At 57.0% G+C, this 57,671-nt stretch carries 52 protein-coding genes, 2 tRNA genes and 1 pseudogene (2 of these 55 only partly in view); 33 read left to right on the plus strand and 22 right to left on the minus strand.

Features of this window, described 5'->3' with window-relative positions; translation table 11 throughout:
* The 4 genes from AO726_RS03500 to AO726_RS03515 all read right to left on the minus strand — a co-directional run.
* Positions 1 to 463: the start of an NADH:flavin oxidoreductase gene (locus AO726_RS03500; protein ID WP_058066654.1), read on the minus strand. It extends 641 nt beyond the left edge of the window; only the first 463 of its 1,104 coding nucleotides appear in the window; the start codon lies at positions 461 to 463; its stop codon lies beyond the left edge, outside the window.
* Between the two features lie 43 nt (positions 464 to 506).
* Positions 507 to 1,100 (minus strand): TetR/AcrR family transcriptional regulator, encoded by a 594-nt coding sequence (locus AO726_RS03505; RefSeq protein WP_058066655.1) that lies wholly within the window; start codon positions 1,098 to 1,100, stop codon positions 507 to 509.
* Positions 1,101 to 1,277: 177 nt separating this feature from the next.
* A complete protein-coding gene (locus AO726_RS03510) occupies positions 1,278 to 1,565 on the minus strand; it encodes a PA4642 family protein (protein WP_058066656.1) in 288 nt (95 codons plus the stop codon).
* Between the two features lie 122 nt (positions 1,566 to 1,687).
* Entirely contained in the window at positions 1,688 to 2,245 is a 558-nt protein-coding gene (locus tag AO726_RS03515) for a hypoxanthine-guanine phosphoribosyltransferase (protein ID WP_058066657.1), read from the minus strand.
* 240 nt (positions 2,246 to 2,485) lie between these two features.
* Between AO726_RS03515 and upp the strand changes: the two genes are divergently transcribed.
* From upp to AO726_RS03530, 3 genes are all read left to right on the plus strand, one after another.
* Positions 2,486 to 3,124 (plus strand): uracil phosphoribosyltransferase, encoded by a 639-nt coding sequence (gene upp / locus AO726_RS03520; protein ID WP_058066658.1) that lies wholly within the window; start codon positions 2,486 to 2,488, stop codon positions 3,122 to 3,124.
* 3 nt (positions 3,125 to 3,127) lie between these two features.
* Entirely contained in the window at positions 3,128 to 4,390 is a 1,263-nt protein-coding gene (locus AO726_RS03525) for a uracil-xanthine permease family protein (RefSeq protein WP_058066659.1), read from the plus strand.
* 197 nt (positions 4,391 to 4,587) lie between these two features.
* Positions 4,588 to 5,625, plus strand: a complete 1,038-nt coding sequence (locus AO726_RS03530) for a sensor domain-containing diguanylate cyclase (RefSeq protein WP_058066660.1) — start codon at positions 4,588 to 4,590, stop codon at positions 5,623 to 5,625.
* A gap of 53 nt (positions 5,626 to 5,678) precedes the next feature.
* Here the strand turns inward: AO726_RS03530 and AO726_RS03535 are convergent, their stop codons facing one another.
* Positions 5,679 to 6,068 carry an NUDIX hydrolase gene (locus AO726_RS03535; protein WP_058066661.1) on the minus strand — a complete coding sequence of 130 codons (390 nt, stop codon included), beginning with the start codon at positions 6,066 to 6,068 and terminating at the stop codon, positions 5,679 to 5,681.
* A gap of 195 nt (positions 6,069 to 6,263) precedes the next feature.
* Here AO726_RS03535 and AO726_RS03540 point away from each other — a divergent pair, with 195 nt between their 5' ends.
* Complete coding sequence (locus tag AO726_RS03540; RefSeq protein WP_058066662.1) at positions 6,264 to 7,493, plus strand: MFS transporter; 1,230 nt, start codon at positions 6,264 to 6,266, stop codon at positions 7,491 to 7,493.
* Positions 7,494 to 7,512: 19 nt separating this feature from the next.
* Here the strand turns inward: AO726_RS03540 and AO726_RS03545 are convergent, their stop codons facing one another.
* Complete coding sequence (locus AO726_RS03545) at positions 7,513 to 8,937, minus strand: heavy metal sensor histidine kinase (RefSeq protein WP_058066663.1); 1,425 nt, start codon at positions 8,935 to 8,937, stop codon at positions 7,513 to 7,515.
* Positions 8,934 to 9,608: a heavy metal response regulator transcription factor gene (locus tag AO726_RS03550; protein WP_058066664.1), complete on the minus strand. Its 675-nt coding sequence runs from the start codon at positions 9,606 to 9,608 to the stop codon at positions 8,934 to 8,936. Before AO726_RS03550 ends, AO726_RS03545 begins: the two co-directional genes overlap by 4 nt.
* Before the next feature lie 470 nt (positions 9,609 to 10,078).
* Here AO726_RS03550 and AO726_RS03555 point away from each other — a divergent pair, with 470 nt between their 5' ends.
* The 3 genes from AO726_RS03555 to AO726_RS03565 all read left to right on the plus strand — a co-directional run bounded on the left by AO726_RS03555 (position 10,079) and on the right by AO726_RS03565 (position 16,122).
* Positions 10,079 to 11,341 (plus strand): TolC family protein, encoded by a 1,263-nt coding sequence (locus AO726_RS03555; protein WP_058066665.1) that lies wholly within the window; start codon positions 10,079 to 10,081, stop codon positions 11,339 to 11,341.
* Between the two features lie 68 nt (positions 11,342 to 11,409).
* On the plus strand, positions 11,410 to 12,942 hold the full coding sequence (locus tag AO726_RS03560; protein WP_446737404.1) for an efflux RND transporter periplasmic adaptor subunit: 1,533 nt from the start codon (positions 11,410 to 11,412) through the stop codon (positions 12,940 to 12,942).
* A gap of 12 nt (positions 12,943 to 12,954) precedes the next feature.
* Entirely contained in the window at positions 12,955 to 16,122 is a 3,168-nt protein-coding gene (locus AO726_RS03565) for a CusA/CzcA family heavy metal efflux RND transporter (RefSeq protein WP_058066666.1), read from the plus strand.
* 138 nt (positions 16,123 to 16,260) lie between these two features.
* On the opposite strand, the gene AO726_RS03570 is transcribed toward AO726_RS03565, so the two are convergent.
* Positions 16,261 to 20,388 carry a HigA family addiction module antitoxin gene (locus tag AO726_RS03570; protein WP_058066667.1) on the minus strand — a complete coding sequence of 1,376 codons (4,128 nt, stop codon included), beginning with the start codon at positions 20,386 to 20,388 and terminating at the stop codon, positions 16,261 to 16,263.
* Positions 20,389 to 20,847: 459 nt separating this feature from the next.
* Here AO726_RS03570 and AO726_RS03575 point away from each other — a divergent pair, with 459 nt between their 5' ends.
* Complete coding sequence (locus tag AO726_RS03575) at positions 20,848 to 21,093, plus strand: hypothetical protein (RefSeq protein ID WP_058066668.1); 246 nt, start codon at positions 20,848 to 20,850, stop codon at positions 21,091 to 21,093.
* A gap of 177 nt (positions 21,094 to 21,270) precedes the next feature.
* Here AO726_RS03575 and AO726_RS03580 read toward each other — a convergent pair whose 3' ends face one another.
* From AO726_RS03580 to hemH, 3 genes are all read right to left on the minus strand, one after another.
* Positions 21,271 to 22,281 carry a zinc-dependent alcohol dehydrogenase family protein gene (locus AO726_RS03580; RefSeq protein WP_058066669.1) on the minus strand — a complete coding sequence of 337 codons (1,011 nt, stop codon included), beginning with the start codon at positions 22,279 to 22,281 and terminating at the stop codon, positions 21,271 to 21,273.
* Between the two features lie 116 nt (positions 22,282 to 22,397).
* A complete protein-coding gene (locus tag AO726_RS03585) occupies positions 22,398 to 23,264 on the minus strand; it encodes a hypothetical protein (RefSeq protein ID WP_241492041.1) in 867 nt (288 codons plus the stop codon).
* A gap of 226 nt (positions 23,265 to 23,490) precedes the next feature.
* Positions 23,491 to 24,519 (minus strand): ferrochelatase, encoded by a 1,029-nt coding sequence (gene hemH / locus AO726_RS03590; protein ID WP_058066670.1) that lies wholly within the window; start codon positions 24,517 to 24,519, stop codon positions 23,491 to 23,493.
* A gap of 260 nt (positions 24,520 to 24,779) precedes the next feature.
* Between hemH and AO726_RS03595 the strand changes: the two genes are divergently transcribed.
* Positions 24,780 to 25,322 (plus strand): DUF2878 domain-containing protein, encoded by a 543-nt coding sequence (locus AO726_RS03595; RefSeq protein ID WP_058066671.1) that lies wholly within the window; start codon positions 24,780 to 24,782, stop codon positions 25,320 to 25,322.
* Positions 25,323 to 25,367: 45 nt separating this feature from the next.
* On the opposite strand, the gene AO726_RS03600 is transcribed toward AO726_RS03595, so the two are convergent.
* The 6 genes from AO726_RS03600 to hemA all read right to left on the minus strand — a co-directional run bounded on the left by AO726_RS03600 (position 25,368) and on the right by hemA (position 30,855).
* Complete coding sequence (locus AO726_RS03600; RefSeq protein ID WP_058066672.1) at positions 25,368 to 25,883, minus strand: acyloxyacyl hydrolase; 516 nt, start codon at positions 25,881 to 25,883, stop codon at positions 25,368 to 25,370.
* Positions 25,884 to 26,045: 162 nt separating this feature from the next.
* Positions 26,046 to 26,837, minus strand: coding sequence for a glutamate racemase (gene murI / locus AO726_RS03605; protein ID WP_058066673.1), 792 nt, complete (start codon positions 26,835 to 26,837; stop codon positions 26,046 to 26,048).
* A complete protein-coding gene (locus tag AO726_RS03610) occupies positions 26,827 to 27,585 on the minus strand; it encodes a molybdopterin-synthase adenylyltransferase MoeB (RefSeq protein WP_058066674.1) in 759 nt (252 codons plus the stop codon). Before AO726_RS03610 ends, murI begins: the two co-directional genes overlap by 11 nt.
* Before the next feature lie 7 nt (positions 27,586 to 27,592).
* Positions 27,593 to 28,426, minus strand: coding sequence for a peptide chain release factor N(5)-glutamine methyltransferase (gene prmC, locus AO726_RS03615; protein ID WP_058067086.1), 834 nt, complete (start codon positions 28,424 to 28,426; stop codon positions 27,593 to 27,595).
* A 56-nt stretch (positions 28,427 to 28,482) separates the two neighbouring features.
* Positions 28,483 to 29,565, minus strand: a complete 1,083-nt coding sequence (gene prfA / locus AO726_RS03620) for a peptide chain release factor 1 (RefSeq protein WP_058066675.1) — start codon at positions 29,563 to 29,565, stop codon at positions 28,483 to 28,485.
* A gap of 9 nt (positions 29,566 to 29,574) precedes the next feature.
* Positions 29,575 to 30,855 carry a glutamyl-tRNA reductase gene (gene hemA / locus AO726_RS03625; protein WP_058066676.1) on the minus strand — a complete coding sequence of 427 codons (1,281 nt, stop codon included), beginning with the start codon at positions 30,853 to 30,855 and terminating at the stop codon, positions 29,575 to 29,577.
* A 188-nt stretch (positions 30,856 to 31,043) separates the two neighbouring features.
* Between hemA and AO726_RS03630 the strand changes: the two genes are divergently transcribed.
* The 9 genes from AO726_RS03630 to ychF all read left to right on the plus strand — a co-directional run bounded on the left by AO726_RS03630 (position 31,044) and on the right by ychF (position 37,983).
* The gene (locus AO726_RS03630) at positions 31,044 to 32,774 is read left to right on the plus strand and encodes a tetratricopeptide repeat protein (RefSeq protein WP_058066677.1); all 1,731 of its coding nucleotides are present in this window, start codon (positions 31,044 to 31,046) and stop codon (positions 32,772 to 32,774) included.
* Entirely contained in the window at positions 32,774 to 33,391 is a 618-nt protein-coding gene (gene lolB, locus AO726_RS03635; RefSeq protein WP_058066678.1) for a lipoprotein insertase outer membrane protein LolB, read from the plus strand. Before AO726_RS03630 ends, lolB begins: the two co-directional genes overlap by 1 nt.
* Positions 33,388 to 34,263 carry a 4-(cytidine 5'-diphospho)-2-C-methyl-D-erythritol kinase gene (gene ispE / locus AO726_RS03640; protein ID WP_058066679.1) on the plus strand — a complete coding sequence of 292 codons (876 nt, stop codon included), beginning with the start codon at positions 33,388 to 33,390 and terminating at the stop codon, positions 34,261 to 34,263. The genes lolB and ispE overlap by 4 nt, the downstream gene beginning before the upstream one ends.
* 26 nt (positions 34,264 to 34,289) lie before the next feature.
* A tRNA-Gln gene (locus tag AO726_RS03645) sits at positions 34,290 to 34,364 on the plus strand.
* A 52-nt stretch (positions 34,365 to 34,416) separates the two neighbouring features.
* Positions 34,417 to 34,491: transfer RNA gene (locus AO726_RS03650), tRNA-Gln, on the plus strand.
* Positions 34,492 to 34,537: 46 nt separating this feature from the next.
* Complete coding sequence (locus AO726_RS03655) at positions 34,538 to 35,479, plus strand: ribose-phosphate pyrophosphokinase (protein WP_058066680.1); 942 nt, start codon at positions 34,538 to 34,540, stop codon at positions 35,477 to 35,479.
* A gap of 113 nt (positions 35,480 to 35,592) precedes the next feature.
* Positions 35,593 to 36,192, plus strand: a complete 600-nt coding sequence (locus tag AO726_RS03660; protein ID WP_058066681.1) for a 50S ribosomal protein L25/general stress protein Ctc — start codon at positions 35,593 to 35,595, stop codon at positions 36,190 to 36,192.
* 69 nt (positions 36,193 to 36,261) lie between these two features.
* On the plus strand, positions 36,262 to 36,852 hold the full coding sequence (gene pth, locus AO726_RS03665; RefSeq protein ID WP_058066682.1) for an aminoacyl-tRNA hydrolase: 591 nt from the start codon (positions 36,262 to 36,264) through the stop codon (positions 36,850 to 36,852).
* A 30-nt stretch (positions 36,853 to 36,882) separates the two neighbouring features.
* Positions 36,883 to 37,983, plus strand: coding sequence for a redox-regulated ATPase YchF (gene ychF, locus AO726_RS03670; RefSeq protein WP_058066683.1), 1,101 nt, complete (start codon positions 36,883 to 36,885; stop codon positions 37,981 to 37,983).
* Between the two features lie 71 nt (positions 37,984 to 38,054).
* On the opposite strand, the gene AO726_RS03675 is transcribed toward ychF, so the two are convergent.
* On the minus strand, positions 38,055 to 39,293 hold the full coding sequence (locus tag AO726_RS03675) for a multidrug effflux MFS transporter (RefSeq protein ID WP_082629039.1): 1,239 nt from the start codon (positions 39,291 to 39,293) through the stop codon (positions 38,055 to 38,057).
* Positions 39,294 to 40,429: 1,136 nt separating this feature from the next.
* Between AO726_RS03675 and msuE (AO726_RS03685) the strand changes: the two genes are divergently transcribed.
* The 5 genes from msuE (AO726_RS03685) to AO726_RS03705 all read left to right on the plus strand — a co-directional run bounded on the left by msuE (AO726_RS03685) (position 40,430) and on the right by AO726_RS03705 (position 45,344).
* Positions 40,430 to 41,002: an FMN reductase gene (gene msuE / locus AO726_RS03685; protein ID WP_058066686.1), complete on the plus strand. Its 573-nt coding sequence runs from the start codon at positions 40,430 to 40,432 to the stop codon at positions 41,000 to 41,002.
* Between the two features lie 11 nt (positions 41,003 to 41,013).
* Positions 41,014 to 42,201 (plus strand): acyl-CoA dehydrogenase family protein, encoded by a 1,188-nt coding sequence (locus tag AO726_RS03690; RefSeq protein ID WP_058066687.1) that lies wholly within the window; start codon positions 41,014 to 41,016, stop codon positions 42,199 to 42,201.
* Positions 42,202 to 42,209: 8 nt separating this feature from the next.
* Complete coding sequence (locus tag AO726_RS03695) at positions 42,210 to 43,307, plus strand: sigma-54 interaction domain-containing protein (protein ID WP_058066688.1); 1,098 nt, start codon at positions 42,210 to 42,212, stop codon at positions 43,305 to 43,307.
* Between the two features lie 61 nt (positions 43,308 to 43,368).
* Complete coding sequence (gene ssuD, locus AO726_RS03700; protein ID WP_058066689.1) at positions 43,369 to 44,499, plus strand: FMNH2-dependent alkanesulfonate monooxygenase; 1,131 nt, start codon at positions 43,369 to 43,371, stop codon at positions 44,497 to 44,499.
* Entirely contained in the window at positions 44,496 to 45,344 is an 849-nt protein-coding gene (locus tag AO726_RS03705; protein ID WP_058066690.1) for an amidohydrolase family protein, read from the plus strand. The genes ssuD and AO726_RS03705 overlap by 4 nt, the downstream gene beginning before the upstream one ends.
* Before the next feature lie 100 nt (positions 45,345 to 45,444).
* Here AO726_RS03705 and sfnG read toward each other — a convergent pair whose 3' ends face one another.
* Positions 45,445 to 46,539, minus strand: coding sequence for a dimethylsulfone monooxygenase SfnG (gene sfnG, locus AO726_RS03710; protein WP_058066691.1), 1,095 nt, complete (start codon positions 46,537 to 46,539; stop codon positions 45,445 to 45,447).
* A gap of 27 nt (positions 46,540 to 46,566) precedes the next feature.
* Positions 46,567 to 47,121 (minus strand): FMN reductase, encoded by a 555-nt coding sequence (gene msuE / locus AO726_RS03715; RefSeq protein WP_058066692.1) that lies wholly within the window; start codon positions 47,119 to 47,121, stop codon positions 46,567 to 46,569.
* Positions 47,122 to 47,629: 508 nt separating this feature from the next.
* Here msuE (AO726_RS03715) and AO726_RS03720 point away from each other — a divergent pair.
* The 6 genes and pseudogenes from AO726_RS03720 (at position 47,630) to AO726_RS03740 (ending at position 52,127) form a co-directional block, all read left to right on the plus strand.
* Positions 47,630 to 48,868, plus strand: a complete 1,239-nt coding sequence (locus AO726_RS03720) for an acyl-CoA dehydrogenase family protein (protein ID WP_058066693.1) — start codon at positions 47,630 to 47,632, stop codon at positions 48,866 to 48,868.
* Between the two features lie 249 nt (positions 48,869 to 49,117).
* The gene (locus AO726_RS21390) at positions 49,118 to 49,345 is read left to right on the plus strand and encodes a hypothetical protein (RefSeq protein ID WP_241492042.1); all 228 of its coding nucleotides are present in this window, start codon (positions 49,118 to 49,120) and stop codon (positions 49,343 to 49,345) included.
* A complete protein-coding gene (locus AO726_RS03725; RefSeq protein WP_241492043.1) occupies positions 49,311 to 49,727 on the plus strand; it encodes an OmpW/AlkL family protein in 417 nt (138 codons plus the stop codon). Before AO726_RS21390 ends, AO726_RS03725 begins: the two co-directional genes overlap by 35 nt.
* A gap of 11 nt (positions 49,728 to 49,738) precedes the next feature.
* Positions 49,739 to 50,961 (plus strand): annotated as a pseudogene (locus AO726_RS03730) (SfnB family sulfur acquisition oxidoreductase).
* A 349-nt stretch (positions 50,962 to 51,310) separates the two neighbouring features.
* A complete protein-coding gene (locus AO726_RS03735; protein ID WP_058066694.1) occupies positions 51,311 to 51,523 on the plus strand; it encodes a cold-shock protein in 213 nt (70 codons plus the stop codon).
* A gap of 109 nt (positions 51,524 to 51,632) precedes the next feature.
* Complete coding sequence (locus AO726_RS03740) at positions 51,633 to 52,127, plus strand: RDD family protein (RefSeq protein ID WP_058066695.1); 495 nt, start codon at positions 51,633 to 51,635, stop codon at positions 52,125 to 52,127.
* Positions 52,128 to 52,183: 56 nt separating this feature from the next.
* Here the strand turns inward: AO726_RS03740 and lptG are convergent, their stop codons facing one another.
* Positions 52,184 to 53,245 carry an LPS export ABC transporter permease LptG gene (gene lptG / locus AO726_RS03745; protein WP_058066696.1) on the minus strand — a complete coding sequence of 354 codons (1,062 nt, stop codon included), beginning with the start codon at positions 53,243 to 53,245 and terminating at the stop codon, positions 52,184 to 52,186.
* Positions 53,238 to 54,356: an LPS export ABC transporter permease LptF gene (lptF, locus tag AO726_RS03750; RefSeq protein WP_058066697.1), complete on the minus strand. Its 1,119-nt coding sequence runs from the start codon at positions 54,354 to 54,356 to the stop codon at positions 53,238 to 53,240. The genes lptG and lptF overlap by 8 nt, the downstream gene beginning before the upstream one ends.
* 144 nt (positions 54,357 to 54,500) lie before the next feature.
* On the opposite strand from lptF, the gene AO726_RS03755 reads away from it, so the two are divergent.
* From AO726_RS03755 to AO726_RS03770, 4 genes are all read left to right on the plus strand, one after another.
* Positions 54,501 to 55,991, plus strand: a complete 1,491-nt coding sequence (locus AO726_RS03755) for a leucyl aminopeptidase (RefSeq protein ID WP_058066698.1) — start codon at positions 54,501 to 54,503, stop codon at positions 55,989 to 55,991.
* Positions 55,992 to 56,131: 140 nt separating this feature from the next.
* A complete protein-coding gene (locus tag AO726_RS03760; protein WP_058066699.1) occupies positions 56,132 to 56,554 on the plus strand; it encodes a DNA polymerase III subunit chi in 423 nt (140 codons plus the stop codon).
* 6 nt (positions 56,555 to 56,560) lie between these two features.
* A complete protein-coding gene (locus AO726_RS03765) occupies positions 56,561 to 56,953 on the plus strand; it encodes a hypothetical protein (protein ID WP_058066700.1) in 393 nt (130 codons plus the stop codon).
* A 555-nt stretch (positions 56,954 to 57,508) separates the two neighbouring features.
* On the plus strand, positions 57,509 to 57,671 hold the 5' portion of the coding sequence (locus AO726_RS03770) for a valine--tRNA ligase (RefSeq protein ID WP_058066701.1). Its footprint extends 2,669 nt past the window's final position; only the first 163 of its 2,832 coding nucleotides appear in the window; its start codon is at positions 57,509 to 57,511; its stop codon lies beyond the right edge, outside the window.

Raw genomic sequence — 57,671 nt, forward strand, 5'->3', positions numbered from 1 at the left:
CGGCTTGGGCAAACGCGGCGATGACCTCCTGAATGTCCTCTTTAGTCATGCCGTGAACAATGACATTGCCATCCTTAACCTTCTCGCTCGGGCCATAACCCGGCACGCTGGCATCTGGTTCAGTACCGATGCGGCGCACACTGCCGACGTGCCACAGTTGCGGGACGATCTTGCCGCCTTCGGCGTGAACTGCTTCAACCACTTTCTGCCAACCTGCCAGCGCGTCTTCACCATAAAAACGCGGCACATGCGGGTAGCCGTTGCTGGCTTTATGGCCCACGGTGGTGCCTTCAGTGATGATCAGGCCAACACCGCCCGCTGCGCGGCGGCGGTAGTACTCAATGACCTTGCTGTTAGGTACGCCACCTGGCGAAAACGAACGGGTCATCGGCGCCATCACCACGCGAGTCGGCAGTGTCAGGTTGCCCAGGGTGAAAGGCTGAAACAGTGCAGATGCAGTCATGATCTATCCTTGGCGGCCATGCCGCGACTGATTGAGGGAGTTTTCAGGCCTGCAGCAAGCGCTGCAGCCGTTCGATGAAATCGGTTAATGCCTGCAAGTTGCCGGACACTTTCAGCCGGGTCAGCGTGCCCTGCCAGGCATTGCAGATAAATGCGGCCAGATTACGGCAGTCCTCATCGGCGGCCAGTTGCCCCGCCGCTTGCGCCTGCTCAAGACAGGCCTGAAGAATATCCGCCGACTGTTGCAGAATCCCGTCCACAGCCGCACCCAGTGGCGGAGAAAGCTCAGCCATTTCAAAGCTCAGGCTGCCGATAAAGCAGTGATATTCCAGACGCTCTTGCCGGGTGAAGTGCTCAACCAGCTCACGGTAATAACCCAGAATCCGCGCACTGGGACTCAAGGCCGTGTTACTGAGTGCATCGGCGTAGCGCTGCAAACGCGGCTGATAAATGCTCTGCAGGGCTTGTAGGGCGAAATCTTCCTTACTCTCGAAGTAATGGTAGAACGACCCTTTGGGCACCCCGGCGGCCTGCACAATCTCCTGCACACCTGCGCCGTGATAACCACGACGAGTCATCACTTCGGCACCTTTGACGAGGATCAGTTCACGCTTGTCGAGTCGGGTTCGGATATTCATGGGGCAAGAATATGACCGGTCGTCTCGCCCACTGAAAGCACTATTGATCGCAGTGATTATCTGCCACAAGCGGCAAGCTGCGTGTTACATCCAGCAGCAAACTGCGCATTACAAAGAAAGGGAAAGCAGAACTGCCAGAGAGCCGTGAATATTCACGGCCCGGCAGGGAGAGACGTATCAGGCGCGAGCGGCCTTGATGATCTCGATGTAGGACTCGGCAAAACGCTGATCTTGGATCAACGCGACAAAGTCATTGCCTTGAGCATCCTTGGCGTTGAGGTCAAAGCCTGCCTCAACGAAAAAGCCGATAAAGCGCTCGAAGTCGTCAACGCGCAGACCACGGTAAGCCTTGATCAATTTGTGCAGCGAAGGTGGCGTGGCGTCCGCTGGCTCTTCATTGAGATAGCGCTTGATCTGCTCGTCGCTGATTTCTTCGCCAATTACCTGTTTCTTATCTTTACGCACGGTTCACTCCAGCTACCAAGCCTCACGAGGGGCGCAGTTTAACGCTGGTAGGGGGCGGGGCTCAACGGCGTGCATCCTGCACGTAGCGCAATCCCTTGCAGGGCCGTTGATGTGCTGAAGCCTTACAGGCCTTTGACCGCGTAGATACCGGCAGCGTTGCGCCAGTAGCCTTTGTAATCCATGCCATAACCAAAGATGTAACGGTCAATGCAGGACATTCCAACGAAGTCGGCTTTCATGCCCGGTACAGCCTTGCGATCGTGATCTTTGTCGATCAGCACAGCGGTGTGTACAGCGCGGGCACCGGCGTGGCGGCAGAAGTCGATGATGGCGCGCAGGGTGTGACCTTCATCCAGAATATCGTCGATGATCAGCACATCGCGGTCGATGAAGGAGATTTCAGGTTTGGCTTTCCAGAACAGCTCGCCGCCGGTGGTTTCATTGCGATAGCGGGTAGCGTGCAGGTAGGACAGTTCCAGCGGGAAGTTGAGCTTGGTCACCAGTTTGCCGGAAAAGATCAGACCGCCGTTCATGACACAGAACACAACTGGATTGCTGTCAGCCAGCTTCTCAGTAATAGAGGCGGCAACCTGATCAATCGCAGCCTCGACCTGGGCTTCGGTGTACAAACAATCGGCTTCAGCCATCACCTGGCGGATGTGCTCGAGTTCAGCGGACATTCTGTTTCCTCTCTGCAGCGGGCCCCGCCAGTTAAAAGCTGACCAAGGCGTCAAGATAAAAACCGGAAAAGATACTACCCAGCCAAATAGCCGGCAAGACAAAACCGAATAACGACGGCGATTTTCGCTAAAAAACTATACATTAGGCGATAATCGACCTGACCAAGACATTTTCGGACACATATAGCTGCCAATGCTTTAATCTTTAGCGGTTTACCTGCTTCCGGAGAATCCCGCCCTATGTCCGTCCTCGAGATCCGCCACCCGCTTATTCGCCACAAAATCGGCCTGATGCGCCGTGCCGGAATCAGCACCAAAAACTTCCGCGAACTGGCCCAGGAAATCGCGGCCCTGCTGACCTACGAAGCGACAAAGGATCTGCCGCTGGAAAATTATGAACTGGATGGCTGGTGCGGTCCGGTTCAGGTTGAAAAAATCTCCGGGAAGAAAATTACCATCGTACCAATCCTGCGCGCTGGTATCGGCATGCTCGACGGCGTTCTCAGCCTCATCCCCGGCGCCAAAGTCAGCGCCGTAGGTGTCGCCCGCAACGAAGAAACCCTGCAAGCCCACACCTATCTGGAAAAGCTGGTTCCGGAGATCGACGAGCGTCTGGCGATGATCGTAGACCCAATGCTGGCAACCGGCGGCTCCATGGTTGCCACCATCGACCTGCTGAAAAAGGCCGGCTGCAAGGAAATCCGCGCCATGGTTCTGGTGGCGGCACCGGAAGGCATCAAGGTGGTTCAGGACGCCCACCCGGATGTGACTATCTATACGGCTTCGATCGACAGCCACCTCAACGACCAGGGCTACATCATTCCCGGCTTGGGCGATGCGGGTGACAAAATCTTCGGCACCAAACAGAAGGATGCCTGATTCATGCAGGATGAATTCAATGACCCGCTCTGGCGTCAGGTGATCTCCGGCGCGCAAATGCTCTTTGTGGCGTTTGGCGCACTGGTGCTGATGCCGCTGATTACCGGCATGGACCCGAACGTCGCGCTGTTTACAGCCGGCATCGGCACGCTGTTGTTCCAACTGGTAACTGGCCGCCAGGTCCCTGTTTTCCTTGCTTCAAGCTTTGCCTTTATCGCGCCTATTCTGGCCGCTAAAGGCGAGTTCGGCCTGCCGGCGGTATTGGGCGGCATCATTGCTTCAGGTCTGGTGTATATCGTTCTCAGCGCCATCGTCAAAGTCCGCGGCGCTGACTTTATCGACAAACTGCTGCCGCCGGTTGTGATCGCCCCGGTGATCATCTCAATCGGTCTGGCACTGTCCCCGGTGGCGGTAAACATGGCCATGGGCAAGGCCGGTGACGGCAGCGCGCAGTTGGTGCCGTACGAGACCGCCATGCTGATCTCCATGACTGCACTGGTGGTAACTGTGCTGGTTGCCGCGCTGGGCCGTGGACTGCTGCGTCTGGTGCCGATTCTTGCCGGGATCATCGCGGGCTGCACCGTTGCAGCGTTCTGCGGCGTCATTGATACCAGTGCTGTGCACACTGCACCGTGGCTGGCCATGCCTGCGTTTGTTGCGCCTGAACTGCATTGGGGTGCGATTCTCTACATCGTTCCGGTTGCACTGGCTCCGGCCATTGAACACATCGGCGGCGTAGTCGCCATCGGCAGCGTGACTGGCAAAAACTTCATCAAGAAGCCTGGCTTGCACCGCACCCTGCTGGGCGACGGTCTGGCTACCTCCGCGGCCGGTATGTTCGGCGGCCCGCCCAACACGACCTATGCAGAAGTGACCGGCGCGGTGATGCTGACCAAGAACTACAACCCGAAAATCATGACCTGGGCGGCGATCATTGCCATTGCCCTGGCCTTTGTCGGCAAGTTCGGCACCGCACTGCAAAGTATTCCGGTGCCGGTCATGGGCGGCATCCTCTGCCTGCTGTTCGGCTCGATTGCTGTGGTCGGCTTGAATACCCTGATCCGCCATCAGGTCGATCTGTCCGAAGCACGCAACCTGATCATCGTATCCGTCACGCTGGTGTTCGGCATTGGTGGCATGGTCTTCGGCGGTAACGACTTCGCCCTCTCCGGCATCTCGCTGTGCGCAGTCATCGCACTGCTGCTGAACCTGGTCTTGCCGGGCGGCAATGCCTGGCGCAAGAAAGTCATCGAGCCTGATGTCTGAGCGTTCACCTGCTTAAACAGAAGCCCCGCTCATGCGGGGCTTCTGCTTTGTGTGCAGCATAGAGACTGCACAAGCCTTACGGGCCGTATTACCCGCCCAGCAAATTTGCACGATCGAACAATTTTATTGATATAGCGTTATGCAACCGCTGCAAAGCTGGACAAAACTAGATGTATGTTCCCCACAGTGACACGTAAATGGATCCGATCCTTAGTCTGCTCTCAGATACCGTCCCCAAAGCCCGCAGCCTTGAGGAACTGACACGCCCGCTGCTGACGATTCTCAGCGAAGTCACCGGCCTGGAGTCCGCCTACCTCACCACCATTGACTTAAATGCAGGCACGCAGAAAGTCGTCTTTGCCTGCAACACCGGCGATATGCAAATCCCCGAAGGACTCGAAGTCCCCTGGGGCGATACGCTGTGCAGACGCGCCCTGGAAGAGGGTCGCCTGTACACCAGTAATGTCGCCGAGTGCTGGGGTGACTCCGATGCAGCCGCCGCGCTCGGAATAAAGACCTACATAACCGCTCCGATCAGGTCCCAAAACGGCGATCTGCTGGGTACAGTCTGCGCAGCCAGCGCCCAAAGCGTGACCCGCGCACCGAATGTCGAACCGCTGCTGCGTCTGCTGTCCGGGCTGATCAGCTACTCACTGGAGCGTGAAATCCTCGTCGACCAGTTGCAGAAAGCCAACCAAGAGCTGACGAAACTAGCCCTGACTGACCCGTTGACCGGACTGCCTAACCGCCGCGCGGTGCTGAGTGACATCAGTCGCATGTTCGATCTTGCGCAACGGGAAAACAGGTTTGTGCTGATTGGCGTTATTGATCTGGATGGTTTCAAGCAGATTAACGACACCTATGGCCATCTGGCTGGCGATGAGTTTCTGCAAGGCATGGCCAACCAGCTGAAGCAGGCCCTGAGAAGTAGCGATGTGATCGGCCGTGCCGGTGGTGATGAATTCATCGTCATCGCACTGGGCCCGTCGATCAGCTCATCAATGCCTGACAGTGAGATGCAGCACGCTGCAGATCTACTGCAAACGCGCCTTACCCATGCCAGCAGCGGCCGCTTCAAGCTGAGCAGTGTAGACAGCGAGCTTGATTACCCGGGAGCCAGTGTCGGGATTGCAGCCATGCTGCCCGGCACCCTGAGTGCAGATGACGCTATCCGCAAAGCCGACCATGAAATGTACAAGGTGAAAGCGCAGCGCAAACGAAACCAACTGACGTAACCCCCAGTGATGCCTCTGCCCGGAGTTTGGGCAGAGGCGTTAACCCCCTCAAATCACCCCACACTCTCCAACACCCGCTGAATTGACGCCCGATACCCTTCCGGCAAGTTGTCCGGCAGTTGATCCGCGGCAAACAAGCCGATGCTTTTATGTTCGTGGCTGACTTCCGGATCGAAAGGGCCTGTCAGGGTGCAGCGGAAGGTGACGATAAATACGTGCCTGGCCGGGACGACCTCGAACAGATAGGTGTCCAGCAACTCATCCACGTTCACCTTCAGGTTCAGCTCTTCGCGGATTTCACGGGCCAGGCATTGCGCAGGGGATTCACCCAGTTCGATCCGGCCTCCGGGCAGCTCCCACTCGTTGCGCTCATTGAGCAACAACACCAGTTGCTGATCCGGGGAAAACAGAACGCCTTTGACCGAAACGGGGTAGCTGGACATGCTCAAATCTCCTGATTGGCTGACTGCCGCCGGGCAGTTGTTCACCTGCCGATCATAAAAATGTTAGGCACCTAACAAGATAAACAGGCAATATCTCCGGTCCAGAGCCTTCCGCTTACCTGCGGCGGGCATACCGGAACCGATTCATCTGTGGACAACACGCCAACCAGATTCTCTCCAGAATAAGTCACCCGCATGACAAGCCAATCTGCCCAATCGCCCCAAACACCGACTAACCAGCAGGGCGTATCCGCCAATCAGTTTCTGCTGCCGGTGGTGGGTGCTGCTGCCTTTGCTCACCTGATCAACGATCTATGCCAGGCCGTTTTGCCTGCGGTCTACCCGATGCTCAAAAGCGAGTTTTCGCTGAGTTTTTCGCAGATCGGCATACTGGGCATGCTCTATCAGCTGATCGCCTCATTTCTGCAACCGTGGATCGGCCTGTACACAGACAAACGCCCAATGCCCTACTTGCTGCCAGCAGGCATGGTGATGACCCTGCTGGGCATGTGCATTCTGGCAATGGCCCCCAGCTACACCTGGCTGTTACTGGGTTCTGCCGTCATGGGGATTGGCTCTGCAACCTTCCACCCTGAAGCCTCGCGGGTGGCACGTATGGGTTCAGGCGGACGCTTTGGCACAGCGCAATCGACCTTTCAGGTGGGCGGAAACTCAGGCACGGCGCTCGGACCGTTGCTCGCTGCAGCGATTGTGATTCCCTTTGGTCAATATGCGATTGCCTGGTTTGTCGTGGCCGCTGCACTGGGGATATTCGTACTGTGGCGACTTACCCTCTGGACCGTCAGCCATGGCCAGGCCCGGCTTAAAAAACTGTCCGGCGGCAATACCGAAGGGCTCAGCCGCAATCAGGTGATTCAGGCCATCGCCGTTATCGCGGTACTGATGTTCGCCAAGTTCATCTACATTGGCGCGTTCACCAACTACTTCACCTTCTACCTGATGGAACGCTTCAGCATGAGCGTTCAGCAGAGCCAGATTTATCTGTTCATCTTCCTTGCGGCGATTGCGCTGGGCACCTTTGCCGGCGGCCCGATTGGTGATCGGATCGGACGCAAAGCAGTGATCTGGATTTCCTTCCTCGGTGTTGCACCGTTTGCCCTCGCCCTGCCCTACGCCGGGCCAACGCTGACCGCGGTGCTGGCGATCATGATTGGCCTGGTCATGTCGTCGGCCTTTTCTGCCATGGTGGTATACGCGCAGGAGGCTGTGCCGGGCCGGGTCGGGATGGTTTCCGGGCTGATGTTCGGGCTGATGTTCGGCATTGGCGGAGTCGGTGCAGCCGGGCTGGGTGAGCTGGCCGACATCAAGGGCATCGTCTGGGTCTATCAGCTGGTCTCGTTCCTGCCACTGCTGGGACTGGCCACCGCCTTACTGCCGCGCACGCAGCCCCTCAAGCCGCGCTAACAGTCCGCGCAGCGGTGCATCACCGCTGCTGGCTGCGCACTTGGTTTTCCAATTGCTTCTGATGGTGCGCCGGGAACAGCAGGCGGAACGTGGTGATACCTGCCAGTTCACTGCTGACTTCCACCGCGCCCTGATGAACATTCATGATCGAATGCACGATGGCCAGGCCCAGCCCAGTGCCGCCTTCCGCCCGACTGCGGCTGGCGTCCACCCGGTAGAAGCGTTCAAACAGGTGCGGCAGATGCTGTGCTGGAATCCCAACGCCGGGATTGCTCACGGACAGCACCACCTTGCCGGCCTGTTCTTGAATATTGACCCAGATAACACTCTCCACATGGCTGTGACGGATGGCATTGGACAGCAAGTTGGAAATGGCCCGCTGCACCATTAACCGCTCGCCGATGATGATGCCGTCACCACTGAGTTTGATATCAACCTGCTTATCTTCTGCGCTAATCGAAAACAGATCAGCCACCTGACGCGCTTCATCCCCCAGACTGATACGGCTGAATGAAGTCAGTGAGATGGGTTGCCCGGCCTGGGCAAGAAACAGCATGTCCGAGACAATCCGGCTGATGCGCTCCAGCTCTTCGGTGCAGCTTTCCAACACCGCTTTGTATTCCTCAGGCGGCCGCTCCCGGGACAAGGTCACTTGTGCCTTACCCATCAGGTTACTGATCGGTGAGCGTAGCTCGTGGGCCAGATCATCAGAAAACTGCGACAGCTCCTGCACGCCACTGTCCAACCGGCCCAGCATGTAGTTGATGCTGAATGCCAGCTCACTCAACTCAAGCGGCAGGCCATCCGTTTCAAGGCGATGGGCAAGGTCCTGCGTGGTCACCCGCGCCGCCACTTTTCTGAAGTTGCGCAGCGGTGCCAGCCCACCCTGCACAATCCACCAGCCGCCCAGGCCGATAAACAGCACCAGAAACGGCAAGGCAATCAGGCTGGAACGCAGAAACGCCGTCAGCAGTACTTCATCCATCGTGCGGTCAATCGACAGTTGCAGCGTCACCTCGCTGCCATCCTGCAAGCGCACGTCCTGGCCCAGGGTCATGAAGTTGCGCCGGGTGCCATCCAACCATTCAAGCAACTGCGGCTGCCCGCCAATGTAGCTGGGCTTGGGCACTTTGGAGGCGTTAGTCATGCTCAATAGCGAGCGCCCCACATCGCCACTTTCGTAGATATCCAGCTGCAGATTGTCGTGCCCGGCGACGATATCAATCAGGTGATGGGGCTGGCTGATGATGTCCGCACGGGTCAGCCGGTCTTCTTCAAGGCGATGCTGAACCTGCTCCAGCTTGCCGGTCAGAGTGTTTTTCGCATGCAGGCTCAGCTCACGGGACAGGGAGAAATAGGCGAGCCCGGCCAGCAGCACCACAATCGCCGCACCCATCAGGGCGACGGATAACCCCAGCCGGGCAGAAAGACTGGCAGGCTTCATTCCCGCGCCTCGAGCACATAGCCCACACCACGCAGGGTGTGGATCAGTTTCGGCTGGAAAGCATCATCAATTTTGGCCCGTAAGCGGCGAATGGAAACGTCCACAACATTAGTGTCGCAGTCGAAATTCATATCCCATACCAGTGACGTGATTTGAGTACGCGTCAGCACTTCCCCACTGCGGCGCATCAGAAGGTGCAACAAGGCAAACTCTTTGGTGGTCAGGTCAATCCGCTGATCGCCGCGAAATGCACGGTGACGGCCGGGGTCCAGCTCCAGATCGGCCACGCGCAAAACACTCGGCGCAGACGCCTGATCGCTGCGCCGTAACAATGTGCGCACACGGGCCAGCAGCTCGGGAAACTCAAACGGCTTAACCAGATAGTCATCCGCGCCCAAGTCCAGACCTTTGATTTTGTCTGCCAGACGCCCCCGCGCGGTAAGCATCATCACCCGCGTATTGCTGTCACGCCGCAGGCTCTCCAAGACGCCCCAGCCATCCAGCCCCGGCAGGTTTACGTCGAGGATGACCAAGTCATATTCCTGCTGCCGGACCAAGTGCAGGCCATCCAACCCGGAGTGAACCTTATCCACTATATATCCGCTCTCAGTTAAACCCTGATGCAGGTATTCAGCGGTTTTAATTTCATCCTCAACAATCAAAATTCGCATAACACTATCTTCCGTGAAAGAACCTTACATACAACCATATGGCGTGTATTAAATTTAATTAACCAGCTGCCAAACTTATTCACGCTGTAGCACAGCCGATATATTTACCAATCCTAAAACCTGTACCCACTACAGGGTCAATACCTGCACCAACAAACCATGGCTCTGGGCCACCAAAGCCTTACACTGCAAGGCCATCAGTAGCATTTTGATTAACACTGGTGACTAGACATTACTTCCAGAACCGTATTAACAGGCTGACTTATCCTGTGCCGGCGCAATATTAATTGAAAGATTAAAATGCGTAACAAAGATTACATATTTGTAATCTTTCACTCACTTTGGAGATAGGTGCCGATTTTTATAATCCGCCACGAAACCACTCCCGCCAAACACTCAATCTAAACCTGCAGATAACCAAGCAGCTGATATTGAAGCGGGCGTGACTATTTGTTGCGGAGGATTGACCCTTGTTCGCTGAAAAAGGTGCTGTTGCAAACCGATACCGGAAACTTTTATCCCGCTCACTGCTGAGCCTGTGGATCCTCGCACCAGCGATGAGCGCCTCCGCCCAAGGGCTGTCACTGGATGAAGCCCTGCGCCAGGCTGAGGCCAATAGCCCTACGCTGTCTGCCGCGAATCGCCAGATCGGGATTGCCCAGGGCGGTCGCCAACAAGCCGGGCTGATTCCTAACCCCGAGCTGTCCTGGAGCATGGAAGACACCCGCAGCCAGTCCAGCATTACTTCCGTGCAAATTGCCCAGCCCATCGAACTTGGCGGCAAGCGTGGCGCACGTATTGATCTGGCCGAGAAAGGCCAGTCTGCCGCGAACGTAGAGCTGGAACGCAGCAAGAACGAACTGCGCGCCAATGTCATTCAGGCGTTTTATGACAGCCTGCTGGCGGACATGCGGGTGCAGCTGACGCAACAATCCCTGCAACTGGCCAAGCGCGGTGCCGACGGTGCCAGAGCCCGTGTGGAAGCGGGCAAGGTGTCACCGGTTGAACTGACCCGCGCGCAGGTGCAGCTGTCTGAAGTGGACGTTGAGCTGCGCCGCGCCCAGCGTGACAAAGCCAACGCCCTTGCCCGCCTGCAGGCCACCCTCGGTCAGGAAGGCACCCCGCTCAGCCTGGAAGGAGACCCCACGCGCCTGCCCAAACCGCCAGCGGTGAATGGCCTCTGGTCGCGCCTGGACGACACCGCAGTGATGCGCATTGCACGCCTGTCAGTCGATGAGCAGGAGGCCTCACTGGCACTGGAAAAGACCCAGCGCATTCCAGATCTCACCGTCAGCGTCGGCAGCCAGTACGACAAAGGCCTGCGCCAACGCGTCAACCTGGTTGGCCTGTCGATGCCGATTCCGCTGTTCAACCGCAACCAGGGCAACATCCTGTCCGCCTCCTACCGTGCCGATCAGGCCCGCGACCTGCGCAATGCCACCGAACTGAACCTGCGCTCTGACGTGCAGCAAGCCATGGACCAGTGGCTGGTGGCCATGGATGAGATCGAGATGTTCAACAGCACCATCCTGCCCTCTGCCAAGAGCGCGGTGGATAGCGCCACCCGAGGCTTCGAAATGGGCAAGTTCGCCTTTCTCGATGTTCTCGACGCCCAGCGCACGCTGATCACTGCCCGCAGCAACTACGTCAACGCCCTGGCCTCAGCCACCGCCTCCTGGGTGCTGGTGGAGCGCGTCTACGGTGACATCACTGCGCTCGCAGCCAGCCGCTGAACCCACGAATTCCACCCTTACAGACAGGCCGCCCAAGCGGGCCTGCATCCCTTTTGCCGGAGTAATTTATGAACAAGAGACTATCCCTGGCGCTCGCTATTGCTACCGGGCTTGGCCTGACAGGCAGCGCCTATTCAGTCTGGGCCGACGATGCGCCAGCCGAGCAAGCCCAACACGCAGAAGCAAGTGCGCATAAAGACGCCGAACACCACGGCTCAAGCCCGGCCAACGCCCATGAAGATGCCGCTCAACACATTGATCAGGAACACCACAAAAACGGCCCCAATGGCGGAATGAGCTTCAACATCGGCGGCCTGGATGCAGAGCTGGTGATTCCTGACGGCACACCGATGAAGCTGTTCCTCAGCCAAGCCAACAAGCCCGTCAGCCCCGCCGGACTGCAGGTGTCACTTGAACTCAGACAACCCGGCTACAAAGCAGCCAGGCAAGTGACGTTCAGCGCCAGCGGCAACAGTTTTGTCAGCGACTCAGGCATTGGCGAGCCGCACTACTTTGACGCCACCCTCAAACTCCAGCGCGACGGCACAACTTTCAGTTTCCCCTTCTCCCGGGATGAAGGCCTGATCAAACTCAGCGACAGCCAGATCAAAGCCGCAGGCATTCAGCTGACCAGCGCCGCTCCTGCGCAAATGACCGAAACCCTGAGCCTGCCCGGCGAAATCCGCTTCAACGAAGACCGCACCGCCCACGTTGTCCCGAGAACCACCGGCATTGTGGAAAAGGTCGAAGTCGAACTCGGCCAGAGCGTCAAAAAGGGCCAACTGCTGGCTGTGATTGCCAGCCAGCAAATCTCCGATCAGCGCAGCGAGCTGGCTGCCTCCCAACGCCGCCTGGAGCTGGCCCGCACCACGTTCAACCGCGAACGCCAGCTGTGGCAGGAAAAGATTTCCGCCGAGCAGGATTACCTGCAAGCACGCCAGCAGCTACAGGAAGCCGAAATTGCCGTGGCCAACGCCCGCCAGAAAATGGCGGCCTTCGGTGACAACGTCGCCCTCACCGGCGGCAACAGCTACGAGCTGCGCGCACCGTTCGACGGCGTTGTAGTGGAGAAGCACCTGGTCCTCGGCGAATCAGTCACTGAAGCCAGCAACGCCTTCACCGTCTCCGACCTCAGCAACGTCTGGGCGACCTTCAATATCTCCCCCAGCGATCTGGGCAAAGTCCGCGTCGGCAAGCCGGTCAAAGTCAGCTCGCCGGAGCTAAATGCCGAAGTCCAGGGCACCGTCTCTTACATCGGCAGCCTACTCGGGGAACAAACCCGTACCGCCATCGCCCGCGCCACTCTGCAAAACCCCGAAGGCGCGTGGCGTCCCGGCCTGTTTGTCTCGGTCGTAGTCGCCACCGACTCACGCCAGAGCAACGTCACCGTACCAACTGAGTCGATTCAGACGCTTGAAGAAAAGCCCTCGGTGTTCATCCGCGTCGCTGACGGCTTTGTCCCGCGCACCGTAACCACGGGTGCGGGCAACGGCGGCAAAGTCGAGATCAGCCAGGGATTGGACGAAGGCACACAAGTCGCCGCAGAGGGCAGCTTCATCCTCAAGTCGGAACTGGGCAAAAGCGCAGCAGATCACCACTGAGGATAACCAGGCATGTTTGAACGCATCATTCAGTTTGCCATCGAGCAACGCATCGTCGTGCTCCTCGCCGTCCTGGCGATGGCCGCCGTGGGCATCGCCAGTTATCAGAAGCTGCCGATCGACGCGGTCCCCGACATCACCAACGTCCAGGTGCAGATCAACACCGCCGCAGCCGGTTTCTCCCCGCTTGAAACCGAGCAGCGCATCACCTACCCGATTGAAACGGCCATGGCCGGCTTGCCCAATCTGAAGCAAACCCGCTCACTGTCCCGCTCGGGCCTGTCGCAGGTCACAGTGATTTTTGAAGACGGCACCGACGTCTACTTCGCCCGCCAACTGGTCAACGAGCGCCTGCAAGGGGCCCGCGAACAGTTGCCGGAAGGAGCCGAGACGATGATGGGGCCGATCTCCACCGGCCTGGGCGAGATCTTCCTGTGGACGGTTGAAGCTGAAGACGGCGCACTCAAGGAAGACGGCACGCCCTACACGCCAACCGACCTGCGGGTGATTCAGGACTGGATCATCAAACCGCAGTTGCGCAACGTGCCGGGCGTGGCTGAGATCAACACCATCGGCGGCTTTGCCAAGGAATACCAGATCGCCCCGGACCCAAAACGCCTGTCCGCTTACAAACTCACCCTCGGCGACCTGATCACCGCGCTGGAGCGCAACAACACCAACGTCGGTGCCGGTTACATCGAACACAGCGGCGAACAGCTGCTGATTCGCGCACCGGGCCAGGTGGCCGACATCCCCGACATCGCCAATATCGTTATCAGCAATGTCGACGGCACCCCGATCCGCGTCAGCAACGTCGCCGATGTACAAATTGGCCGCGAAATCCGCTCCGGTGCCGCCACCGAAAACGGCCGTGAAGTGGTGCTCGGCACCGTGTTTATGCTCATCGGCGAAAACAGCCGCAGCGTCTCCCAGGCCGTAGCCGCCAAACTGGAAGAGATCAACCGCACTCTGCCAGAAGGCGTTACCGCCGTTACCGTTTACGACCGCACCACACTGGTGGATAAAGCCATCGCCACGGTGAAAAAGAACCTGATTGAAGGGGCTGTGCTGGTCATCGCCATCCTCTTTATGTTCCTCGGCAACATCCGCGCCGCCATCATCACCGCCATGGTGATTCCGCTGTCGATGCTGTTCACCTTCACCGGCATGTACAGCAACAAAGTCAGCGCCAACCTCATGAGCCTTGGCGCACTGGACTTCGGCATCATCGTCGACGGCGCGGTGGTGATTGTCGAAAACGCCATCCGCCGCCTGGCCCACGCACAGCAGCATCACGGCCGCATGCTCACCCGCAGCGAACGCCTGCATGAAGTCTTCGCCGCGTCCAAAGAAGCGCGCCGCGCGTTGATCTTCGGCCAGCTCATCATCATGGTGGTGTACCTGCCGATCTTCGCCCTCACCGGCGTTGAAGGGAAAATGTTCCACCCCATGGCCTTCACCGTGGTAATCGCCCTGCTCGGCGCGATGATCCTCTCCCTGACCTTCGTCCCCGCAGCCATCGCCCTGTTTATTACCGGCAAAGTGAAGGAAGAAGAAAACTTCGTTATGCGCACCGCGCGCACCACCTATGAGCCGGTTCTTAAATGGGTGATGGGCAACCGCAACAAAGTGTTCGCCGGAGCCGCGCTGCTCATCGTGCTGTCCGGTGTGCTCGCCAGCCGCATGGGCAGCGAATTTATCCCAAGCCTCAGCGAAGGTGACTTTGCCCTGCAAGCCATGCGTACGCCCGGCACCAGCCTGACTCAATCGGTGCAAATGCAGCAGAGCCTGGAAAAACAGCTGATCACGAAAGTGCCGGAAATCGAACGAGTGTTCGCCCGTACCGGTACCGCCGAGATCGCCTCCGACCTGATGCCGCCGAATATCTCCGATGCCTACGTGATGCTCAAGCCTAAGGACCAATGGCCAAACCCGAACAAAACCCGAGAAGAGCTAGTGGCCGAAATCCAGAAAGCCAGCGCCGAACTGCCCGGCAGCAACTACGAGATTTCCCAGCCGATTCAACTGCGCTTTAACGAACTGATCTCAGGCGTGCGCAGCGACGTCGCGGTCAAAGTGTTTGGTGACAACATGGACGTGCTGAACAAGACCGCTGGCGAGATTTCCGAAGTGCTGGAAAAAGTCGAAGGTGCCTCCGAGGTCAAAGTCGAACAAACCAGCGGCCTGCCCGTGCTGACCATCAACATCGACCGCGACAAAGCCTCACGCTACGGCCTCAATGTCGGCGACGTACAAGACACCATCGCCTTTGCCGTGGGCGGCCGCCGCGCCGGAACCCTGTTTGACGGCGACCGCCGCTTCGACATGGTGGTCAGGCTCTCGGATCAAATGCGTACCGACATTCAGGGCCTGTCGCGCCTGCTGATCCCGGTGCCCGCCAACGCCAGCAGCACCACCGGGCAAATCTCCTTTATCTCCCTCTCAGAGATCGCCAAGCTCGACCTGGTGCTCGGGCCGAACCAAATCAGCCGCGAGAACGGCAAGCGCCTGGTGGTCGTCAGCGCCAACGTGCGTGGCCGTGATATCGGCTCCTTCGTGCAGGAAGCCAGCGACCGCCTGATCAGCGACGTGAAACTGCCCGCCGGATACTGGACCGTCTGGGGCGGCCAGTTCGAACAACTGCAATCCGCCGCCAAACGCCTGGAAATCGTTGTCCCGGCGGCCCTGCTGCTGGTGTTTATCCTGCTATTTATGATGTTCAACAACGTCAAAGACGGTCTGGTGGTCTTCAGCGGCATCCCCTTCGCCCTCACCGGCGGCGTACTGGCGTTGTGGCTGCGGGACATTCCCCTGTCCATCTCCGCAGGCGTCGGCTTTATCGCCCTCTCCGGCGTCGCCGTACTTAACGGGCTGGTGATGATCTCCTTTATCCGTAACCTGCTACAGGAAGGCCGCAGCATCGACCAAGCCATCACCGAAGGCGCCCTCACCCGCCTGCGCCCGGTGCTGATGACCGCCCTCGTTGCCTCCTTAGGCTTCGTCCCCATGGCCCTCGCCACCGGCACCGGCGCAGAAGTTCAGCGCCCACTGGCAACCGTGGTGATTGGCGGGATTATCTCGTCGACCACGCTGACGTTGTTGGTGTTGCCGGTGTTGTATCGGTGGGTGCATCGGAGGGAGATGGAGGTGGTTGGGGATGAGGGGGTGAAGGTTGGTTGATTGGTAGTTGGAAAGTAAAAGCCCGCCTGTTAAGGCGGGCTTTTACTTTTGAGGGTAGCTAGTGGCCGCTTTCGGCCAAAAACAGTCATAGAGTTTTTAAGCAGGGCCGATTCAGTTGACAACTCAAGGCAGCAAGCCTCAGGGATGCAAACGCCGCTGAATGTCCGCTTCGGTGTCCTCTCTCCTTGCTTCATAGTCATATGTCTTGGCTAATGCCATCAGCAGCTTCGAAGCAACAAACGGATGAGAAACCTGGAGCGCCCTTCCCCAGCCCCGATATTTGTCAGCAAGCGCTCGCTCTTGCTCCCCACCCTCACCTCTCATATGCACACCACGTGAGTTATAAACCCCCGTGTGAGCTCCCTGCATCATCGATTCCGACTGAACATCTTCCATCACGGCACGCACCGCCTCACAGGGCCAAACCCCGTCTTCACCCTCCGGAGCATGAGATAGAAGCTCGCCAATACAGCGATCCCCAACATCTGCACGGCTCAGTTCGTTACATGACTGTCGAACACTGGTGACCCACGCCGCCAAGCGCGCCTCGTTAACTTCGCCTGAGGCCATCTCACCAGGAATCCGACCTAGCGCACTCAGCAGCTTGTATCCGCGCGTAGCCATTTCACCTACACGCTCGGGTGGCACAAAAAACTCATCTGGGTCGACCCCGCCATCCGCACGCTTAAACATCCAGCATATGGCCTGGACGAAAAGCTCCGGGTGCATTTCTACATACTGCTCAAGGTGCGGTATGTTCGAGCTCTCTCGCCTCGCAAAAGGCTGACCCAGAGCCTCGATATAGGCGAACTCCAAACCTGCCTTCTGTTCAAGCGACAGACTCGAACAGCCGCTCATACCTTTGAACGCCTCCTCTACGTAGTAAGGTTCCAGCATATATTGCCCAGGCAGGTCTCTTCCTCCACGGGCCATTTCCGACATCAATCGAAAAATAAGCTCTGGATCCGTTTTAGATAGCGCGTAACGAATGCAAGAAAATGCCGCCCTCGGCCTTTCTGCGTTGAGAAGTCGCTCAATAGCCTCATTTTGCTCAGTATCTGAATCGCTGATCCAATCTGGTACCACTTCGCTCCAGTACTGAGACTGAATCTGCTCGCCCAGGGCATCTATCAAACTCCAAGTCGAGCGTCCAAAAGGAGCGAGCACCAACAAATCAACTACAGCCTCGTCAGGCAAGCCCTCAATTAAACTCGACAACACCCCACTGCGCCGATCATCTGGCAGAGCTCGTAGCGCTCCGCTAATAAGATTCCTATTCGAATGCCCCACATCCCCATCGGAATGGATTGCTTCAAGCGCCTTACGAAGTAACGTTAGTAATTCAGGCTCAGACAACATGACTCTGGCGGCGAGAGAACCGACAACCCATGCTGCATTTCCACGCTCAGCCAGCTCAAGAATCCCACTGGGTCCGCGATGCGCAAGAATGTCGCCTAGTGCTTCTACCCTCAGGCGATTGATCCTCTCGTCGCGCTCACGGTAGTCGGAGATGGCCAGATCCTCTAGCTCATCTGCAGACTCCTCGACCCAGGTGTTACGGAACAACCACAAATGTCTATTAATAAGATCACTAGGCTCTAGTGCGTCGTAAACGGACTTTCCTATTACAACCAACCTCGCATGATTGCTAGCATTTTTCGCATGCTGTGCAGCACGTCGCGACAATGTTGATCTCCGAACCTTCTCGCGCATTACTGCCTTGTCAGCATCACTGGCTTGAGTATTAGCCCAGTCTTCGATCATCGCCCCGACTCGAGCCTGATCCTCTTCACTAAGTACTTGGAGGCGCTCGACCAACTCACCGAGCATGTCCAATGTATAGTGCGTAGGCCAATTCAGTACCTGTGCAACCACTTCCCTCTTAAACTCAAGTATTGGCTTCCATGTCGCAAAGGGCTCACCGTAGCCATAACCATCATCACGCCAACGTGGTTTGTGACTGTAATCACCTATGCTGTTGTGAGGGCTGAGCTCTGCCATGCAGATGCTCCAAGCGACATCAGGAAACTTGTCAACTAGATTCTTGAGCAATCTCACTCGCTGCTGAAGACTAGTCGCAGTCTGTGGCATCCAAGAGCGGAAAACTGATCCCAGTGAGTGCGCGGGCTTGTTGGCCCAGTTGTCCTTGATCTCGATCTGCGAGAGTTGCGCAAGAATCGACACGGCATGCGCAACCGTTTCAGGACTCCAGCAAAGCCCTTCAAGCGCCCAAAGCAGTCCTGTGCGACTTGGAGTAGCGCCAAAAACCCCAGGGTTTACTGGTCGCAAAAGGCCAAAAACAGCGGGATTTTCAGCCTGAAGGTCTTGCCTGATGATGGAGAGGAATTCGCTGGGAGCAGCTTCTGCATAGGTCGGGAGGTCGCGATCATTGGCCTCCAGCACTCGCGTAGTTAACGGAGGGCGCAATAAGTCGCGCACAACGCTATTAACCTCGCTTTCGATATCAATGCCCAAGTGCCCTTTAAAGGCTTCATGGCCGTGGACAGAAAGCAATACTAGCGTTTCCGAAATTCCGTCTCGGAAAGCACTGGAGAATTCACGCACCTTACCCTCGACTGACGCCCTCCAACGCTGATCTTCGTCCAGATCAAGAGCAGGATCGTCTTCTCCCAGTACAACTCGCGCCACTTCGAAGTAACGCCTCATATCAGCAGCCGTCACCTCAGCGGCAACGGCAAAGAGCAGATCCAGTTTTGAAATTACCCCTCTCGCCGCACCCGCCATCCAAACTGGTGCATCGTTAAGCTTGACCAATCTCTGGCAGTCTTTCTCAAGCTCGTCGTAGTCGCGCCCCCCAGCCAGCTTCGACAGCCAAGTTTTATCGGCCTCATTGCGGCTGTCCCAAGCTCCTACAAATAGAAATGGAACAAGCTTGGCTGCGGTTTGAGGATCTGCGGCCCACTCTGGCAACTTAACAGCAGGGAGTGAAGAAAGCTGGCGACGGAGTACCGTTAGAGAACGACCAGAGGCCTTCGATAGACGAGTAATTTCATCCCGGCTCATGTTCATACGCTCAAGCGCCGCAGTAAACGTCTGTGAGTTAGCAGGCTTAAGCAAGACGCTAGGAGAAGCCACCACCGCATTGCGTGGATAGACCACAAATGAGTGCATGGATTTTGCGTAGGGCGCGAGCTCTTGCTCTACATCACGCGTATAGACGACAGAAATGAAAGCTTGTTTAGCCGAGGCTAGCCGGGACAGAACTCCCGGTCTGTCAAAGACCAACACTCGATCTCGATATGTGGCCAATTCTGAACCACCATGCTCGCTTAGAAGCTGAGCAAGGAATGCTAACGCTTCTTCAACCGAGTCGGCGCCTACCACAAAAGGGCCAGTAGGAGGACTCGACAGGTAATCAGCTACAGCCCGTTTAGCATCTTCGATCGCTGAAGCAAATAAACTTCCTGATAACGGCGGATTCGATACTTCCGCCCAATCGCTCCAGCATTTGTCAAGTGAACGTACATCTTGAGCCGGGATATGTGTTTCGCTTGCAAACCATGCCTGCCCAGGTAGCGACTGCTCTAGCCACTGCTCAAGATCACTCGCATCGTATGCACGAACATCTTTCCACTCTTTCAATGCTTGCTTAGAAGCCACCCAAGAACCTTTACCAGGCCAACGGCGAGGCGTAACGAATATGAAGGTCATTTTCCTACGAACTCTTGGATCAAGAGCACTCACGCTCTTGGCATAGTCTCCATTGGCCTTCGTGCGAGGCTCTTCGTTGGTGCCAAACTCCCACCCCGAACAGCCTTCTGGAACCCATGGCGTACCCTCGCTGGCCTCAACCAGTCCGTCCCAGCCCGGACGCTCAGCATCGTCATTGCCTGGGAAATCAACCTTCGCAAGCCCAATACCTGTCGAGTGAACCAAAGTGCGCAGAAACACTGCAAAACGGGATCGCGCCTGAATGTTATGAGAAGCCCAGTCTTCTATGGCATTAGCTTTGATCGCCAAAAATGGCGGGACATAGGTCATTGCACTGGCTGGCTTTACCTTCCTGCTGGCCTGAGCTGCCTCATATTGAGCCTGCATCTCCATCAGTTCTTTGAGCGGCACCTTAAAAGCTTTCTCCAGCCGCGCAGCCATCTCAGCCGACAAAGCTGCATTGCCATTGAGGAGATTTGACAAAGCTGGACGCCCCACCCCCATTAGCGATGCAGCCTTAGTTACTGTCATCCCTGCTGGGATGACTTCCGCCTTAATTCGCAAACCTGGGTGAGGAAAATCTTGGATGGTCATTGATGAGCCCTCTGTGTCCAGTAAAGGGGATGAGCACGGTCGGCAAAAAAGACAGTGTATTGCGTAGCGATACACAGTACACCCATTGCTTTTCCGACATACTCTCTCTGATAACCTACGTCCAACTATCGAAACGAGCCGCTACGCTACATAAACTTTGCCGATATGACCCCAGACGTCATACGTGAGCACGCAGGAAAGGGCGCGTCTACGGAACAGCACACTTCGAGCGCCCACTCCTTGGGGCACGGCGCGGGCAGATCCCTGACAAACATCCTCAATTGGCCGGTCCCTATTCTTCTTCAAAGGCCGCTTTTGGCCGATAGCCCCCCCCCCCCCCACACACACATATCAACTTTGTAATCTCCCCCTCACGCTCCCGTCAGCCGCAGCTCTTTAACCTTCAGCTGTCTTCACAGACAAGCGCCCAGCGCTCCCTATTTTCTGAACGAGAACTGAATGATGAAACTGTTAAATATTGCTCTGGTTAGCCTGCTTGCCTTGTCCACTACGTCTGTTGCTCTGGCTGAGGGCGGTTCTGAGCGCTCGCTCCAGGCGGTAAAGGATTTTCGTATTAAGCAGTCGCAGATTCACGGCAAGCGCAATGCTGACTCGCAGCTGGAGCAGGCAACAATTAAGCGTGACAGCAAAGGCCAGCAAGACAGCAGCAAGGCGACTCGCAGCAATGACGATAAATCTGTTTAAGCAGCTCTCGCTTTAGGCACTTTGAATAAAAAACGCAGCTCAACTCACGCACACTCACGGTTAAGCAAGTACACGGGAATCGGCTGCGTTTTTCTTTCACTCAAGTGGCGGTTTAGGTCCGCTCACTTTCTTTTTTTGGCTTCGGCCTACCTTTGCCATGGGCAAAGAGGCTTGTAGCTACATTTCCAGGCAAATCTTGCCGAAGTGCTGATTCGTCTCTTGGTAGCGGAATGCGTCTGCGATGCTTTCCAGCGGGAAGCAGCGGTCGATGATTGGGCGCATGCCGTTGGCGTCGATGGCGCGAATCATGTCTTGCTGCTGCGCACGGCTCCCCACCAACACGCCTTGCAGGCGCAGTTGCTTAGCCAGCGCAGAAATCACCGCGACCTCACCACCTAAGCCCGTAAGAATGCCGATCACCGAGATATGCCCGCCCACCCGAGCGGCAGCCATTGACTGGTTAAGCGTGGCCGGGCCGCCCACTTCTACGACGTGATCAACACCGCGCCCGCCTGTTATTTCACGTGCTGTTTCGCCCCAGGTTGGATTGGTCCGGTAGTTGATGACGTGGTCTGCGCCCATCGCGCTAAGGCGCTCAAGCTTGGCGTCGCTTGAAGAGGTGGCGATCACCGTGGCCCCGGCCATCTTGGCAAACTGCAGGGCAAAAATTGAAACGCCGCCGGTGCCTTGAATCAATACGGTATCGCCCGGCTTTAACGCATCATCGCCCATCAAGGCGCGCCATGCGGTCACCGCTGCGGTGGTGAGCGTTGAGGCTTCGACATGCCTCCAACCACGCGGGGCATGGGTGAAGGCATTCACGTGGGTGGTCACGATGTCGCGGGCATAACCGTCAATGCCATCGCCGGGCACAGTGGCAAACCCTTCGACCTCGGGCACTCCGTCCTGCCAGGTCGGGAAAAACGTGCTGACAACATGGTCGCCAACCGCAAACTCGGTGACATCAGGCCCTACGGCGATAACCTCGCCAGCGCCGTCCGCCATTGGAATACGCGGCTCATTCTGGGGGAACATCCCGCTCACAACGGCAAAGTCGTGATAGTTGAGTGAGTTGGCATGCAGACGTACGGTGATTTCACCCTTGGCCGGGGCGCTTGCATCACGCTGACTGATAACGACGTTGTCGTAACCGCCGCCAGGCTGAATGATGATGGCTCTGTTAGTCATTGGTTAGTCTCCACGGTTTGACTCAGTGGCGTGACTTTAACAGCGCCGAAATCAATGCCATAAAAGAATAATTCCCGTAGCAGCGATTTCCATATTTCACTTATCAGCTTTGCCTCTCACTTCGGGGCCGTGATCTCCAGCACGCGGTTGCGACCGCCTTCGGCCAGCAGGTATTTGCCCTCGCCTATCGGCATGAGTTCTTGCGGGGCTTTGAGGAAGGTCAGGATGATGTTGAGGTTGCCTTGGTTGTCTAACAGCATCAGCCGGGCGCGATGAGAGCGGTCTTCAGATACCCACAGACCACGTGCATCGCAATAGAGGAAGCTGGGCTCCTTGAGGCCGGAGAGCACAACCGGGTCAGTGCCGTCGGCGCTCAGGCGACGCACAACGCCCTTTTCCTTTTCGTTGTAGTACATCTGGCGATCCGGGCAGATCTGCACGGACTCAGCCTCGTTGAGGTTGCTGCGCAGCACATCAACAGACTTATCCGAAGCCTGATAGCGCAGCAGCCTGCCATCGCCTTTGCGGTCTTCAATGGCGTACAGGTTGCTTCCATCGGCTAACAAGCCCTGCACGTTGTCGCCCTCAAACAGCGGTGTAACCACGCCGTTTTTCAGGCTGGAAACCGCGGACTCGCCCGACTCCTGGCTGAATACCAGCCCTCCGTTAAAGGAGGTCAGACCGTCTGGTTTGGAGAGGTTATCAATCAGGGATGTACGCACATCATCGGGGGTGATGCTGAGGATGCTGCCTTTGCCGCCGCTCAGCTCAGAACTGACGATCAGGTTGCCGTTTTCGTCCAGCTCCAGAGCTGCGGCCTTTTCAATATGGTCGTAAGCAACGCGGACATTCCAGCCATCTGCCGCCCGGACCGGATAAAGGTATTGCCAAGCCAGGAAGGCAAATACGAGCAAGAGCGCAGCGGCAAACAGAAGCAATGCAACTCTCGCCATCCGGATGGCGCGCGCAGTGGTGGCTGACATGGCACGAAGTCCCTTTCGATTATGTTTTAACTGACTGCCCGCCCCACTCAGGACGCAGGCAGGAGGCACTCCGGGCCGCAAAGCCATGCACCACACGGTACAGGTAGCTTAGGCCGCAACCTGGCAGGTATTAAGTAGAGCTGATCACGCTGTGCCAACCAGCGGGCTGGGCACAGCGGAGAGGTTAGACGGCGTGGAACTGGGGAGTTCCACGCCGGTCGGCGGACTACGGGAGAGGAACTGCGCGCTGTACGAGCGTCTGAAGGGCTGCCACCCAGCTTGGGTGATCGTTAACGCACGGCACCAGCTGCAGGCTTTCACCGCCTGCTTCAATAAACTGTTCAGCGCCACGCATGCCGATTTCTTCAAGGGTTTCGATGCAGTCGGCGACAAATGCCGGGCACATCACCAGCAGTTTTTTCACGCCGCGCTGGGCGAGTTCATCCAGTGTGGCTTCGGTGTAGGGCTCGATCCATTTGTTTTTACCCAGCCGCGACTGGAACGCCACCGACCATTGCTCAGGCTTGAGGCCCATACGCTCGGCAAACTGCTCGCCCACTCGCAGGCACTGGCTGCGATAACACTTGGCCATAACGGCCTCGCTGATGCCGTCGGTGTTTTTCGCCAGCAGGTCGTGCTTGGGGTCAATCGGGTTAACCAGTTTGCGGATGTGGCTTTCCGGCAGGCCGTGGAAGCTCAGCAGCACGTGGTCAAAATCCTGCTGCAAGTATGGCTTGGCGCTGTCGATTAGCGCGTCGAGGTATTCCGGCTGATCGTAGAACGGCTGCAACAGCGAGAACTGCACCGGCAGATTATGTTTGCGCACCACGCGGCGTGCTTCTTCGATCACCGTGGTGGTGGTGCTGTCGGCAAACTGCGGATACAGCGGAGCCAGAGTGATGTTACGGATACCCTGCCCAGCCAGGCGCAACAGCACACTTTCAATAGACGGTTCGCCATAACGCATGGCCAGCTCGACCGGGCCCTGCGTCCACTTCTCACGCATGGCTTCTTGCAGGCGCTTGCTCAGCACCAGCAGCGGTGAGCCATCTTCCCACCAAATGGAGGAATAGGCGTGGGCTGAGGCTGCCGGGCGCTTGATCAGGATCAGTGAGACCAGCAGGCGGCGCAGCGGCCACGGCAGATCAATCACATAGGGGTCCATCAGAAACTGATTGAGGTAACGACGCACATCATCAACTTCCGGGGAATTCGGAGAGCCCAGGTTTACCAGTAGTAACGCGTGATCAGTCATGGAGAGTCCTAACGGTGGCCCGACGGATAATCTAATACGGTGCAATTGGCCGACATTATAGGGAGCTTGTACCGGAGCGGCTGCTGAGAAAATCAATCGGGTCGATTATCCCTGTAAAAGCTGATTTCTTCGGTGTGGATCAAACCCCGTACACTAGGAGGAATTATGTCTGCCCCATGCGCGCGCTCAGGCTGCCCAACCTGCACGGCAGACTGAGTCACTGTTGGCCTGCTGATCAATCAAGGACGCCATATCTGTCTATGTCGAAGAATTTGCTCAATGCCCTGCTCGCCCTAATTGGCATCTGCGCCTGCCTGCTGGCGGGTAACAGCCTGTGGCTGCTGCTGGTAGCGCTGGCTCTGCTGGTTCACCTGAGCCACACCAGCCGCTGGAACGCAGAAGGCAAGTTGCTGGCTAGCACCTTGATTGCAGGCTCGGCGCTGGACAGCTTTCTGTTGCAGTTGGGCGTGTTTGACTATGGCGAGCCGCGCCTGCTGATCCCACAGTGGCAAGCCGCAATCTGGCTGCTGCTGGGCACCACCCTTAACCATAGCCTGGGCTGGAGCGCCCGCCCCTGGTGGCGAGCGAGTCTGCTGGGGGCCTGTGCCGGCCCACTTATTTATTACGCTGCACAAGAGCGCGGTCTGCTCAGCTTCCCATATGGCAGCCTCACCACACTAGCGCTGATCGCCCTGTTGTGGGCGGCGCTGGTGCCAGCGCTGCATGGCTTTGCTGCGCTGTACAAGCTGCAATTCGAACAAGCACAACGCGCACTGCTGAATCGACGTACTCCGCCGAATTGAGCTGGCAATAAAAAACCGGGCCTTGGCCCGGTTTTTTATGACGCGTCAGAGGCTGATGCGGTAATGCAGGCTGTAGCTCTCGACTCCATCGTTGGGTTGTTTAAGTCCAGCGTTGGAGTAGTGAATTGCCCTGATGCCAACTTCCTGATTATTGAAGCGCACGCCTACTCCCAGTCGGTCTTCAAACTGGAAGGAGGACCCGAGTCGGTTGTTCTCAATTTCAGTGCTGGTAAAACCGGCTATACCGATCCCTGCTTCCACATACGGCTTATAGCGTTGACCGGCAAACTCGTAAACGAATACCGGACTCAGCGAAAGGCTGTGATTGCTGGAGGTATCGTCTCCGTCCCAATAGGTATAGGCAGCGTCCCAATAGCCGGTCAGCCGGCCTACATCTGACTCAAACCAGCTGCGGTTAAAACCCGCTTGGGCACCGAGCCTGTAAGTCATGGTGGACTCACCTGTTTGCCCAACCGAGAAGCTCAAGTCCACAGCATGAGCCGCACTGGCAAAGCCCCACACTAAGGCCGCAAGTGCGGCTGGAGTAACAGTTTTCTTCATGGGCAATTATCCTTAATCAACCTGAAAAATGATGTTCATCGAACCAATTCAGGCGCTGAAAACAAAGACTATTTGCCCTCTAAACGCCATCAAAGGTGAACAATACTAGGCTTTGTGTTAACAAACTGTACAAAAGTTCCAGCAAATAGCCAGGCAACAGTCTCAGCTCAGCGCGTCAACTGCGCAGGCTTCGCCCCAGAGCAGCGGCAGAATGCGGCTCAACTCCGGTGGATTTCCCGTTGTCCAGAAGCGTGTTGGCTGGGCTGGACCCTCGGCCAGTAACCCTCGCTCGCTAAGCAGACGCTGCACCTGACGGGCGACCGCCGCACCGGTATCAATCAGGCTGATCGAGGGCGGCAGCATGGTTTGCAGCAAGGGTTTGATAAACGGGTAATGGGTGCAGCCCAGGATCAGCGTGTCACAGCCTTCGTCCAGCAATGGCGTGACAAATCCCTGCAGCAATTCGCGGGTGTGGGCGCTGTCCAGCTCACCGGCTTCGATGCACTCCACCAACCCCGGACAAGGCTGAGTGACGACCCGCACATCGCTGGCAAAGCGATCCAACAGTGCGGCAAATTTCGCGCTTTTGAGGGTACCGGTTGTGGCCAGAACACCCACCACGCCACTTTGAGTGGCGGCAGCCGCCGGTTTAACCGCGGGCTCCATGCCCACAACCGGGATGTCCGGGTACAGCTCTCGCAACTCGGCAACCCCGGCGACGGTTGCGGTGTTGCAAGCCAACACCAGCATTTTTGCGCCCTGATTGAGCAAGAATCGCGACAATTCACGACAGCGCTCCCGGATAAACTCAGGGCTCTTCTCGCCATAGGGCACGTGGCCGCTGTCAGCCACATACAGCAGGGATTCATTCGGCAGTCGGGCGTGAATTTCACGCAACACTGACAACCCGCCTACGCCGGAATCGAATACCGCGATTGGCGCATTACTCGCCATGCTTCACTCCACAGACTTCACAGCCCACATCGCGCTTGACCCGCAATTCGCGGAAACGGCTGTTCAAAGCATCCACCAGCAGCAACCTGCCAACCAGCGGCTCGCCAAATCCTGCCAACAGTTTCAGGGCTTCCAGCGCCTGCAGACTGCCAACCAAACCAACCAGAGGCCCGGCAACACCGGCTTCACTGCAGGTCAGCTCCGCATCACTGCCGTGACCATAGATACAGTGATAGCACGGGCTGTCTTCGCGGCGCGGGTCAAACACGGATATCTGCCCTTCCAGGCGAATCGCCGCACCACTTACCAACGGCACCCGTGCTGCAACACAAGCCGCGTTGACCGACTCGCGGGTGCTGAAGTTATCTGAGCAATCCAGCACCAGATCCACCGCAGCCACAGCATCAGCCAGCGAATCGCTGTCCAGCGCCTGACGATGGCATTGCAGACGGATGTTCGGGTTAATCGCCAGCAGACGCGCGCTGGCAGAGTCGACTTTGCTCTGGCCGACGCTGGCCGTGTCGTGCAGCACCTGCCGTTGCAGGTTGGTCATGTCGACCGTGTCAAAATCCGCCAGATGCAGCTCACCAACACCGGCAGCTGCCAGATACAAAGCAACCGGTGAACCCAGTCCACCAACCCCAACAATCAGCACACGGCTGTGCTTGAGGCGCAACTGGCCGTCGATATCTATCTGTTGCAACAGAATCTGCCGGCTGTAACGCAGCAGCTCTTCATCACTCAGCATTGCCGTGTCATTCATGATCGAATCGCCCCAGGCTGATGCGTTGATGCCCGCCCAGATCGCGGCGGCTTTCAACCTGCGTAAATCCACGCGCGCTTAGTAGCGCACACACAGCTTCGGCTTGATCAAAGCCGTGCTCCAGCAACAGCCAGCCACCGTTCTCAAGGTGCTCAGGGGCCTGCTCAACGATATGGCGAATATCGTCCAGACCATCCGCCCCAGCCACCAGCGCACTACTCGGCTCGAAGCGCACATCACCTTCAGACAGATGGCGGTCGTCGGCCGCGATATAAGGAGGGTTGCTGACGATCATCTGATAGCGCTGCCCAGCCAATGCGCTAAACCAGTGGCTTTGTACAAAGCGGGCATGGTTAAAGCCCAGGCGCTGACGGTTACGCTCAGCCAGCTCGACAGCCTCAGCAATCCGATCAACCCCCGTCACCTGCCAGGCGGGCCGCTCGCTGGCCAGCGCCAGGGCAATCGCGCCGGTGCCGGTGCCCAGATCAAGCACCTGCGCAGGCGTTGCCGGGATCAGGCTCAGGGCCGTTTCAACCAGTAATTCGGTATCAGGGCGCGGAATCAGCGTGTGGCTGGCCACTTCCAGCTCAAGGGTCCAGAAACCCTGCTGCCCGAGAATGTAAGCAACCGGCTCACCAGCCTGACGCCGGGCCAAGGCTTCGTTAAAGCGCTGAAGCTGCTCGGCATCCAGTTCGCGCTCCGGCCAGGTGCGCAGGTAGCTGCGGTTCTTGCCCAGGACGTGAGCCAGCAGCAGCTCGATATCCAGCTGCGCCGTGGGCGACTCCGGTAACTGGGCGCTGGCTAACAACTGTTGGATTGTGCTCATGGCCTGATTATGTCCTGCGGGGGATGCGCCGCGCACAAGGCGCGGCACGCTCAGCATCAGTCGCCCAATGCCGCCAACTGATCGGCCTGATATTCCACCAACAGCGGCTCGATAATGGCTTCAACACCACCGGCAATCACTTCGCTCAGGGAATACAGCGTCAGGTTGATACGGTGATCGGTCACCCGACCTTGGGGGAAGTTGTAAGTACGGATGCGTTCGGAACGATCGCCGGAACCTACCAGCAATTTGCGCGACTCGGAAATCTCCTTGTGCGCGGCTGCTTCCTGCTGGTCTTTCAGCTTAGCTGCCAGCCAGGACATGGCCTTAGCCCGGTTCTTATGTTGCGAGCGTTCTTCCTGACACTCGACCACAGTGCCGGTCGGAATGTGGGTGATGCGGATAGCCGAGTCGGTGGTGTTGACGTGCTGGCCACCGGCACCGGATGAACGGTAGGTGTCCACACGCAGATCGGCCGGGTTGATGTCGATCTCGGCCTGCTCATCCGGCTCGGGCAAAACAGCAACGGTGCAGGCGGATGTGTGAATACGGCCTTGAGACTCGGTCTCAGGCACACGCTGCACACGGTGCGCGCCGGATTCGAACTTCAGTTTGCCGTAGACGTTATCGCCCTCGACTCGGGCAATCACTTCTTTATAACCGCCGTGCTCGCCTTCGTTGGCAGACAGCACTTCGACGCGCCAGCCCTGCTTCTCGGCATAGCGGGAATACATGCGGAACAGGTCGCCGGAGAAAATCGCCGCCTCGTCACCACCGGTACCGGCACGAATTTCCAGAAACACGTTGCGACCGTCATTCGGGTCTTTCGGCAGCAGCATGCGTTGCAGCGCGGCCTCCAACTCGATCAGCTGTTCTTTGGCGGTGGCCACTTCTTCTTCAGCCATTTCGCGCAGATCAGGATCGCTGTCTTTCAGCATTTCCTGGGCACCGGCCAAATCCGCCTGGACTTTTTGCAGCGCGGAAAACGCCTGATGCACAGGCTCAATTTCGGCGTATTCCTTGGAATACGCACGGAATTGGGTCTGATTGCTGATCACTTCGGCATCGCCAAGCAGCGCAGTCAGTTCTTCGAAACGATCCTGCAACAGGTCGAGTTTCTTAATCAGTGACGCTTTCATTGCAGACCTTTAATTAGAAGTCGTACCGGACGACGCACCCTCATCGAGGGAGAACAGTTCCTGCACCACGTTCAGCGCTTCAAAACGCCCGGCGGCAGAGAATTTTTTCAATTGCACGCTGGGCTCATGCAGCAGCTTATTGGTCAGGCCTCGAGCCAGCTGGGCCAGTACATCCTCAGGATTCCCGCCATTGGCCAGCAGCCGCTGAGCTTTTTGCAGTTCTTCATCGCGCAGCCGCTCAGCCTGCTGGCGGAAGGCTTTGAGCACATCCACTGCTGCCAGTTCACGCAAGCGTTGCATAAACTCCTGCGCGCCCTCTCCCACCAACTGCTCAGCAGCCAGCGCAGCGCCTTGACGGCTCTTGAGGTTTTCTTCGATGACCTCGTGCAAATCATCAACGGTGTAGAGGTACACATCGTCCAGCTCGCCGACTTCCGGCTCGATATCACGCGGAACGGCGATATCAACCATAAAAATCGGCTTGTGCTTACGCTGTTTCAGCGCACGCTCGACTGCGCCTTTGCCGAGAATCGGCAACTGGCTGGCGGTGGAGCTGATGACGATATCGCTGTTGACCAGTTCGTCGGGAATATCCGATAGCAATACCGCGTGAGCACCAAACTGCTCGGCCAGCGAACTGGCACGTTCAAGGGTCCGGTTAGCCACAACGATGCGTTTGATGCCCTGATCATGCAGGTGACGGGCAACCAGGCTGATGGTTTCACCCGCGCCAATCAGCAATGCCTGGCTGCGATTCAGATCCGCAAAAATCTGTTTAGCCAGACTTACAGCCGCAAACGCTACAGAAACCGGGTTTTCGCCGATGGCGGTGTCGGTGCGCACGGTTTTGGCAGTGCTGAAGGTTGCCTGGAACAAACGCCCCAGCAACGGCCCCAGCGTGCCCGCTTCACGGGCTACGGCGAAGGCAGACTTCATCTGCCCGAGAATCTGTGGCTCGCCCAGCACCATTGAGTCAAGCCCGGAGGCGACCCGCATCATATGCCGGACGGCTTCGTCATCGGCGTGGATATAGGCACAGGCGCGCAACTCATCCAGGCTCAGCTGGTGATAAGACGCCAGCCAGGCCAGTACTTCATCCGCATTGGCCGACTCCTGCTCGAGGTACAGCTCACTGCGGTTGCAGGTCGAAAGAATCGCAGCTTCGCGGCTGGTCGTGCGCTGACACAGCTGCTGCAGTGCCTCAACCAGTTGCTCAGGCGTAAACGCCACGCGCTCGCGGACGTCCACCGACGCGGTCTTATGGTTGATACCGAGGGCAATAAAGGCCATGCAAAGTCGCTGACAGTAACGTGGAAGCCGGTAATTGTCCTACTTCGGCCGGGCGAGAACAACACCTGCTGCCTATTGTCCTAATAGACTGAACTTTCAGACACTCCGGGATGATACTCAGAGCATGGGCTTGCCCAGTGCCTTGTGTCATGATGCGTAACCTGCATGTAGGTCACATACTCTCTTCCATGAATAAATCCTTAGCCTTGCTGTCTGCCGCCCTGCTGCTCAGTGGCTGCCAGACGTTCGCCCCATCCGAACCGGACGGAACGCCGCCGGTCGAAGACCCTGCTGTAGCCACTCCGGACACCGAAGACAAGGTTTACCGTCCATTCAGCCAGGAAACGCTCTACAGCCTTCTGGTCGCAGAATTGGCCGGCCAGCGCAACCGCTACGACATCGCGCTGGATAACTACGTCGAGCAGGCACAAAAAACCCGTGACGCTGGCGTGGCCGAGCGCGGTTTCCGCATCGCGGAATACCTCGGTGCCGATCAGCCGGCACTCGACACCAGCCTGCAGTGGGCCAAAGCTGCTCCGGACAATGTCGATGCGTTGCGCGCAGCAGCCGTGCAACTGGCCCGCTCGGGCCGCTACGACGAATCCATGACTTATATGGAGAAGGTCCTGCAGCAACAAGGCGACACTTACTTCGATTTCCTCGCCCTGTCCGCGTCAGACACCTCCCCGGAAACACGCGACGGACTGCTGCAAAGCTTTGACCGCTTGTTGACCAAGTATCCCGACAACGCCCAGCTGCAATTTGGCAAAGCACTGTTGCTGCAACAGGAAGGAAATAACGAGGCAGCCTTAGAACTGCTGGAGAAACAGCCGGATAACAACCGCCAGCCCGCTTCCATCCTCCTGCATTCGCGCCTGCTGCAGAGCCTTGAGCGTAACGACGAAGCCCTCGCCCTGCTCAAAAAAAGCCTCAAGCAGTACCCCGAAGACAAGCGCCTGCGCCTGAGTTATGCCCGCCAGTTGGTAGCACAAGATCGCATTGACGATGCCAAAGGTGAGTTTGCCAAACTGCTGCAGCAATACCCCGAAGACGACGATCTGCGTTTCTCTCTGGCCCTGATCTGCTTAGAAGCAGAGTCCTGGAAAGAGGCCATCGTCTACCTGAATGAACTGATCGACCGTGACGCCCATGTTGACGCCGCGAATTACAATCTGGCACGAGCATACGAAAAGCTTAAAGATCTGCCCAAAGCACTCAACCACTACCGCATGGTCGGTCCAGGCAATGACTTCCTGCCCGCCCAGGCACGCCACACCGAACTGCTGTTCAAGCTCGAACGCCGTGAGGATGCCGCCAACTACCTCAACCAGGCACGCGATGAGCAGCCGGATTATGCGATCCAGCTGTACCTGATAGAAGCCGAAGCCTGGTCACGCGTTGCTGAAAATGAGCGAGCCTGGCAAGTAGTCAAGCATGCATTGGAACAGTTCCCTGAAGACCTCAACCTGCTCTACACCCGCGCCATGCTCGCGGAAAAACGCAACGACCTGAGTGGTCTGGAAAAAGACTTACGCTTCATTCTCAAGCGCGAACCGGATAACGCCATGGCCCTCAACGCCTTGGGTTACACGCTGGCCGACCGCACAACACGCCTGGAAGAAGCCAAAGAACTGATCGAGCAAGCCTACCAGCTCAACCCGACTGACCCGGCAATTCTCGATAGCCTGGGATGGATTAACTACCGCGTCGGCAATCTAGAGGAAGCCGAGTTCTATCTGCGCAAGGCCATGGACGATATGCAAGATGCTGAAGTAGCCGCTCACCTCGGCGAAGTACTGTGGGCCCAAGGCAAACAGCGGGAAGCCCGCAAAGTGTGGCGCGAAGCCCTCAAGGACGAACCGCAAAGCTCCATTTTGCGCTCCACCATCAAACGCCTGACCGGAACAGAGACCCCCTGATGCTTGCCCGCAACCTCATCATTATCGGCCTTTTGGCCCTACTGGCAGGCTGTAGCGGCCTGACATCCCGTGAATCCCTTGAGGGCCAGGGCGATGCCAAGCAGTGGCAAGCCCACAAACAGCGCATCGCTCAGCTCGACGGCTGGCAAATCAGCGGCAAAGTTGGCATCCGCGCACCTCAGGACTCAGGCAGTGGCACCCTGTTCTGGCTGCAGCGCCAAGACTATTTCGACATCCGACTGTCCGGCCCACTGGGTCGCGGTGCCGCGCGCCTGACCGGCCACCCCGGCAAGGTGCAACTGGAAGTCGCCAATCAGGGCCGCTATGAAGCAGAGTCGCCAGAACAACTGCTGCAACAGCGGCTACGCCTTAACCTGCCTGTGTCCCATCTACTCTGGTGGATTCGCGGCCTGCCGGCACCGGACAGCAAGAGCCGCCTGCAACTCGACGCCCAAAGCCATCTGGCCCAACTTGCGCAAGATGGCTGGATTGTCGACTACCTGAACTACAGCGAACAAAACGGATACTGGCTGCCTGAGCGCTTGAAGCTTAGCGGTCACAACCTGCAAGTCACTCTGGTTATCAAGGACTGGCAACCCCGTCAGTTAGGCCAATGAACACATCTGCAATCCCCAGTGCCGCAGAACTGGTTCTGCCGGCCCCAGCCAAACTCAACCTGATGCTGCACATTCTGGGACGCCGTGATGATGGCTACCACGAACTGCAAACCCTGTTTCAGTTTCTCGACATTGGCGACGAATTAGGCTTCGCCCTGCGCAGCGACGGCGAGATTCATTTACACACCCCGATCGAAGGCGTCCCCCACGACAGCAATCTGATCGTGCGCGCCGCGCGCCTGCTGCAGCAACATACCGGCTGCAAACTGGGAGCTGACATCTGGCTGGACAAACGCCTCCCCATGGGCGGTGGCATTGGCGGAGGCAGCTCTGACGCCGCCACCACCCTGCTCGGCCTTAACCATCTGTGGCAACTGGATTGCGATATCAACCTGCTTGCCGAGCTCGGCCTGAAACTCGGCGCAGATGTACCGGTCTTCGTCCGCGGCCACGCTGCGTTTGCCGAAGGCGTGGGCGAAAAGCTGCAACCGGTTACTCTCAGCGAGCCATGGTTCCTCGTAGCCATTCCGCAAGTACTTGTTAGTACAGCAGAAATTTTCTCCGATCCGGAGTTGACACGAGATACTCCGCCCATTAAAGTTCGCAGCCTTCCTGAGGGGGGCGGTCGTAATGACTGTCAGCCGGTGGTAGAAAAGCGTTATCCTGAAGTTCGTAACGCTTTGATCTTGTTGAACAAATTTGTTTCAGCTAGATTAACCGGCACTGGATCTTGTGTATTTGGGAGCTTCCCAAATCAGGCAGATGCTGATAAAGTCCGCCGCCAACTTCCAGCCACTTTGCCAAGCTTCATAGCGCAAGGTCGTAACATTTCGATGTTACATCGTGCATTAGGAAATCTGGCAGGGAAGTGAATGTGTAGTACGGGTTGTAAAGTTGTAGGGGCGTCGCCAAGCGGTAAGGCAGCAGGTTTTGATCCTGCCATGCGTTGGTTCGAATCCAGCCGCCCCTGCCATTCCGTCCTGGAACGGGCTCAACTCGATATACATTCAGGAAATACACGATACAGGGGCGTCGCCAAGCGGTAAGGCAGCAGGTTTTGATCCTGCCATGCGTTGGTTCGAATCCAGCCGCCCCTGCCATTTTCTATACTCATCCAGGTATACCCTCAGCCGGCAGGTACTGCGCGTGTCCAAGATGATGGTCTTTACGGGGAACGCTAACCCCGACCTGGCGCGACGTATCGTACGTCAGCTGCACATTCCCCTCGGTGATGCCTCTGTCGGTAAATTCTCCGACGGCGAAATCATGGTCGAAATCAACGAAAATGTCCGCGGTAAGGACGTATTCCTGATTCAGCCAACGTGCGCGCCAACCAATGACAACCTGATGGAACTGGTCGTGATGGCTGATGCCTTCCGCCGCTCCTCAGCGACTCGAATTACTGCTGTTGTTCCTTACTTTGGCTATGCCCGCCAGGATCGCCGTCCGCGTTCCGCTCGCGTGGCAATCAGCGCCAAAGTCGTGGCTGACATGCTCGCAAACGTAGGTATCGACCGTGTTCTCACCGTCGACCTGCATGCGGATCAGATCCAAGGCTTCTTCGATGTTCCGGTAGATAACATCTACGGCTCCCCAGTACTGGTGGATGACATCGAAGATCAGCGCTTTGACAACCTGATGATTGTTTCTCCGGACATCGGCGGCGTAGTACGTGCCCGTGCTGTTGCCAAGTCCCTGGGTGTTGATCTGGCCATCATCGACAAACGTCGTGAGAAGGCTAACCACTCTGAAGTGATGCACATCATCGGTGACGTTGAAGGCCGCACTTGTGTTCTGGTTGATGACATGGTCGATACCGCCGGCACTCTGTGCCACGCGGCTAAAGCCCTGAAAGAACACGGCGCCACCAAAGTTCTCGCTTATGCAACGCACCCGGTTCTGTCTGGTCGCGCCATCGAGAACATTGAAAAGTCTGTACTCGACGAGCTGGTAGTGACTAACACTATCCCGCTGTCAGCCGCTGCTCAGGCCTGCTCGCGTATTCGCCAGCTTGACATCGCACCGGTAGTTGCTGAAGCGGTTCGCCGTATCAGTAATGAAGAATCGATCAGCGCGATGTTCCGTTAATCCGGACTCGCCCTGAACGTAAGCGCCCTGCCCTGATGGCAAGGCTTTTTACCTGACCGTCCAAACGCTGGTCGCAAGCGAGTTGGACGGTTTGGTTATTTTGGAGAAATGAAATGACTGAATTTACCCTGAATGCTGAACTGCGTTCCGACCTGGGGAAAGGTGCGAGCCGCCGCCTGCGTCGTAACGTTGCCATGGTTCCTGCCGTTATCTACGGTGGCGACAAAGCACCAGTTTCCATCAGCCTGCTGGCCAAAGAACTGGCCAAGTTGATCGAAAACGAAGCGGCTTTCAGCCACGTTCTGAGCCTGGACGTTGCTGGCACCAAAGAAAACGTACTGATCAAAGCCCTGCAGCGTCACCCGTCCAAAGGCTTCGTTCTGCACGCTGACTTCCAGCGCGTAGTAGCTGGTCAGAAACTGACCGCTCACGTACCGCTGCACTTCATCAACGAAGCAACTGCTGTTGGTGTTAAACAGCAGGGTGGCGAAATCTCCCACGTTATCGCTGAAGTCGAAGTAAGCTGCCTGCCGAAAGACCTGCCAGAGTTCATCGAAGTCGACATGGCTGCCGTTGAAGCTGGTCAGATCGTTCACCTGTCCGACCTGAAACTGCCGAAAGGCGTTGAGCTGGTTGCACTGGCGCACGGTAACGACCTGGCTGTGGCTAACATCCACGCCTCCCGCGTTAAAGACGAAGGCGCTGCCGAGTAATCCTCGCAGTGTCGGAAACCAGCCCGGTATGCGATTCTACCGGGCGATTTCCACAGAAGGGCTCCTGACATGACTGCCGTACAACTGATCGTTGGCCTTGGTAACCCTGGCCCGGAATACGACCAGACCCGGCATAATGCAGGGGCCCTTTTTGTTGAGCGTCTTGCTGATAAAGAAGGCGTCAACCTGAGTCTGGATAAGAAGTACTTCGGCCTAGTCGGCAAGTTCAGCCACAAAGGACGCGATGTACGCCTGCTGATTCCGACCACCTATATGAACCGCAGCGGTCAGGCTGTAGCCGCGCTGGCGAATTTCTTCCGTATCACGCCCGATGCCATTCTGGTTGCCCATGACGAACTCGACATGCCGCCAGGTGTTGCCAAGCTAAAACAGGGCGGCGGTCACGGTGGCCACAACGGTCTGCGCGATATCATCGCCCAGCTCGGTAATCAGAATAACTTCCATCGTCTGCGACTAGGCATTGGCCACCCCGGCCACAGCAGCCTGGTTTCCAACTTTGTTCTGGGTCGCGCTCCACGCAGCGAACAGGAACTCTTGGATCGCAGCATTGATTTCGCTCTGGATTGCCTGCCTGAAGTTCTGGCTGGCGAATGGAGCAAGGCCATGCACAAGCTGCATAGCCAGAAAGCCACTTCTTAAATCTGTCCGCCATTGCGCAAGGGATAAATCATGGGATTCAACTGCGGCATCGTAGGCCTGCCCAACGTCGGCAAGTCCACCCTGTTCAACGCCCTCACCAAATCGGGGATCGCGGCTGAGAACTTCCCGTTCTGCACCATCGAACCGAACAGTGGGATCGTGCCAATGCCCGACCCACGTCTGGACGCACTGGCGGAAATCGTTAAACCAGAGCGCGTACTCCCAACCACCATGGAATTCGTGGATATCGCCGGTCTGGTAGAGGGCGCCTCCAAAGGTGAAGGCTTGGGCAACAAATTCCTCGCGAACATCCGCGAGACCGATGCCATCGCCCACGTTGTACGCTGCTTCCAGGATGACAACGTCATCCACGTTGCCAACAGCGTTGACCCCAAGCGCGACATCGAAATCATTGATCTGGAACTGATCTTTGCCGACCTCGACAGCTGCGAGAAGCAACTGCAAAAGGTTGCTCGCAACGCTAAAGGCGGCGACAAAGAAGCAGTAGCCCAGAAGAACCTGCTGGAAAAACTCATCCCCCACTTCACCGAAGGCAAACCAGCGCGCACGCTGATGAAGACCCTCGGTGATGATGAGAAACAACTGATCCGCGGCTTCCACCTGCTGACCAGCAAACCGGTTATGTACATCGCCAACGTTGCTGAAGACGGCTTTGAAGACAACCCGCTGCTGGACATCGTAAAAGCCATCGCCGACGCCGAAGGCGCTCCGGTTGTGCCGGTGTGCAACAAGATCGAGGCTGAAATTGCCGAGCTCGAAGAAGGCGAAGAAAAAGACGAGTTCCTTGAAGCCCTGGGCCTCGAAGAGCCGGGCCTGAACCGCGTGATCCGCGCGGGTTACGAACTGCTCAACCTGCAGACCTACTTCACTGCTGGAGTGAAAGAAGTCCGTGCATGGACTGTAAAAGTCGGTGCCACCGCCCCACAAGCGGCAGCTGTAATTCACACCGATTTTGAAAAAGGCTTTATCCGCGCCGAAGTCATCGCCTACAACGACTTCATTCAGTACAAAGGCGAAGCCGGTGCCAAAGAAGCCGGTAAATGGCGTCTGGAAGGCAAGGAATACATCGTCAAAGACGGCGACGTGATGCACTTCCGCTTTAACGTCTGATGACTGAAACGGCCTGTACAGCAATGTACAGGCCGTTTTTCTTTATACGCGAGCCGTCTCTACCAGCAGCATCAATCTGCACTTGCAGAAACAGCAGCAATCTTGCCTGATCTAGCCACAACACGATTGGCAAACAGCCCTCCATTAGCCAGACAGAAGATCACCAGCGCCAGCGGAAACTGGCTGCCGTCGTGAAGCACACTGACCAACACGCCCGCCAACATCCCCATCCCAAAAGTCAGGCTCACGTGCAGCGCAGAGGCGAGCCCTGCCCGATGCCCCTGCTTAGCCAGAGCCATTGCCATAGCGTTAGGGCTGACAAGGCCGACACTGGAAACCAAAATGAAGAAGGCCGGCAAGATCAACCAAAGCCCCGGCACGCCGAGAATCTGATTCAGCATCAGCAATGAGCCCGCAATCAGTGGCAACCACAGCATATGGGCCAGCAAGGTTGCAGCGCTGATGCGATTGAGCAGCACACGGTTTATCTGACTGGCCAATACCATCCCAACAGCATTGAGGCCGAAGAACAGACCAAAGTGTTCTGGCGCAATCTCATGCAGCTCAATCAATACAAACGGAGAACCGACGATGTAGGCGAACATCGCCCCAGTGGTAAACGCCTGGCATAACGCAAAGCCCATAAACTCGCGATTTCGCAACAACTCCCCATAATTCTTTAACACCGGCAGCAATGCCAGCCGCGCACTGCGCTGCGCCAATGTTTCACGCAGACCAAACAGAATCCCGAGTAGACACAACGCCCCCATCACGGCCAATACGATAAAGATTGCCTGCCAATTCCACAGTCCGAGCACCCAGCCTCCCAGCAGTGGAGCCAAAATGGGTGCAGCACCCATGATCAGGGTGATCATCGACATAACGCGGGCAGTCTGCTGCGCTGCACAGCAGTCACGCACAATGGCCACCGCCAACACCGCGCCGGCGCAGCCGCCAACACCTTGCAAAAAGCGCCAACCTAATAAGCCTTCCAGCGAGTCCACACTGGCAATCGCCAGCGATGCCAGACAGTAGAGCGTTAAGCCAAATAGCAGAGGCGGTTTGCGCCCATATCGATCACTGATGGGACCGTAGCAAAGCATCCCCAGCAGCATGCCAACGAAATAAGCAGAGAAGCTCAGCTCAACCTGACCAGGTAACAGCGACATAGCCTGCTGAATAGCAGGGAATGCAGGCAGGTACATGTCCGTAGAGAACGGTGCAATTGAGGTGAGCGACGCCAGCAGCAGAAGAAGGGGTAACGGTATTGCCTTGGAGATAGAACTCGATGTCTGGATACTGCTCGACATGTATTCAAGATTCCTGAGTATTGTGATCAAGGGAGGACTCCCCTTCCCCAGCTCAGCCCTGTACAGCGCGTAGGGACCTAGGGTCTCAGGCGATAAGGCACTTATTCTTAAAGCTGGGTAAAGATGGTTTGATCTGTCGCCGACATCTCACTCACATGGGCGCGAGACCTTAACAGCGGCCGGGCATTATCCTGCTCTGCCGGCACCAAGCTCAATCGGCAGTACCGGTAAAGATCAGAATTATCAAAGCGCGTGCATTGTGTGCGCAAAATCCGGCTGCACACAGTGAGTTGCAGCGATGCTGACAAGCTTGGGGACCGTAAATTCAAACGGTGAATGCTGATGAGTAGCACGCGAATACCCAATCAGGACGCGAGTGTTAAGACATCCACCCGCATCTTCCATCAGGTATGGAATCGCCGGACGTTAATTGGCCCGGCGATCAACGATGTTGGTACTTGATAATTAATTGAATAAAGACGCCCATCGATCGACAGCGGCCGGAGCGCAACACGGAACCGTTTCAACGTGTTGTGGCACTGGCTTTTGTACCGATTGATTAGAAGCACTTGGGACGTACAGAAAAGAACTGACGAGCAGGGCAGAACCAACAGCTAAAAGGCCTTTTCTCATAACGGTAACCTTGGTTGTTCTTGTTGGTTTGTTATGTGCAACAGAAGTATAGACCGTGTTTTCGAGGCCATAAGCTCCCTGCCGAGCGGTAAATAATCAGGCCCCTCAGAAACTGCCTGGATCAGGCCTCCCTCCTCCGACTCCCCACATCACTTGCACCGAATAGCTGCGGTTTTGAGCTGTTTACCTCCCCCGGAAAGCCGTCGCAGCCGTCCGAGATAAAAACTACAGCTCAACTTGATATAACCAAATTCTAATTAATTATTTATTAATTCAAACGTAAGGGAATATAAATTCAACCCACGCTCTGTCGCTCCAGCAAATGCTCGTAGAGCAACACCCGACAGATGTTGCCTCACCAACACCTATCCAACAGTTGTTCGCTACGGGACACACTAAAACGGCAATACAGATTCATATATCACTGTTTTTAAAGGGCTTTTATGTATGGAACGAGTTTTGCTCAGTCGCTGTATCCATACATCATCCAAAGGAACACCAGCATGAGCACATCCTTCAACGTCGTTGCAGTCTCAGGTGGCGCCTATCGCCCTTCCCGCACTCAGGTACTGGCGGAGTCGATCATTACAGCCCTGAGCAAGCACCTCGACTTTGACAGCCGCCTAATCGTTCTGGGCGATATTGCCCGTGAGGTGGGCGGCGCCCTGTCGCGTAAAGAACTGGCCGCCGAAACCGAGGCGCAGCTGCGAGCCATTGAGCAGGCTGATCTGCTGATTGTTGCGGCGCCGGTGTATCGCGGTTCGTACCCTGGCCAGTTCAAGCACCTGTTTGACCTGATTGAGATGAATGCACTGATCGATACTCCGGTCCTGCTTGCAGCCACTGGCGGCAGTGAGCGCCACGCACTGGTGATTGATCACCAGTTGCGCCCGCTGTTCAGCTTCTTTCAGTCGCTGACCCTGCCTATTGGTGTGTACGGCAGCGAAGCTGACTTCAAAGATTACAAGATCGTCAGCGAGCAGTTGCAAGCCCGTGTAGAGCTGGCCGCCGAGCGCGCTGCAGGTACCGTGCTCAGTGCCGGAAAAGCCGGTACCCCACTGCGCAAGATTGCGTGAGGGCAGCCGCTATGAGCCTGCATCTTAAAACCCGCCCCATAGCCCCCCTGCAAATCGCACGTGAGCTAGCCGCACAATTTGCTGAGACGGCAGTAGAGCGCGATGCCCGTGGCGGCACACCGAAAGCCGAGCGTGATGCAATCCGCGCCAGCGGCCTGCTGTCGCTGATCATCCCGACGCAATATGGCGGTCTGGGTGCCACCTGGAGTGAAACCTTTGAAGTGGTGCGCGAGTTCGCCCGTGTCGACAGCTCAGTTGCCCACGTTTTCGGCTTCCAGCACCTGATGCTGGCCACCGTGCGACTGTTTGCCAGCCCAGCACAATGGGAGCCCTGGCTGGAGCTGACTGCGCGTAAAAACTGGTTTTGGGGTAATGCCCTGAACCCGCTGGACACGCGCACCGTGATGAAGAAGTTCGACGGCTACTACGAGTTCTCCGGCAAAAAGAGCTTCTGCTCCGGCGCCACTGACTCCGAGATGCTGATTGCCTCAGCGGTGGATGAAAACGCTAGCGGCAAACTGGTGATTGCAGCCATCCCCACTGGCCGTACCGGCATCACCCTGCACGGCGATTGGGACAACATCGGCCAACGCCAGACCGACAGCGGCAGCGCCACGTTCGAACGAGTACGCGTAGAGCATGCCGAGCTGCTGCTTGATCCCGGCCCGCTGAGCACACCCTTTGCCTGTCTGCGGCCGCTGATCGCTCAGTTGCTGTTCGCCAACATGTTCCTCGGCATTGCCGAAGGTGCATTCGCTGAAGCTCGCCAGTACACCCTGAAGGAAAGCCGCCCGTGGTTCCGCTCCAGCGCCCGCAGCAGCGGTGAAGACCCCTACATCCTGCGTCATTACGGTGACTTCTGGGTGGGTCTGGAAAGCAGCCGCGTATTGATTCAACGAGCCGTTGACCAACTCGATGAAGCCTGGCGTAAGGAACATGCACTGACCGCCGAAGAACGCGCGCAACTAGCGCTGACCATCGGCACAGCCAAGGTCGCCGCCAGCCGTAACGCACTGGATATCTGCAACCGACTGTTTGAAGTCACCGGCGCACGGGCAACCCATGCCTCCCTGCGTTTTGACCGCTTCTGGCGAAACTTGCGTACACAAAGCCTGCACGACCCTGTGGATTACCGCATCCATGAATTGGGCGACTGGGCCTTGAACGGTACGCGTCCTACTCCGTCTTTCTATTCGTAGGCACGACTATGCAATTGCTGACGCTCCCCCCTTCTCCCACACTGGCCACCTCGATCAGGGCAACCGCACAGGTTTTCGAAGACCCGAGATCGCAGGCGCTTCTTGCCCACTTGCAACAGGTCGCACCCAGCGAAGCGAGCGTCCTGATCATTGGTGAGACCGGCACAGGTAAAGAGCTGGTGGCGCGTCATATCCACAACCTCAGCGGACGTAAAAACGGCCCGTTTGTGGCGGTGAACTGCGGTGCCTTCTCCGAATCGCTGGTTGAAGCCGAGTTGTTTGGCCACGAGAAAGGCGCCTTCACCGGCGCACTGGCCTCCAAGGCAGGCTGGTTCGAGGAGGCCAATGGCGGCACGCTGTTTCTCGATGAGATTGGCGATCTGCCGATGCCGATTCAGGTCAAGCTGCTGCGTGTTCTGCAGGAGCGTGAAGTGGTGCGCCTAGGCTCTCGCAAAAGCATCCCGATCAACGTGCGGGTACTGGCGGCGACCAACGTGCACTTGGAAAAGGCCATCAATGCCGGGCACTTCCGTGAGGATCTGTACTACCGCCTGAATGTGGTCAGCCTGCAACTCTATCCGCTGCGCGAAAGGCCGGGCGATATCCTGCCGCTGGCCCGTCACTTCATTAATGAATACAGCCGCCGCCTGGGTTACACCGATGTCACCCTGAACGACGAAGCCCTCCAGCGTCTGGCCGGTTACAGCTGGCCGGGCAATATCCGCGAATTGGAAAACGTCATCCATCACACCTTGCTGATCTGCCGCGATCAGGTCATCCGCGCAGAAGACCTGCACCTGTCCAACCTGCGTATTGAGCGCGAGGAAGGCACGCGACTGCACCCGGACAACGCCGACGATCTGCTGCAACAGGCATTTCAGCGCCTGTTTGAAGAACACAGCGAAGGCATCCACGCCAAGGTGGAAGACGCCCTACTGCGCGCTGCTTACCGCTTCTGCCATTACAACCAAGTGCATACGGCCAACTTGCTCGGACTGACCCGCAACGTCACCCGTACGCACCTGATCCGCATTGGCGAGCTGGTGGTGAACAAACGCCGCCCGGCCACCTTGCAAGGCAGCGGGATGGTCAACCTATCCATCTAAAAACCTGAGTCATGCCACGCGTGCATCCACAGCAAATAGAACATGGCAACGAGGGAAAATTATGAGTCTCGATATCTTCTGGTTCCTGCCGACTTCCGGTGACACCCGCTACCTGGGCCACTCGGCCAGCGGTCGACCTGCCACCAATGCCTACATGCGCCAGATCGCCGTGGCAGCCGATCAGCTTGGTTACGACGGTTTGCTAATCCCCACTGGCGCCAGCTGCCTTGATCCATGGGTGACGGCTGCGAGCCTGGTGCCGGTTACCCAGCGCATCAAACTGCTGGTGGCGCTGCGCACATCGTTGGGCAACCCCACGGCATCAGCCCGTCAGGCCGCTAGCCTGGATCAGGCCAGCGGCGGTCGCCTGCTGCTCAATGTCGTACCCGGCGGTGACGCCACCGAGCTGGCGGCAGATGGCGTGTTCTACAACCACGACGAGCGCTACGAAGCCTCCGATGAATACCTGACCATCTGGCGTCGTCTGCTCCAAGGTGAAACGGTCGATTTTGAAGGTAAACACCTCAAAGTTCAGGGCGCACAGAACTTCTTCCCTCCAGTACAAAAGCCTTATCCACCGCTGTATTTCGGTGGTTCCTCACCAGCGGCTCACGAACTGGCGGCCAAGCACGTTGATGCCTATCTGACTTGGGGCGAGCCGCCAGCCGGAGTGGCCGAAAAGATTGCCGATGTGCGCGCCCGCGCCGCCAAACACGGTCGCACCGTGCGCTTTGGCGTGCGCCTGCATGTGATCGTGCGGGAAACCAACGAGGCCGCGTGGGCCGCTGCCGATGAACTAATCAGCCATCTGGATGACGAAACCATCGCCGCCGCACAGGCCAACTACGCCAAGATGGACTCCGTCGGCCAACAGCGCATGGCCGCTCTGCACGGTGGCGACCGCAACAAGCTGGAAGTCGCGCCCAACCTGTGGGCCGGTGTTGGTCTGGTGCGTGGCGGTGCCGGTACTGCGCTGGTGGGTGATCCGGAGACCGTTGCCGCACGCCTGCTGGAATATGCAGACCTCGGTGTCGACAGCTTTGTACTGTCTGGCTACCCGCATCTGGAAGAAGCCTACCGCTTCGCTGAGCTGGTTTTCCCACTGCTGCCCGGCAAGGGCAAAGTCACCGTGGATGGCTCGTTCACGGGTGGAGCCTTTGACGTACGTGCCGGTAAGGAGAAAGTCGCATGAAGGTCATCGACCTGCGCTGCCGCCCGGCATTTTTGCATCCGTTCTTCGGCGGTGCACCGGGCACGCCTGAGCATGACACCGCGCGCTGGCTTAACCGCCGCGTCGGTACACGCGGACCGGATGATCACTTTGAACGCTCACTGACACAGGAGGGCTTTCTCGCCGAGGTACGCGAAGCAGGCCTGCACAAAGCCGTTGTGGTAGGCCGACACACGCCCAGCCAGCACCTGCCAAACGAAGAAATACACACCATCGTTCGTGACCACGAAGAACTGCTCGGCATCGGCTCAATTGAGCCGGTTCTGCAAGGGATCGACGGCGCACTGGCGGAGATTGACCGAGCGGTTGATCAGCTCGGGCTGGTCGGCATCGATCTGGAACCGGGCTTTGCTGAACCGGCCCGGCACCCGGACGACACCCTGTACTGGCCGATCTATGAACACCTGCAGAGCCGCGGCATCCCACTGTTCCTCATGAGCGGCCCGACCACGCCTGACCCGGCCTATAACGACCCCGGCAAGCTCGCTGCCGTGGCCCGTGCCTTTCCGCAACTGAAGATTGTTGCCTACCACGGCTACTGGCCCAACGTGCAACAAGCCATTGGCGTGGCGTTCCGTTACGAAAACATCTATCTGGTACCGGATATGTACTTGTTCCTCGCAGGCAGCAAGGCATACATACAAGCTGCCAATGGCTTCCTCGCAGATCAACTGCTGTTCGGTTCGTCCTACACCTTCCGCCCAATCCGCCAGAGCATCGACGATGCCCTGCAACTCGGACTGAAAGAGGACGTGCTGGATAAATTCTTCCATGCCAACGCCGAACGGTTGTTCAACCTTGGCTGATTAGCGCAGCCCTCGCCGGGCGACACAACTTAATACCCCCTAAAACAAAAAACCTCTGGCTTACCCAAGTAAGCCAGAGGTTGTGTTTTTTGCTTAACCCTTACGCCACAGCCTTCTCCACCGCTTTGCTGGCTTCCAGCTCGCGCACCAACGGCAGCACATACTTACCGAAGTACTCCACTTCCTCTTGGAAGTGCAGGAAGCCAGAGAGGATCAGGTCAACGCCCACGGCTTTCAGCGCGACAATGCGTTCAGCAATCTGCTTCGGTGTGCCGATCAGGTTGGTCTTAAAGCCGTCGTTGTACTGCACCAGATCCTCAAAAGTGGACTTAGCCCAGTTGCCCTCACCTTCTGGGCTGGCGGCACCTGCGTTTTTCACCTCGGCACCGAAGGCGTTGACCGCTTCCGAGTTGGCTTTGTCGATGATTTCCTGCAACACCGCTTTGGCTTCTTCTTCGGTATCGCGGGCGATGATGAAAGCGTTCACCCCGATCTTCACCGAGTGGCCATTGGCAGCGGCTTTGGCGCGGATGTCATCGACCTGAGCCTTGATGCCTTCAACGGTATTGCCGTTGGTGAAGTACCAGTCGGACACGCGCGCGGCCATGTCACGAGCAGCACGGGAGCTACCGCCCTGGAAGATTTCCGGGTGTGGCTGCTGCAGTGGTTTTGGCTTCAGGGTGTAATCACGGAAGCGGTAGAAGTCACCGTTAAAGGTGAAGTTGTCCTGGGTCCAGATGCCTTTCAGGGCCCGGATGAACTCTTCAGAACGGCGATAGCGCTCATCGTGCTCCAGCCATGGCTCGCCGATGGCATGGAACTCGCCCTTAAACCAGCCAGACACCACGTTGATGGCGATACGACCATTGGTCAGGTGGTCGATGGTGGACAGCTGCTTGGCCGCCAGTGCTGGGTTCCACGGGCCGGGCAGAATGGCCGCGATGACTTTCAGTTTTTCCGTAGCAGCCAGCAGGGCGTGGCTGATGGCGACGGACTCATGCTGGAACTCAGCACCGTAACCGGCGGTGAAACGGATCTGCGACAGGGCGTACTCGAAGCCAGCCTTCTCGGCGGTTTGCGCCAGCTTGCGGTTGTAATCGACATCCCAGCTAGTGCGTTGCTCGATGTTGCTGACGACCAGACCACCGCTGACATTAGGCACCCAGTAAGCGAATTTGATGGCATGTTGGCTCATGTTGATAACTCCTATGGTCCTTGGAATTCAGGCGGCCTGAACGGCCGCATTACGGAAAAAAGCCTCGACCGGATCAAGCGCACGCTCGATACGCTCGAACTGCGCGGCGTCGGTCAGGCGGTAATCGGTGAAAGTTTCGGGGGTGGCGTACAGCCCATACGGCAAGGTGTGCGCCTGGAAGAAGGCAAACAGCGGGCGCAACTGGTGATCAATCACTAACGCATGGCGCTCACCGCCGCCGGTGGCTGCCAGCAGAACCGGCACACCTTTGAGCGACTGGTAATCAACCAGATCGAAGAAGTGCTTGAACAAACCGGTGTAGGAAGCGCGGTAGACCGGACTACCGGCGATGATCAGATCGGCGCTTTCAATCGCCTGTAGATGCGGCAGCAGTTGGGGCGAAGCGGTATCGCGCTCCAGCGATCCGGCAAGCCCACCGCTCAGCTCGGCAATACGCACCCAATGCACATTGGCGGGTAAACGCTTTTGAAGAGCGTTCACCAACTCCTGCAACAGCACATGGGTACGTGATGGGTCGCGCAAGCTCCCCGATACCACAACGACATTAATGCTCTGACTCATTTCGACCTCTCGCCGACAGCGGCGGATGAATGTGGAATGAGTTAGAGCAGCAACCGTGCCACCTTATAAAAACCTTTTAAATCAACTAGATATACCCACATATAGGAAAACGAAAGTGCTCAGAGACAGACAAGGTGTTGCGCAAGTGTTGGCCCACCAACAATTAGCGCCAACCTGATCTGGCTCTTCGAAAAGAAACAGTTCCTCCAACAACAGCCACCATCACACCGGAGGGTGTCATAGCCTCAGGCGTCACATACCAAGCGATCTTCAGCCCGTTCATACCTACCGAAACTCGGTAAACGACAGCAGCACCTGCGGTAATTCCGTCCTGCGCATTGCGTACCTTTCAACAACTGTTGGCCAGGCAACAGCAATCCAGCAACTTGCCTCTTTAGGCACACCACGGACCTCAAAAAAAGCCACACTTGATTGATTTGAAAGGGAATTTAATAACGGCACGGAGTTTGCGATGGCAGCTGTAAAACACCCATAAGGAGATTTACCCATGACTGCCCAGCAGCATCTGCCACAGATTTCGACCGGCACTGATTACGAGTCATTGGCCGCCCGCTTCCGCCCGATCTTTGCCCGCATTGCCGAAGGTGCCGTTGAGCGTGAGCGCACCCGCACTCTGCCCAATGAGCAAATCCAATGGCTGAAGGAAGCCGGATTCGGCGCTGTGCGCGTTCCCCGCGAACATGGCGGCGCAGGTGCTTCGCTGACCCAACTGGTGCACCTGCTGATTGAGCTGGCAGAAGCCGACTCCAATATCCCCCAAGCCCTGCGCGGTCATTTCGCCTTTGTCGAAGACCGGCTTAACGCCCATGCCGACAGCTCGCAACAGGTCTGGCTTGAACGCTTTGTAGCGGGCGATCTGGCTGGCAACGCCTGGACTGAAATCGGCGCAGTAAAAATCGGCGATGTCATCACCCGCGTATCCCGCAAAGGTGAGCAATGGGTGGTCAACGGCACCAAGTACTACAGCACCGGCAGCATCTTTGCTGACTGGATCGACCTGTTCGCCCGCCGCGACGACACCGGTGCCGATGTCATCGCGGCCATCCGCGCCCACCAGGATGGCATCAACCACAGCGACGACTGGGACGGCTTCGGCCAGCGCACCACTGGCAGCGGCACCTCCACCTATAAAGATGCGGTTGTCGAAGAGGAAAACATTTTCGACTTCTCCACCCGCTTCAAGTATCAGACCGCCTTCTATCAACTGGTGCTGCTGGCCGTCCTGACCGGTTCAGGCCGGGCAGCCGTGCGCGACTTTTCTGCCGAAGTCGGTAAGCGCACACGCATTTTCAGTCACGGCAATGCATCAGCAGTGAGTCAGGACGCTCAGGTGCTTCAGGTCATCGGTAAAGCGTCCGCTCAGGTCTATGCCGCAGAAGCAGCCACCCTGCGTGCAGCAGAAGCATCACATCAGGCTTACCTGGCCCGTTTTGGCACTGACAGCGAGCGCGAGCGGCTGGCTAATGTCGCTGCCGAACTGGAATCAGCTCAGGCACAGAGCGCCATCATTGATCTGGTGTTGCGCGCTAACACCGATCTGTTCAACACCCTCGGCGCATCCGGTGCCAGTCTCAGCAAGGCACTCGACCGCCATTGGCGTAACGCCCGCACGGCCGCTTCGCACAACCCGGTTATCTACAAGGAACGCATCATCGGCGACTGGGAAGTCAACGGAACCGAGCCACCCTATGTCTGGCAGATCGGTGGTGGCTCAAAACAATCCTGAGGCACAGAGACTTTTGCAGGCCGACTCTATGTCGGCCTTTTTTTCGTCCGCAAAAAGTACTGTCCGGCAATCAACAGCAATTCAGCACTCTGCCTGAAAAGGCACATCGCCAATACATTTAAAGACAAATAAAAATCTTATAAATCAATATGTTAATTGATGGCACGAAACCTGTAACAGGCATTATGAACCAGGGCACAGCACAACCTGGGCGACACTCGACTATTACAAGTAACAAGGAAGATCTTCATGCCTTCAGCGTCTTGGATTAAGCCACTCTTGCTGGGTAGCACCTTAATCGCAGCCAGCACACCCGCACATTCAGCAGACAGCCCCTGGCTGGTGATAGTTGGGGTCAGCAAGGTTGTACCGACATCGGATTCCGGCAGCATTCAGCCCGGTGAAATTGATATCGATAGCGATACCGGGCCGACTTTCAACATTGCCTACTTCCTGCCCCCCCAATCTGGCCATTGATGTTCTCGGCGGCCTTCCGCTGAAACACGACATCAAGCTCAACGGCAGCAAAGTCGGCGATACCAAACAACTGCCACCGATTGTCACGCTGCAATGGCACTTCCTGCCTGAAGCGCAAGTGCGCCCCTTTGTCGGCATTGGCCTCAATTACACCTATTTCTATGACGAGAAGTTGGACAACGGCGCCAAGCTGGAGCTCTCCGACTCATGGGGGCTTGCCTATCAGGTCGGGCTTGATATCGCCATTGATGACAACTGGAGCGTGGGCGGCGATGTGCGCTACGCCAACATCGACAGCAGCGTGAAGATTGCCGGCGAGAAAGTCGGCAGTGTCGATGTCGATCCATTCGTTTACAGCCTCAACCTCGCCTACCGCTTCTGAGGAGGACAGCCATGACTGATCTTGCCGCTAACTACATCCAGCAACAATCCGCGACACCTGCGCACCGTTTACAAAGTGAAGCCGAGGCAATCGAAGCCGCCCGCAAGCTAGCCACAGAGTTTCGCCGTGAAGCCGCCATTTGCGACCGCGAACGCCGCCTGCCGGTGGCGGAGCTGGATGCTTACTCGCAAAGTGGACTCTGGAGCATTCTTGTACCCAAGGAGTACGGCGGGCTGGGTGCCAGTTACCGCACTGTGGGTGAAGTGTTCAAACTGATTGCGGCTGCCGATGGTTCTCTCGGCCAACTGCCGCAAAACCACTTTGTCATTCTTGTGCATCTGGCTTTGGACGCCAGCGAAGAGCAAAAGCGCTTTTTCTTCAATCTGGCGCTATCAGGCGTACGCTTTGGCAATGCCTTTTCTGAGCGCAGCAGCAAACACGTTGCCGACTTCCAAACCAAAATACAGCCGGATGGCGACGGCTCTGTGGCCAACGGGCAGAAGTTCTTCTCCACCGGAGCCCTGCTCGCCCACTGGATTCCCATCGTCACGGTGGACGATCAGGGCGCCCGCACCTGGCCGTGGTCAAGCGCGAGACTGAAGGACTTAAAGTCATTAATGACTGGTCCAGCTTTGGCCAAAAGACCACAGCCAGCGGCACTGTATTGATTGAGAACGTGAAAGTGCCGGCAAGTCAGGTGGTGCCCATCTGGCAGGCCTTCGACCGGCCGACGGCAAGTGGTGCGATTTCCCAGTATATTCAGGCCGCTATTGATGCCGGGCTGGCTCGCGGCGCACTTGAAGACACGCTGGAATATGTCCGCCGCCACACCCGCCCATGGATCGACTCTGGCGTAGAGAAAGCCACAGACGCCCCCTACATCCTGCAACAAATTGGTGATCTGCATATTCGCTTGCGCGCCGCTGATGCAGTGCTGGATCTCGCCGCCGATGCTATCGACAACGCACTGCTCAATCCGAACGAAGAGAGCGTGGCCCAGGCATCACTGCTCACCGCAGAAGCCAAAGTGCTGACCACCGAAGTCGCTATTCTGGCCAGCAACCGGCTCTTTGAACTCGCCGGAGCGCGCGCCACTCTGGAGGAATACGGCCTCGACAGACACTGGCGCAACGCCCGCGTGCACACTCTCCACGACCCGGTGCGCTGGAAGTACCACATCATCGGCAACTACGTGCTCAACGGCGTCAAACCGCTCCGTCATCCGTGGAACTGAAACCCGTCTAAAAGGTGATTTTTCCGCCGCGCATAACGGCGGGGAAATCAGTTCAGCGCTGCAAAATCAGCCATTTACGCCTTCACCACAGGCAACTGTTCTAAGCGGAGGCTTTAGCACTGGGAACATTCTGAATAAACACCAAGCTGCAAGGGGTTGGCATTTGCGTGGAAGTTAGCGTAGAGTCTCAAAACTGTGTTTGCATGGGTCGCCGAAAATCGTGACCTGATGCAGTAGATCTACTGATCCGCTACATCCCGCTCGACGTCGCATTACTCCTTGCAACCAGTATCAGCCCCTCACGATGAGTAGTGGCTGTCATCAACTCAAGTTTCAAGGAAATACAAAAATGTCGAATCGTCAGAACGGTACCGTCAAGTGGTTTAACGACGAAAAAGGTTTTGGTTTTATCACTCCAGAAAGCGGTCCGGATCTGTTCGTGCATTTCCGCGCGATCCAAGGCAATGGCTTCAAGAGCCTGAAAGAAGGCCAGAAAGTCAGCTTTATCGCTGTACAAGGTCAGAAAGGCATGCAGGCTGACGAAGTTCAAATCGAACAATAAGTCTGACGCTTTGAAAAACCCCTGATGTCCGCATCAGGGGTTTTTTTATGCCTGCGTATCGGCATGTTAACCTTGGCACTTCTTTGCCAGACTGATTGAAGACCTGACCATGTCCAAACACCTGCTGCGTCCACAGGGCGACTTCCCCAACGCAGGCCTGATCCGCCGTCTCGCTGCTATGTTCTATGACTTTCTGCTGTGCGTTGCCCTGCTGATAGTCGTGACCTTTATCTACAAACTGATCCTCATGGGCTTCTACGGCGAGGCTGAGCTGCGCAAGATGTCTGATGCAGGTGCGCTAGACGGTGATCCGCTGCTCTCCACGCTGCTGTTCTTTAGCCTGTTTGGCTTCTTCGCCAAATTCTGGACCCATAACGGCCAGACCCTAGGCATGCAGGTCTGGGGCTTGCGTGTGCAGAACGCCGATGGCACTGCGATTACCCTGTGGCAGGCCATGCTGCGTTTTCTGGTTGCCATTGGCTCGTGGCTTATCGTGGGCTTGGGCTATCTGTGGGCCCTGTGGGACAAAGACAAACGCACATGGCATGACATCTACTCAGAAACCCACGTCGTGCAGCTGCCGAAGAACATCCACAAGAAGTAGATTTCACCCACAAAAAAGCCGGCTTAAGAGCCGGCTTTTTTACATATGCAGAATGCTTAGCCGACTCGCCGCAGCATCAGCAAACCAGCCACCGCACAAATCCCGGCCGGAACCAGCACTGCAAACAACGGCGAGAAGCCGAACACCAAGCTCGAAGGGCCCAGCAAGTCCTGAGCAATGCGGAACACAAAGCCCACCAGCACACCGGTAAACACTCGCTGGCCCAGCGTCACCGAACGCAGCGGGCCGAAGATGAAGGAAATCGCCATCAACACCAGCGCCGCTGTCACCAATGGCTGAAGCACTTTTGTCCAGAAGGACAGCCAATACTGCGAGTTATTCAGGCCCTGATCAGCCAAGTAGTGGATGTAGCTCCACAAGCCTGTCATCGACAGCGCGTCCGGGGCCATGACAACAGTCCCAAGTAACTCTGGTGTCAACGCGACGTCCCAGCGTTCAGCAGGCTTCTGAATCAGCTCGCTGCTGCGCTCGTGCAACAAGGTTGTCTGCACGTCAGACAGCTGCCAGTAACCGTCCTGGAACTGCGCACGGCGGGCAAAGCTCGAAGACAGCAGGCGTCTGTTGTCGTCGAACTGGTAGCGGGTCACCCCAAGCAGAACCCCATTGGGTTGTACAGCGTTGATATGGATGTACTCGCGTCCCTGACGGTGCCACAGACCATGTTTGGCACTCTGCGCCTCGCCCCCACCCTGCGCGAGGGCTCGGCTGGCCTGGGCCTGATTCTCAGAATACGGAGCCAAGTACTCACCGATCAGCAAACCAACCATCATCAGCACCAGCATCGGCTTCATCACCGCCCAGACAATCCGGCCGATGGACACTCCGGCCGCACGCATGATGGTCAGCTCACTGTTACTGGCCAATGTGCCGAGCCCGATCAAGCAGCCAATCAGAGCCGCCATCGGCAGCATTTCATAGAGGCGACGAGGCGTGGTCAGGAACACGTACCAGAGTGCATCCAGCATGGTGTAACTGTCTTCGACATCACCCAGCTCATCAATAAATGCAAACAGCAGGGCCAAGCCGACGATTACGCCCAGCACACCCAGAATGGCGACAAAGACCTGAGTCCCGATATACCGATCCAGCTTACCCACGGGCACTCTCCCCAATCGCACGACGCGCAGCCCAGCGAAGACGCAGAGGCTCCCAATACAACAGCATCAAACCAATGGCTGCGAAGATCGCATGAACCCACCACAGTCCGAGGTAAGCCGGAATCTTGCCTTTATCCAGCGCACCACGGGCAGCGATTAGCAAGGACAAATAAGCCATATACAGCAGAATGGCCGGCAGCAGCTTGAGGAAACGCCCCTGACGAGGATTCACCCGCGACAGAGGAACCGCCAGCAGAGTAACGATAAACACGAGCACCGGAATGGACATACGCCATTGCAGCTCAACACGCTGTTCCAGATTGTCATTGCCAAACAACTCCAGAGTCGGCTGAGCCTCAACTTCAGTCACCTCTGCTGCAAGGGCTGGAGCAGGCAGCAAAACACCGTAGGTCTCATACTTGATGGAGCGGTAATTGGCTTGACCGGGGTTGCCATCGTAGCGGTAGCCGTTGTGCAGAATCAGATAGCGACTGCCATCAGGTTGAATCTCCTGACGGCCAGACTCTGCAACGAGCACGGAAATACCACGCTCCTGGCCTTTAGTGTTTAGCTGGCGTTCGGAGATAAACACGCCGCGAAGCTCTTCACGGTCCTCAGTCAGCTCCTCGCTGTATGTCACCCGCGTACCGTTTTTGATGGTCTGGAAGCGACCGGGCTCAAGCGTATCCAGCTCGGTCATGGTCTTCTGTTCGTTGAGGATCTGATAGACCTTGTTAATCCCATACGGGCCGAAGCTCATGCTCAGTATGCCGGCCAGGATCGCCACCACCACAGCCGACACCATGCTGTAGCCCAACAAACGCTGTTGGCTCATGCCAGTTGCCGCCAGCACGGTCATTTCACTATCAAGGTACAAACGGCCATAGGCGAGAAGAATGCCGAGGAACAGGCCCAGCGGCAGAATCAGCTCAAGAAAACCGGGAATCCGCCAGAACATAATCTGCAGCAAGACACCAGGATCAAGCGCGCCCTGAGCGGCCTGGGCGAGATAACGGATAAATCGGCCGCTCATAATTATGACCAGCAATACCGCGCTGACCGCGGTAAGGGTCAGCAAAACTTCTCGGGACAAATAACGGAAGACGATCAAACCAGACACTCCAGGGTTGTCAGGCTCAGGCGGCTAAGCTCAAACTAGCCGCACTGCTTGCCGGCTCGTCTATACGACGAGCCATCGAAAAATAGCTGGCTATTATCCTGCAATAGCGACTCGTTGTCTTGGGGACTCCACATAATGGAATTTTTTGTAAAAAGTGCTGCGCCACAAACTCTTAAAACCGCCACGCTGGTCGTTCCCGTTGCTGAAGGCCGCAAACTGAGCGACGCCGCCAAAGCGCTGGATACCGCCAGTTCCGGTGCTATCAGCGCCCTGCTGAAACGCGGCGACCTGGACGGCAAACTGGCCCAGACACTGCTGGTTCACAACCTGCCTGGCCTCAAGGCCGAACGCGTTCTTTTAGTCGGCACGGGCAAAGAAGCTGAACTCTCTGACCGCCAACTGCGCAAATTGCTCACATCTGTTTATAGCACCGTGAAAAACTTGGGTGGTACAGACGTCACTCTGGCCCTGGATGAAATCAAGGTCAAAAACCGTGATGTGTACAGTAAAACCCGCCTTTTGGTGGAAACTCTGGCAGACTCCGGTTACTGCTTTGACCGTTTTAAAAGTAAGAAAGCCGAAGCCAGCGCACTGAAAAAAGTGACCCTGCTAAGCGCCAAAGCAGGTCTGAGCGATGCAGAACGCGGTAAAACCCACGCCCTGGCCATCGTTACAGGCATGTCCTTCACCAAAGACCTTGGCAACCTGCCACCCAACCTTTGTCACCCAAGCTATTTGGCTGAAGAAGCCAAGGCGCTGGCCAAGGCTTACAAAAATCTCAAGGTCGACATTCTCGACGAGAAGAAGCTTAAAACGCTGGGTGCCGGCGCTTTCCTGGCGGTGGCTCAAGGCAGTGAACAGCCGCCACGCATGATCGTCCTCAACTATCAGGGCGGGAAAAAGACCGAGAAACCATTTGCGCTGGTCGGCAAAGGCATCACCTTTGACACCGGCGGCATCAGCATCAAACCGTCCGCCGGTATGGACGAGATGAAGTACGACATGTGCGGTGCAGCCAGCGTACTCGGTACCCTCAAGGCGGTACTGGAGCTGCAGCTGCCGATCAACCTGGTGTGCCTGCTGGCCTGCGCTGAAAACATGCCGAGCGGCCGCGCTACCCGTCCGGGCGACATTGTCACCACCATGAGCGGCCAGACCGTAGAAATCCTCAACACCGATGCCGAAGGCCGCCTGGTGCTGTGTGACACCCTGACCTACGCCGAGCGCTTCAAGCCGCAAGCTGTGATTGATATCGCGACCCTGACCGGCGCTTGCATCGTTGCCCTGGGCAGCAATGTGTCCGGTCTGATGGGCAATAATGACGAACTGATCCAGCAGATCGTCAAAGCAGGCCAGACGGCGGACGACCGCGCCTGGCAGCTGCCACTGTTTGATGAGTATCAGGAGCAGCTAGATAGCCCGTTCGCTGACATCGCCAACATCGGCGGCCCGAAAGCCGGCACGATCACCGCTGGCTGCTTCCTGTCGCGCTTTGCCAAAGCGTACAACTGGGCGCACCTAGATATCGCCGGTACAGCCTGGATCAGCGGCGGCAAGGACAAAGGCGCTACCGGTCGCCCGGTGCCGATGCTGACCCAATACCTGCTGGATCGCAGCAACGTATAAAAATCGGCCAATGGGCGGAAAACAGCCTAGAATGCAGCACTGCCTGCTTCAGGCTGTTGTCTGCCATGGCTAACAAATCACTTAGGGCCGGCAATGGACTGATTGCCAGCCCTTTTCTGTTTTGACGACACCCAGAACACATGCCCCGGATTGAATTCTACGTACTCGCCAGCGAAACCCTCGCGGAACGCCAGCGGGTGGCCTGCAACCTGGCCATGAAGGCCTGGCGGGCCGGATTCAGCGTCTTTCTGCGTGCCACGGATGAAGCCGAATGCAGCACGCTGGATGAACTGCTGTGGCGTTTTCGCAAAGACTGTTTTATTCCTCACAGCACTTATCAGGACGACAACAGCGCCCCGGTTGTGATCGGACTGAACCAGCCGCCGTCTCAGCAGTCTGGTGTGCTGATCAACCTGGCTCAGGATCTCTCACCTCAGATTGATCAATTCAGCCGGGTGATTGAAATCGTCAATCAGCAACCAGAATTATTGACCGCCTGCCGGGAGAATTTTCGCACTTACCGTCAGCGCGGCTATGATCCAAAACGAGTCGAACTCCAGTAACACGCCATGGACACCCCAAAACCACCACAAAAGCCCGCACAACTGCTGAACGACCTTGAGTCGATCCGTGAACTGCTGGGTGATCAGGAGCTAGAGCCGCCTTTGCTGGTGGACTCACTCGACCCAGACATCATTCCGGTGCTGTCGGATATCGTCATGGCTAATGCCGAAACGCCGACGCCTCAAGTGACCGTTCCGCAAACGGTTCAATCCCTGCGCGAAACGGTGGCGCAGAGCATCAGTCGCGACAGCGAGCTGACCCGTCTGGATCTTGAACTGCGCGCCGCTGCCCAGCTGATCCTGCAGGATGTGATTGACGATTACGTACCGCAGATCGAAGCCGAACTCAAACGCCGCCTTGAAGCCCGCCTGCCACGCTTGCTGCCGCCACGCCGCTAAGCATTATTTGCTAACAACACGATCCTTGTAAGGTGTGGTAAGTCTGCGCAGCAGATTACCTACCATGGGGTCTCACGTTCAGCGTAAATAGCTGCGACCTGCGCATCTGATGGACAAACCGCGTTGCGGTCTTGTCCACCCTACATACTTCCCGATTCACACTGATAGCGCTCGATCTTGAGAATGGGTTTCGCCCTTCACGGGCGAGCCACTTTTGTATTCGCTGCGCTCACCCCTTCGGGGCCGTGCTAAAGCACGTTCAGCCTTCGGCTGTCTTGGAAAAAGTAGCCAAAACCGCTTGCCCCGGCATTCGGCCCTTCGCTGCGGGTTCGTGCCCACAATCACCATTCCAGAGGCACGCTGCGAAGGGGCAATTGCCGGTGCTCTCTCAATTTCCGCTCAAAGGAACTCTGCCTTCAGGTGAAAACCTCAAAGGAATTGCGTTTGCCCCATCCCCCTCCATCCGCCCCAACGTCTTTGGCCTTACGCCAGCAGCTCCATCCCAGCTATAATCCCCGGTTTTTCCGATTAGCCGTCATAAGGGTCCCGCCGCGCATGGACAAGACCTACCAGCCGCACGCCATTGAAACTGCCCTGTACCAGAACTGGGAAGCGAATAACTACTTCGCTCCGCAGGGTTCGGGCGAGCCGTACACCATCATGATCCCGCCGCCGAACGTCACCGGCAGCCTGCACATGGGCCATGGCTTCAACAACT

It is taken from the genome of Pseudomonas sp. TTU2014-080ASC, assembly GCF_001446935.1.
Taxonomy (GTDB): Bacteria; Pseudomonadota; Gammaproteobacteria; order Pseudomonadales; family Pseudomonadaceae; genus Aquipseudomonas.

Bases quoted from the DNA above. Each gene is read 5' to 3' on its own strand.
- hemH (WP_058066670.1), bottom strand. From the start codon at position 24,519: ATGACTGATCACGCGTTACTACTGGTAAACCTGGGCTCTCCGAATTCC.
- sfnG (WP_058066691.1), bottom strand. From the start codon at position 46,539: ATGAGCCAACATGCCATCAAATTCGCTTACTGGGTGCCTAATGTCAGC.
- msuE (WP_058066686.1), top strand. From the start codon at position 40,430: ATGAGCACATCCTTCAACGTCGTTGCAGTCTCAGGTGGCGCCTATCGC.
- AO726_RS03530 (WP_058066660.1), top strand. From the start codon at position 4,588: ATGGATCCGATCCTTAGTCTGCTCTCAGATACCGTCCCCAAAGCCCGC.
- ychF (WP_058066683.1), top strand. From the start codon at position 36,883: ATGGGATTCAACTGCGGCATCGTAGGCCTGCCCAACGTCGGCAAGTCC.
- AO726_RS21390 (WP_241492042.1), top strand. From the start codon at position 49,118: ATGCCTTCAGCGTCTTGGATTAAGCCACTCTTGCTGGGTAGCACCTTA.
- AO726_RS03690 (WP_058066687.1), top strand. From the start codon at position 41,014: ATGAGCCTGCATCTTAAAACCCGCCCCATAGCCCCCCTGCAAATCGCA.
- AO726_RS03695 (WP_058066688.1), top strand. From the start codon at position 42,210: ATGCAATTGCTGACGCTCCCCCCTTCTCCCACACTGGCCACCTCGATC.
- AO726_RS03570 (WP_058066667.1), bottom strand. From the start codon at position 20,388: ATGACCATCCAAGATTTTCCTCACCCAGGTTTGCGAATTAAGGCGGAA.
- AO726_RS03515 (WP_058066657.1), bottom strand. From the start codon at position 2,245: ATGTCCGCTGAACTCGAGCACATCCGCCAGGTGATGGCTGAAGCCGAT.
- AO726_RS03580 (WP_058066669.1), bottom strand. From the start codon at position 22,281: ATGACTAACAGAGCCATCATCATTCAGCCTGGCGGCGGTTACGACAAC.
- murI (WP_058066673.1), bottom strand. From the start codon at position 26,837: ATGGCGAGTAATGCGCCAATCGCGGTATTCGATTCCGGCGTAGGCGGG.
- AO726_RS03740 (WP_058066695.1), top strand. From the start codon at position 51,633: ATGTCCAAACACCTGCTGCGTCCACAGGGCGACTTCCCCAACGCAGGC.
- AO726_RS03660 (WP_058066681.1), top strand. From the start codon at position 35,593: ATGACTGAATTTACCCTGAATGCTGAACTGCGTTCCGACCTGGGGAAA.
- prfA (WP_058066675.1), bottom strand. From the start codon at position 29,565: ATGAAAGCGTCACTGATTAAGAAACTCGACCTGTTGCAGGATCGTTTC.
- AO726_RS03600 (WP_058066672.1), bottom strand. From the start codon at position 25,883: ATGAAGAAAACTGTTACTCCAGCCGCACTTGCGGCCTTAGTGTGGGGC.
- AO726_RS03525 (WP_058066659.1), top strand. From the start codon at position 3,128: ATGCAGGATGAATTCAATGACCCGCTCTGGCGTCAGGTGATCTCCGGC.
- AO726_RS03720 (WP_058066693.1), top strand. From the start codon at position 47,630: ATGACTGCCCAGCAGCATCTGCCACAGATTTCGACCGGCACTGATTAC.
- AO726_RS03595 (WP_058066671.1), top strand. From the start codon at position 24,780: ATGTCGAAGAATTTGCTCAATGCCCTGCTCGCCCTAATTGGCATCTGC.
- AO726_RS03560 (WP_446737404.1), top strand. From the start codon at position 11,410: ATGAACAAGAGACTATCCCTGGCGCTCGCTATTGCTACCGGGCTTGGC.
- AO726_RS03575 (WP_058066668.1), top strand. From the start codon at position 20,848: ATGATGAAACTGTTAAATATTGCTCTGGTTAGCCTGCTTGCCTTGTCC.
- AO726_RS03545 (WP_058066663.1), bottom strand. From the start codon at position 8,937: ATGAAGCCTGCCAGTCTTTCTGCCCGGCTGGGGTTATCCGTCGCCCTG.
- pth (WP_058066682.1), top strand. From the start codon at position 36,262: ATGACTGCCGTACAACTGATCGTTGGCCTTGGTAACCCTGGCCCGGAA.
- upp (WP_058066658.1), top strand. From the start codon at position 2,486: ATGTCCGTCCTCGAGATCCGCCACCCGCTTATTCGCCACAAAATCGGC.
- AO726_RS03535 (WP_058066661.1), bottom strand. From the start codon at position 6,068: ATGTCCAGCTACCCCGTTTCGGTCAAAGGCGTTCTGTTTTCCCCGGAT.
- AO726_RS03585 (WP_241492041.1), bottom strand. From the start codon at position 23,264: ATGTCAGCCACCACTGCGCGCGCCATCCGGATGGCGAGAGTTGCATTG.
- hemA (WP_058066676.1), bottom strand. From the start codon at position 30,855: ATGGCCTTTATTGCCCTCGGTATCAACCATAAGACCGCGTCGGTGGAC.
- msuE (WP_058066692.1), bottom strand. From the start codon at position 47,121: ATGAGTCAGAGCATTAATGTCGTTGTGGTATCGGGGAGCTTGCGCGAC.
- ssuD (WP_058066689.1), top strand. From the start codon at position 43,369: ATGAGTCTCGATATCTTCTGGTTCCTGCCGACTTCCGGTGACACCCGC.
- AO726_RS03735 (WP_058066694.1), top strand. From the start codon at position 51,311: ATGTCGAATCGTCAGAACGGTACCGTCAAGTGGTTTAACGACGAAAAA.
- ispE (WP_058066679.1), top strand. From the start codon at position 33,388: ATGAACACATCTGCAATCCCCAGTGCCGCAGAACTGGTTCTGCCGGCC.
- AO726_RS03505 (WP_058066655.1), bottom strand. From the start codon at position 1,100: ATGAATATCCGAACCCGACTCGACAAGCGTGAACTGATCCTCGTCAAA.
- AO726_RS03760 (WP_058066699.1), top strand. From the start codon at position 56,132: ATGCCCCGGATTGAATTCTACGTACTCGCCAGCGAAACCCTCGCGGAA.
- AO726_RS03565 (WP_058066666.1), top strand. From the start codon at position 12,955: ATGTTTGAACGCATCATTCAGTTTGCCATCGAGCAACGCATCGTCGTG.
- AO726_RS03630 (WP_058066677.1), top strand. From the start codon at position 31,044: ATGAATAAATCCTTAGCCTTGCTGTCTGCCGCCCTGCTGCTCAGTGGC.
- prmC (WP_058067086.1), bottom strand. From the start codon at position 28,426: ATGAGCACAATCCAACAGTTGTTAGCCAGCGCCCAGTTACCGGAGTCG.
- lolB (WP_058066678.1), top strand. From the start codon at position 32,774: ATGCTTGCCCGCAACCTCATCATTATCGGCCTTTTGGCCCTACTGGCA.
- AO726_RS03705 (WP_058066690.1), top strand. From the start codon at position 44,496: ATGAAGGTCATCGACCTGCGCTGCCGCCCGGCATTTTTGCATCCGTTC.
- AO726_RS03550 (WP_058066664.1), bottom strand. From the start codon at position 9,608: ATGCGAATTTTGATTGTTGAGGATGAAATTAAAACCGCTGAATACCTG.
- AO726_RS03765 (WP_058066700.1), top strand. From the start codon at position 56,561: ATGGACACCCCAAAACCACCACAAAAGCCCGCACAACTGCTGAACGAC.
- AO726_RS03540 (WP_058066662.1), top strand. From the start codon at position 6,264: ATGACAAGCCAATCTGCCCAATCGCCCCAAACACCGACTAACCAGCAG.
- AO726_RS03755 (WP_058066698.1), top strand. From the start codon at position 54,501: ATGGAATTTTTTGTAAAAAGTGCTGCGCCACAAACTCTTAAAACCGCC.
- AO726_RS03675 (WP_082629039.1), bottom strand. From the start codon at position 39,293: ATGTCGAGCAGTATCCAGACATCGAGTTCTATCTCCAAGGCAATACCG.
- AO726_RS03610 (WP_058066674.1), bottom strand. From the start codon at position 27,585: ATGCTGAGTGATGAAGAGCTGCTGCGTTACAGCCGGCAGATTCTGTTG.